A 43,641-nucleotide genomic window follows, 5' to 3' on the forward strand; every position below is an offset into this window, starting at 1 on the left:
CTCACACTCACGTCATAGCCATAATCTTCCGACTCCGTTAAGCCGATTTGTGTCTCGTCATACTCATCCTTGGCATAGCGGGTGTTGATATCTAAGCTCATCCAATGCACTGGGCTATGGTTAACACTCAGCTCAACCGCATTACGGGTACGGTCTGCAAAGTAATACTTGCGCATCAAGGCGTTTTGCTCTGATGAGGTCAGTGCGTCTGCTTCATACTCTGAGCCACCGCGATTGGCGTGCTCTGCCTTGAGGTTGATGTTGAACTTGTCCAGTGCCCGCACGTTAAACTTCATCCACAAACTGTCATCATGGGTCTGCTCACGCTCACTAAAGCTGCGCTCCACCTCTTTGCGGTTATACCCCGCCTGCAAACGGTAACCGCTGGCAATGCGGTAACTGGCGTTCACCTTGTAGGTATTGCGCTCATAATCCCGTGGAGTGTTTTGCCTAAAGGCCCCCGTGACACTGTTAAAGTTGTATTGCGCAAACTCCGCCACTGAGCTCTTGTTGTCGCGCTTGCTGTAATCGACACTGCCGCCTAAGCGCAAACGGTTGGTCAACATCGACGTAACCGCCAAGCGACCATCTAAGGTGTCCACTTGTCCGCCCCAGTTTTGCAACGGGTTGCCGCTCATCTGGATAAGGTCATCGTCTTGTATCATCCGCCCCGTCACTAAACGGCCGCTCATCACGGTACGGTTAAGCTGGTATTGACCCGAAAGCGAAACCTGATGCGCTTGGTTATCTGGACTGGCTGAGTACACATCATTGAGATGCGGTAAACTCAAATGATTGATGTTGTTTTCATAGAAGCTGCCCATGTAGCTGAGCTCGGTTATCCAGTTATCGCCATTGAGCGCTAAACCTGCATCCCACTGCTTAGTAGTCGCATCCACCGGTAAACCAAAATTCACTGGGCTTGGCGTCACAATACTGCTCGACTGATGGCCAGTTTTATCTTCTTGGCTAAAGCGCACAAAGGCGTTGTAGAAATCACGGCCATAATCAAACCCAAGGCCAGTCTTTTCCCGCTCAAGGGCTAAATCAAACTGGTTCACACTCACACTCGGTGTCAGCATGCCGTTGTTGTGCCACAGCTGACTTTCCACATCGCCCGCTTGATAGGTTTTGATACTGCTGTAATCAAATGCCAACCCGTACACACCCGCTTTGCCCGCACTTAAGCTTAAAAAGCCGTTGTCCATCCCTAACTGATGCGCTTGCAACTGGCCACGATACCCAGCTCCATCTTGGTAACGCACATCCCCACTGACCGCGCCGATGGCGCCATCTTCTGCCGTACCCAGTGCATTACCGGCATGGATATCACTGATATCGTTATAGCCCGCCGACACACTGACACTGCCTTGATAGCCCGTGCTATCACCGCAGCGCTTACACTCATACTGGCTCGCGTTCACTTTGGCCGTATTAGCATTACCAACACCAAAATCCACCGCCATCGCTGACCCTGACACCGCCATCATCGACAGCGTGATTACATTCACTTTGAATAACTTCATCTTGCTCTCCGTTAGCGTTGCAGCAAGCTGCCTGAAGGATGGTTAGAGCCATGAATTTGGCCGTGACAGTTCAAACAACTCTTACCGCCACCAAAGGCATCCATACCCGGCTCTGGCACCACACGAGAGGCATGACCATCATTGGCATGGCACTGCTGGCAAAACTGAGGGGCGCGGTGGGTTAACAAATCATCATTCACACTGCCGTGGGGGTTATGACAGGTCACACAGTCTTCGGTGACCGGTGGGTGCTCCCACAAAAATGGCCCGCGCTTCTCCGCATGACAGCTGTAGCATGTGTCATTGACGGTGGGCTTAGTTAACGCACTTTCACTCATCGAGCCGTGAGGGGCATGGCAATCAACACAGGTCATCTGGTCCCACTTCAATGGGTGCGATGAGCGCTTGTTCATATCAGCTTTTTCTTTGCTGTGGCAGCTGGTGCAGGTGTCATTCACCAATAGCTTGTCCATCACCGGGTCTTTGGCTGTGTGCACTTGGTGGCAGTCGCTGCAGGCCACTTCTTCAAGATTATGGGTTGAGCTGTGCCAGCTCATCTGCTGCGCATCATTGTGGCAACCTTGGCACACGGTGTCTTGCGCGCTGGCCGACAACTTACTATCAGCGCCAAAGCTAATCATCGGCTCCTTGCCGCCCTTGTTATGATTGCCTTGCGGGCCATGACAGGCTTCGCATTGCAGGCCAGCCATCGGCGATTCACTGCTGTTACCTTGACCGTGTACCCCATCAAAAATCGCCATCACTTGGTCACTTTTGCGGTGACACATCAAACAAGAGTCTGCGCCTTTAGGTGAGTACTCACCTAAGGCAAACTTGCTAGCTAGTACATCTTCTACGCTCGCATAACTTGTATTTGAAAGCGTAATTAGTGTCAGGCTAAGCAGTAACCTTTTAATTATATTTGTATTTTTCAAGCCCTTCTCCAAACTAACTCTATGTCAGAAAAACCAATGTTCTGGATTGAGCTAATGTGTTGCTTGAATCAACTAGCAACAAAATAGCCACACAAAATTAGTGGAAAATAAAGCGCCTTGAAATCAAAAAACGGACATAAAATTAATAATTACGGACAACGAATTAGCTAATTTTTAACCTTTAGAACTCCATCACAAATTCGCAACGCTTTATTATTAATTGATACAGGATTGGTTAGAATTAACACGAATGGTAGATGAGGAAAGGCAGGTTTACGGTGAATAAACCACTATTTGATACAAGTACAATGACACGCCCTATTCATTGTTATGATTACAAAGCAAATTCAGGAGTTTATAGCGAGTTTCACGAACATGAAGTGGGTCAATTACTTTATTATATTTCTGGTGACAGCCTTTTATTCACTGAGTCGATGTTAGTTAGATTGGCGCCTGATAGAGTTGTTTGGATACCGCCAAATACCCCACATCGTTCGGAAAATATTAATCCATACCATTATAGAAGTTTATACATCGATACTAAGGTTTTTGGTGATCTTCCTCAGTCAGTGAGCGTTAAGTTTATTACTCCTCTATTAAAGGAATTAATTAAGGATGCAAGTAACTGGGGGGGAGCGTGTAGCCAAGAAATTATTAATGATCACAAAGATGTTTTGATTGTCCATGAGATTATTAACGCTGAAGATTTTAAAGAGGATATTTTCATACCGAATGAACGTCGTTTAGTACCAATTTGTACCGCTTTGGTGAATAATCCAGAGAATAATTTCTCGTTACAAGAGTGGGGCCAAGAGGTTGGAGCGAGTGAGAAAACACTCGCTAGATTGTTTAAGAAAGAGCTAGGTTGTACTTTTCATCAATGGCGCCTAACTGTTCGCATGATGCATGCATCGGTATTACTGAAGCGAGGGGAAACTGTAATGGATGTTTCTTTTAAAGTCGGTTACGGATCTCCAGGTGCTTTTAATACTGCTTTTAGAGCTTATTTTGGTAAGACAGCCACTGTTTACTGTGGGAAGTCTTGCGGTGACAAGTAATAACGGCCCAGATTTTAAGGTGAGAGTGTCGAATGAACTTATTTCAACGACAATATAAAATTATAACTCTTGCTGAAGAAGTAGAGGGTTTTCTCGCTACGGAAATAAAAATTGGTAGTGTATTTGAATACATACCAGCTTCAGCTGTCAGTCATTATATTGCTAAATTTTATACCGATGAGCTTGCAGGTTATGATCGTAATACGCGTTGCCTAATGGCAATGGCTTATTGTGTTGCGCAACTTCCAGATAATAGAAGTGATGTTGAGAATCTTGCTTTTTATGTCATAAAGCAAGTTAGTTATCACTACCAGCAACTTGCTGCTTTGGTTGCCAATGTACCTCAAAAATCAGTTTCCAAAAACATGATTTGACCATTTAGTCATTAAATATCTTCATTCGATTCTTAAGGTTGCCCAGAGCTAGTTAATTTTAGGGTGAGTCAATATATTTTAATGAGAAGTGTCTACTGTTATTGGGGCTTACCAAAACCTATTATAGATAAAAATGCCTATTTTTATGATAGCGGAATAGATGTGATTTATTACTCATTAAGAAAAAGCAGCTTTATAACTATCAGCGCAAGTCGAAAATATTGGCGTTGGAACTGTAATTTGCCCAAAAATGCGAATCAATAGATTCGCATTTTTTTATGGCTTGGCGTTACTTGCCCACTAAATCGCCCGGTTGCTGTAGGCTTAAAATAATTGGATAGTCATGACTCGTCGGGATCATAATGAGCTTACTTTGGTCGGTCATCGCCATGAAAGCTTTTTGCTGGTTTTTCAGTTTGAACCAACCCAGTTGGAGTTCAGGCATGCCAATGCCATTAGTGCGCAGTCTTGGTTTGAGATCCGGCTGCGTGTGCCAGTCTAGATAGCTAATCGCCTGCATATCGACTTCCGAGAGAGGTAAACTAAAGCCGTAAAAAGGCACATCAAGGGTTAAGGTTTGCTCGTCGATCACCAGCTTAGCGTCATTGATTTGATACAGAACCCAGCTAAACGCCAAGATGGGTGGCACCATTAATGCCATGCTGGCTACTTTTGCTGGTTGCGGCATGCGCTTGAAAAATACTAAAGCGGCAATGCCAACTAACATCGCGATGAGGCCAATAAAACTCCATTGGCCCGAGGTTGACATAGGTTCTAGCAGATAAACTTGCGACATAGACAAACTCCTTATTATCTAAGATGATTGCCATTTTGGCACATTGACATAATATGTCAATGTGCCAGCGAGGTGGTAGTTCAGTTCGATTTTTTACGCTTATAAAGCATATCGATACTGAAAATGACCAACGCACACCAGATGAAACCAAAGGTGATGCCTTTTTCTAAATCAAATGGTTCGTGATAGAGGCTAACGGCCAAGATGAACATAATGCTGGGGCCAAGGTATTGGAAAAAGCCCAGCATAGACAGCGGAATACGGGTTGCCGCACCGGCAAAGCATAGTAAGGGCACAGAAGTGACGACACCGGCAGCAATCAACATCAAGTTCATGTTTAGGCTGTTTGTCAGCATGCTAGCGCTAGCGCTGTCTAAGGTAACCAATAGATAGATAACCGCAATAGGCAGTAACAGCGCGGTTTCAACTAACAGGCCGGTTTTAGCATCAACATTGACTTTCTTGCGCAGCAAACCATAAAAGCCAAACGAGCCAGCTAGCGCCAATGACACTAGCGGAATAGAGCCAAATGATATTAACTGGATCAACACGCCAACTCCTGCCAGCGCCACTGCAAACCATTGTAATTTACGTAGCCGCTCGCCGAGAAAAAGCATCCCCAGTAACACATTAAATAGCGGATTAATAAAGTAGCCTAAACTGGCATCGAGCATGTGGTCGTTATTGACAGCCCAGATAAAAATCAGCCAGTTTGCGGCAATTAAGACCGAAGTTACCGCCAGTACGCCAAGCTGTTTTGGCTGCTTAAACAATGCCCTGAGCTTGCTAAATCCACCGATAAACTGCATCAGAATAATCATAAATACAAACGACCACACCACGCGATGCGCCAGAATCTCAGACGCTGATACGCTATGTAATAGCTTGAAATAGATGGGCGCGATGCCCCAAAGGAAATAGGCACAAAGCGCTAAGGCGATGCCTTTGCGGTATTCGAGATCAGCCATGGTTCTACTGTTTTAATCGGTAACGGAACCGCATTGTAGGGGGCGGTGGCAGATCTCTCAAGTTTAGCGTGATAACTAAACTGACTTAGCCTTGTTAGCAAACTCTGCCACTTAGGCAAGATTTGCTGACAGCACGCTATTACGCGAGTTAGCCGACCATGTATGTGCCTGTACCAAAGGCAATGTGCGAGCCTTGTTCGTTATGCAGTTCCATGCGACATACCGAGACTCTGTTGCCCGCGCGTATTACGGTGCCGGTGCCGGTAAACAGCTCGCCGCGCCCAGGGCGTAAATAATCAATACGTAAATCGATGGTACCTAAGGTTTGAATGCGCTTTTCTAAATCGGCTAGGCTCCAATCGTCTCGGCTAGCGACTAGGCCTGAAAAGGCGGTCAGTCCGCCGACCACATCCAGTACCGTTGCGGTGACGCCACCATGAAGAATTTGCTGGTGAATGTTGCCAATGAGCTCGGGTTTCATGCTGACTTCAACTTCAACCCCTTCGGTGTCGTAACGTTTAATGTCCATGCCCAGTAAGTTATGAAACGGCACATGTTTATCAAAGATTTCTGCCACGTTGGCTAACATCGTTGCTTGCACGGTATCGGTCATAATCTCGATCGTATTGTTATGGTTAGAGTATTTAATCTATCGCTAATTGACGGAGATAGGCAAGCATTTGCTGAAATTTTATTCAGCCGCCGACCACTGCGCTTTGGTGGTGAAGAAAAAAGCATTTCAGTCGAGACAACACAGCCCAGCTTGATTAGAATAGGCCACCCTTGAAGTGAGATGATGTGAATTAATGACCACTGCTGTAGCTGTTGAATCGATAGACGCTGACCCGCTGGCTGCCAAATTGCAGGCGGTATTTGGTTACCGTACTTTTCGTTCAGGCCAGCGTGAAGTGATTGAACAAGCATGCCAAGGCCTAGACAGCTTGGTGATTATGCCAACCGGTGGCGGTAAGAGTTTGTGTTATCAGTTGCCTGCGACCATGTTGCCGGGGCTGACCATTGTCGTCTCACCGCTTATTTCATTGATGAAAGATCAGGTCGACAGTTTGACTCAGATGGGAGTCGCCGCAGCTTACCTCAATTCATCACTGTCTCGCGAAGATACCCAGGGCATATATCAAAAGATGCATCGCGGTGAGTTGAAGCTCTTATATGTATCGCCAGAGCGGTTGTTGATGCCTAATTTTATTGAGCGTATGCAGGCACTGCCGTTATCGTTATTTGCCATCGATGAAGCCCACTGTATTTCGCAATGGGGCCATGACTTTCGCCCTGAATATGCGTTACTTGGACAGTTAAAGCAGTTATTTGCCCACGTACCCGTTATGGCATTAACCGCCACGGCCGATCAGGTGACACGCCAAGATATCTGTACACGTTTAGGCATTAATCCTTACGTGTTGCTCACCAGTTTTGATCGTCCCAATATTCGTTATACCGTGGCCGAGAAACTCAATGCTACAAATCAGCTCAGACAGTTTGTACAAGCTCAGCAAGGCAATAGCGGTATTATTTATTGCAGTAGTCGCCGCCGTGTTGATGAAGTCGCCGAACGTTTGACCCTGCAAGGCTACAAAGCCGAAGCTTATCACGCCGGTAAAACCCAACAAGAACGTGCCGACGTGCAAGAGCGTTTCTTGCGTGACCAACTGGATATTGTCGTGGCGACGGTTGCTTTTGGTATGGGGATCAATAAATCTAACGTGCGCTTTGTGGTGCACTACGATATCCCCAAAAGTGTTGAAGCATATTACCAAGAAACGGGTCGCGCCGGTCGTGATGGACTGGATGCGGAAGCACTGATGCTATTTGATCCCAGTGATATTGGCCGCGTTCGGCATTTGATTGAACAATCTGAACCTGGGCCGCAACAGCAAGTAGAGTTTCATAAACTTAATACCATGGCTGCCTTTGCCGAAGCGCAAACGTGCCGCCGCCAAGTCTTGCTGCACTATTTTGATGAAAGTGCCACCCAAGCGTGTGGTAACTGCGATATTTGTTTAGACCCGCCAAAGCGTTATAACGGCGTTGAAGATGCCCAGAAAGTACTATCGTGTATTTATCGTCTACAACAGCGATTTGGTATTAACCATTTGATTGATGTACTGCGTGGCTCTAAAGCGGCTAACGTGGTTGATCGCGGGCACGACAAGTTATCGACCTGGGGAATTGGCAAGGATAAAACTCATGAATTTTGGCTCAGTGTGGTGAGGCAGATCATTCATCTTGGCTATGCCAGCCAAGATATATCGCGGGGTTCATCCGTGACGCTCAACCCTTTAGCCCGTGATGTGTTGAAAGGCAGTGTTGAATTGCAGCTTGCCGAACCTAGGCTTGAGATAGCAACTATCACTAAACGCCGCAGTAGTGCCAGAGCGCCGCTGAACTATGATCGTAAGCTATTTGCCCGATTGAAGTTACTGCGCCGCACCTTAGCCGAAGAGTTAGATGTGCCACCTTATTTGGTGTTTAACGACGCAACCCTTGCTGAAATGGCGGCAATGCTGCCCACCAGTGCTGGAGAGATGTTGGCAGTCAATGGTGTGGGTGAAACTAAGCTCAACCGTTTTGGTGACGAGTTTTTAGATGAAATCAGCAACTACCTCAGTGAGGGCGGTTAACTGGTGACTTGTTGCTGGTTATAACGCTTCATATTGGTCACTTGGTTGATCTGTGCGCGTTTTATCAGCGAGGTTAGCCCATCTTGTTGCTGCATAACGGCCAAGCCCACCTTCAGATGCTCATCTGCAATCAAAGGCACCAATGCACTTTGTAATTGTGCAGCGACATTCATGGCTCCCTTATTCAGCGTAAATGGCAACATGATGATCAGCTGTTCACGGTCATTAAAACTATAAAGATCTTGGTCACGTAGCTTATTGGCTAAAATCTCTTTTATGACGCCGGTGTCGCCGGGGTAGACCTTACCCAAATCAACCAACAGTAGACTGATAGCAAACCCTGAATGTTTAGCACTTTGTATTAACTGCTCCATACGCTGCTGCGCATCGGCGGTGTAACTATTGCTTATTGTGCTACTAAAAGTGTTGAGTGGTTTCTTACGGTTTTTGATAAAAATGCCCACACTCATCAGGCTGATAAGCAGAAAGATGGCCCCAATTGCGTAGCCCATGCCTAAGCCGTTATCGAGCAGCGGGAGGTTGGGCATTTGTTGTGAGCGGACTAATTGTTGCTGACGGCTTAGTCGTGCTTTTAACTGCAGCAGGCGGGTATCTTTTAAAAAGTTATAGGCGTTGCTGGCGGCATCGTATCGCAACAACTGATAATCGTAGGCCTGCTCGTAATCGCCTTGCTCGGCGTAATAATCGCTGAGGATTTGAAAGGCGATATTAAGCTGCTCATATTTAGCGCTTCGTTGGGCCTGGGTAAGCACTTACTCCATTAAGGCTAGGCCTTTGGCTGCTTCTCCAGTGGCTAAAGCCAGTTGTGCCAAGCTGCGGGTAGCAGTCAATTCGCCTAAGGTGCGTTTATGCTTGCTAAAGGAGTTGAGCGCCAGTTCCAAAAGTTGCTTGGCACTTTTATAGTTGCCACGGGCAAATTCTAATTCGGCTAACTGCTGATAACTGCTGGCGAGTTCCACCGCCGAGCCGAGTTCAGGCAGCAGATTTTTAGCTTCTAAAATGAAGGCATCACGATTGGCAATTTGATTGTTTTGCTGAGCGATTCTCGCCAGTGAAAGGGTCACGGCTAAGCGTACTTTGCCTACAACTTGCGGTTGGTCGAGCGCCCGTAACACCAACTGATACGCTTGATTGGTTTGGTTACGTAACGCGTATAGGTCTGCCATGGCAATATCAATATACGCTTTAGGCGGCGTGATCCAATTGGTAGCTTGGCGGGCTGTATCTGGGTAAATATCGGTGGCAAGACGCAAATCTTCTAGTGCGCTGCTATAACTGGCTGTGTCGATATCGATACGGGCCCTAAGCAGCAGGGCATTGACCAGTGATTGCGGTTGTTGTTGCTCGCGGGACAGTAATACTGCCTTGTCAAGAATCGGTAGCGCTTGACGTACATCGCCGTATTGCATGAATGCCGCTGCCATGCAGTTTAAAAAGTAAGGTGTAGCTTGGGGAAGTTGCTTGGCTTTGGCCCGAGCTTCATGCATACGCGCCAAGTTGAGGGCTGCTTCATACTCGCCTTGTTGAACAAAGGTTTCGCATTTGAGCAGGGCCAGCTGCAGTCGTGGCAACCCTTCATCGAACTCCGGTAAACGTTGTCGTTCTATATTGTTGATCTGCTCTAAGGTTTGCGCTGGATAGGGGTAAACTTGGGTAGCAAGATCGGTCAGAGATGGCGTGGTGTTAACCCATAGCGAAGGCAGCCAAAATACTAGGCTTAGCACTATGACACGAAAATCCATTTGTTGCCGCTCCGTATGCATCGTAATTTTGATAGGTCCTGAGTATTTATTATACCGATTTTTTATATAGAGTCGCACACTAAATTTGCTTTATTTTGTATATTTAGTCTAATTGGGTTGTTAGCCTGACTAATTGGCTTAAAGCCCTATTCCCATAGGGTTAGCTAGCTTAACGTGAGCCGCTAGCGCCAGTTTATGGGACTTATTTGCTGGTCTAATCTGTTTTAGATGAAAAAAATGGGGTTGACACTCACGGCTACACACGTTAAAAAATAACCGCTAAGATAAAAAACGAACGCATAATTATATAAATTTACTGAATACAAAGATGACAAATATTCGTGCACTACTCAGCCTCCTTATTCTCATTCTCGCAGTTTCTGCGCGGAGAATGTAGTGTTGCACGCTTAACTAAACACCACAGCATTCATAAACCCCGCGCACAAACCCGCGGGGTTTTTTTGTTTATGGATATGAAAACTGACAAAAGATAGAACCTGACGTTCCACGGAGAAACCAGATGTCTAACCGAGTGATAATTTTTGATACGACCCTACGTGACGGCGAACAAGCGCTGGCAGCAAGTTTAACGGTTAAGGAAAAGCTTCAGATTGCTCTATCACTAGAACGACTTGGTGTGGATGTAATGGAAGTGGGGTTCCCGGTATCATCGCCAGGTGATTTCGAGTCAGTACAGACCATTGCCCGAACGGTGAAAAACAGCCGAGTGTGTGCATTGGCACGGGCCCTGGAAAAAGACATTGATGCCGCCGCGCAGTCATTGTCGGTTGCCGACCAGTTCCGTATTCACACCTTTATCTCTACTTCTACTATTCATGTTGAAAGCAAGCTAAAGCGCTCGTTTGATCAAGTATTAGATATGGCAGTTGGCGCGGTAAAATATGCTCGTCGCTTTACCGACGATGTTGAGTTTTCATGTGAAGATGCTGGTCGTACACCGATTGATAACTTATGCCGTATGGTTGAAGCAGCTATTAAAGCGGGTGCTAAGACCATTAACATCCCTGACACGGTAGGTTACACCGTGCCCAGCGAGTTTGGCACTATTATTGAAACCCTATTTAATCGCGTTCCTAATATTGACCAAGCGGTGATCTCAGTTCACTGCCATGATGATTTGGGCTTGTCTGTGGCTAACTCCATTACGGCGGTGCAGCATGGTGCACGTCAAATTGAGTGTACCGTTAACGGTATTGGTGAGCGTGCCGGTAACTGTTCTTTAGAAGAGATTGCCATGATCCTTTCTACCCGCAAAGCCGCTTTGGGTTTAGAGACTGGCATTAATGCTAAAGAGATCCACCGTACGTCGAGTTTAGTCAGCCAGCTTTGTAATATGCCGGTACAGGCTAACAAAGCCATTGTGGGGGCTAACGCCTTTACTCACTCGTCAGGTATTCACCAAGACGGCGTGCTTAAGTCGCAAAACACCTATGAAATCATGACGCCTGAAAGCATTGGCTTAAATCGTAATAATCTCAATATGACTTCGCGTTCAGGTAGACATGTCATTAAGCACCGTATGGAAGAGATGGGCTACGGTGAGCAAGATTATGATATGGATGCATTGTACGAAGCATTTTTGGCCTTGGCCGATAAGAAAGGCCAAGTGTTCGACTACGATTTAGAGGCTTTAGCCTTTATGGAAGCGCAAGCCGAAGAAGACGATCATTACCAGTTACAACAGTTGGTGGTTCACGCTGACTCCACTCAGGGCAGTGCTACTGCTACTGTGACCATTGAAGCCAATGGCGAAACCGTGACAGAAGCCGCAACGGGTAATGGCCCAGTTGATGCCGCTTACAACGCTATTGCTCGCGCCAGCGACTGCAAGATAGATATCACGGGTTATCAGCTAAGTGCTAAAGGCGAAGGGCAAAATGCTTTAGGTCAGGTGGACATTCAAGCAGATTATCACCAGCAAAGTTTCCACGGCGTGGGGCTAGCGACCGATGTCGTTGAAGCCTCAGTACAGGCACTTATTCATGTGATGAATTTGACTTGGCGTGCCGACAAAGTGGCTGAAAGCAAACAAAAAATACAACAAAAACGCGCTGAACTTGGTGGCGTGTAGATAGCGATTTAATTATCAAATTTAAGAAATTAACGATTGAGATGAGCAGGAGTTTAGAGTCGTATGAGTTATCAAATAGCGGTGTTGGCCGGTGACGGCATTGGCCCAGAAGTGATGGCAGAAGCACGTAAAGTGCTGACCGCAGTGGAAGAGCGTTTTGACTTAGATATTGAATATAGCGAATACGATGTAGGTGGCGCAGCCATCGATAATCAAGGCTGCCCATTGCCAGAAAGTACTTTAAAGGGCTGTGAAAACGCCGACGCCATCTTGTTTGGCTCTGTCGGTGGCCCTAAGTGGGAGCACTTACCACCGAATGATCAACCTGAGCGTGGTGCATTGTTGCCATTGCGAGGTCATTTCGAGCTGTTCTGTAATATGCGCCCAGCTAAATTGCATAGTGGACTTGAGCATATGTCGCCACTGCGTAGCGATATCTCTAGCCGTGGTTTCGACGTGTTATGCGTACGTGAGCTTACCGGTGGGATTTACTTTGGTAAGCCTAAAGGTCGTCAAGGCGAAGGTGAAGCAGAAGAAGCGTTTGATACTATGCGCTATAGCCGCAAAGAGATCCGCCGTATTGCTAAAATTGCCTTTGAAGCTGCCCAAGGTCGCCGCAAAAAAGTCACTTCAGTAGATAAAGCCAATGTACTTGCATGTTCAGTACTTTGGCGTGAAGTCGTTGAAGAGGTGGCTAAAGACTACCCAGATGTCGAGTTAGAGCATATCTATATTGATAATGCCACTATGCAGCTATTACGTCGTCCTGATGAGTTTGACATTATGCTGTGTTCTAACCTGTTTGGTGACATTATTTCCGATGAAATTGCCATGCTAACCGGGTCGATGGGACTACTATCATCGGTAAGCTTAAATAGCGAAGGTTTTGGCTTGTACGAGCCTGCTGGTGGCAGTGCCCCTGATATTGCCGGCCAAGGTATTGCTAACCCTGTGGCGCAGATTTTGTCTGCTGCATTGTTGTTGCGCCACAGCTTAAAGCTTGAAGATGCTGCAAGCGCGATTGAATCAGCGGTATCGAAAGCCTTAGCCGATGGCTATTTAACCGGTGAGTTGTTGCCTGCTAGTGAGCGTGGTAATGCCAAATCGACCAGTGAAATGGGTGATTATATTGCTCAAGCTGTCAGGGAGGCCAAATAATGGCTAAGACACTGTATGAGAAAGTTTGGGACAGTCACATTGTTGCCCAAGTTGAAGGTGAGGCGCCGCTTATCTATGTTGACCGTCACCTTGTTCACGAAGTGACTTCTCCGCAGGCTTTTAGTGGTTTAGAAGTGGCTGGTCGTCAATTGCGCGCTCCTGAAAAAACCTTCGCGACGATGGATCACAATACCTCAACTAAAAGCGCTAGCTTAGATGCGTTAAGCCCTATGGCACGTACTCAAGTTGAGACTTTAGCGAGCAACTGTAAGAAGTTTGGTATTCGCTTGTATGATATTCACCACAAAAACCAAGGCATTGTCCATGTTATGGGGCCAGAGCTAGGTATTACCCTGCCGGGCACTGTGATTGTTTGTGGTGATTCACATACCGCCACCCATGGTGCTTTTGGTGCGCTCGCTTTTGGTATTGGTACCTCTGAAGTTGAGCACGTCATGGCGACACAAACTTTGCGTCAACTGAAAGCCAAAACCATGAAGATTGAAGTGCGTGGTCATGTGGCTGACGGTATTACTGCTAAAGATATTGTGCTGGCGATTATCGGTAAAATCGGTATGGATGGCGGCACAGGTTATGTGGTTGAGTTCTGTGGTGAAGCGATTGAAGCATTAACCATGGAAGGACGCATGACCGTGTGTAACATGGCCATCGAAATGGGCGCGAAGGCAGGTATGATTGCACCAGACCAAACCACCATCGACTATGTACAAGGTCGTGAGTTTGCTCCTAAGGGAGTGGCTTGGGAACAAGCCGTGGCAGCGTGGCAGCAACTGCGTAGCGACGAAGGTGCGGTGTTTGATGCCAGCGTGGTATTAGAAGCAAAAGATATTGCTCCGCAACTGACTTGGGGTACCAACCCAGGCCAAGTGGTAGCAATTGACCAAGCGGTGCCAAGCCCTGAGTCTGCAGATAACGCGACTGCGCGCACCAGTATCGAAAAAGCGCTAGAGTATGTGGCGTTAGATGCCGGCACCTTGATGACCGATGTATCGATTAATAAGGTATTTATTGGCTCTTGTACTAACTCGCGTATTGAAGATCTACGCAGCGCGGCCAATCAAGCTAAAGGGCGTCAAGTCGCACAAGGCGTTACTGCGATTGTCGTACCTGGTTCTGGCTTAGTGAAAGAGCAAGCCGAAGCGGAAGGGTTAGATAAAATCTTTATCGATGCCGGTTTTGAATGGCGTTTACCTGGCTGCTCTATGTGTTTGGCCATGAATGATGATCGCTTAGAAGCTGGCGATCGTTGCGCTTCAACAAGTAACCGTAACTTCGAAGGTCGTCAAGGCCGCGGAAGTCGTACTCACTTGGTGAGTCCAGCTATGGCGGCAGCGGCTGCGGTAGCCGGTCATTTTGTTGATATTCGTAAAGATTACTAGGAGCGCATCATGGAAGCATTTACTACCCATACCGGTTTAGCGGTGATGATCGATAGCGCTAACGTGGATACCGATCAAATTATTCCGAAACAGTTTTTATCTAAGGTGACCCGTGATGGCTTTGGTGTTCACCTGTTTCATGATTGGCGTTATTTAGATGATGCTGGCGATCAACCTAACCCAGAGTTTACCCTAAACCAGCCAAGGTATAAGGGCGCGTCAATCTTGTTGTCGCAGGAAAACTTTGGTTGTGGTTCAAGCCGTGAACATGCGCCTTGGGCATTGGCTGACTTTGGTCTACGGGTGATTATCGCCCCTAGCTTTGCTGACATCTTTTATGGCAATTCGATTAACAATGGTTTATTGCCTGTCAAATTGACTGACGCGCAAGTGCAACAGTTGATGGATGAGGTTGTGGCTCAAGAAGGCGCGAAAATCACAGTGGATCTAGCGGCGCTAACCGTTACAGCGCCTAGTGGTGATGTGTTTAGTTTTAGCATTGCTGATTCAGCCAGACATAACCTACTCAATGGCTTAGATGCCATTGGGTTGAGCTTAAGTCACCAAGATAAAATTGAAAGCTACGAGCGCAATATTCCTGCTTGGCGTGCTTAGCGTACATATGTACCAATAGATGTAAAAATTGTAGCCAGTTAAGCGCAAGCTTAGCTGGCTTTGTTTTAACTATGCAACACCTTAACTTGTTACCTTTTGATTTATCTTATTTTTTTCATTATTCAATTTGTTAAGTGTCACACTTTTGTGCCAATTAGTGATTTATGCTGTGTTTTTTGCTGATTAGTAGCTAACACGTGTGCTGAATAGATTTGGCTTTAATTGATTGTTTTTTATCAAAAATATTTCAATTGTGAATAACAAAGTAAAAGTTGTCAGCGAATCCCACTCTTAATCTTCCCATGTTAACGCTGTTTGAAATGCGTTTAGCATCAAAATATTCACTGCTAAAGTGCACTACCACTAGTGTAAAACACTATTTTTACGGATTTGCTTGTAAAGATATTCTGCGTGAGTAGACTCTCGGTGCGAAAAATAGAGTTCATACTCTATCTACGGATAAATATAAGAGAATATCAATGAACAAGCGGATAGTATTTTTAGCTGTTACTGCAGCTTTGTTAGGTCAGTCTTCTCAGGTTAGCGCAGCGGGTTTCCAGCTTGCGGAGTATTCAGCATCGGGTCAAGGTCGCTCTTTTGCCGGTGAAGCGGCAATGGCCGACAATGCCTCAACGCAAGCCCGTAATCCTGCCATGTTAACTTACCTCGAAGGTAGTCAATTTTCTGCGGGTGCGATCTATGTGATGCCCAATGTGGATGTGCATGGTGATCTTGCTTTAGCCTCACCGATTCTCGGCCCAGAGCCAATGGTGATGAATGCCGATGCCTTAGATGTTGCGGATAGTGCCGTTGTGCCTAACTTTTATTTCTCGCAGCAACTAAACGAGCAATGGACATGGGGACTAGGGGTCAACTCTAACTACGGTTTGGCGACCGAGGTACCAGATACTCATCCAACAGCGATTTTTGGCAATGAAACCGGTATTACCACAGTCGAGTTTAATCCCAATATTGCCTATAAAGTGAATGAAGCTTTCTCAGTAGGCGCCGGTCTACGTATTGTGTACGGTGATGGCAAAATTGGTGCGAGTGCGCCAGGTTGGATAGACGGTATCGCTGCATTACCTGGCTTGCCGGCAGAAATCGTTGCAGCGTTACCACCAAGTGGCACGACGCTTAAGAGCATGGAAGGGGACGATCTGGCTGTTGGCTGGAAAGTGGGTGCTGCGTGGCAAATCAACGCTGCTCATCGCCTGGGCTTTGCCTATCATAGTGGGGTAAAGCTTGAGCTTGACGGCCATGCATCGGGCCTGCTGTATGACGGCGGACAAGATGTGAGTATTGAAGGCTATATGCCGCTAGAGCTGCCCGCTTTTGCCGAATTGGCTTCTCATCATCAGTTGAGTGATAACTGGGCTATGCATGCCAGCATCAATTGGACTCAATGGAGTGTGTTTGATGAGTTAGTGGCTTATTTCCCTGGCGATCAAAAACCTGTTGGCGACATCGATAAAGATCTGGTGAAAGAAGAGAACTTTAAAGACAACTGGCGTTTTGCGGTTGGGACGACCTATCAAATTAACCAAGACTGGTTAGTTCGTGGTGGTGTGGCATTGGACAAAACAGCAGTAGAAGATGAATACCGTACTATCACTATCCCTGATTCTGATCGTGTGTGGTTTAGTTTAGGTACTGCGTACCAAGCCTCTGACAAGATGACCCTGGATTTTGCCGTGACCTATATTAAAGCACACGGTGATGCGCCAATTAATGAGTCGATGACCTTGCTTGATTTAGCGAGTGTACAGTTTGATGGCCAAGCCAGCGGTGACGTTTGGTTAGTGGGTGCGCAGCTAAGTTACAAGCTATAGCGACACTCTTGGCTGTTTAAGTTTGATTAAAACACCCCGTTCATGACGGGGTGTTTTTTTATTAGTGATAAATAATCTAGTGGCGAAAGGAACTTAGAGCGCTTATATTCATCATAAATAAGTAACATAACGTCATTTTATTCTACATATTACTTGCAGAAGAGAACTGGCAACCTCAATACAGAAGTCATAACACCGGAGTGAACAATGAAGCTTTCTTGGATGATTGCCGGCCTAACTTTATTGGCCGCAAACGTATCGGCAAATGAATCTGCTGAACAAACGGTGCGTGCTTTTATTAATAGCTATAATCAACATAGTGTTGAGCAAATGCTGCAATATACAACAGAAGATGTGCGGTGGATGAACATCACGGGCACCAAAGTTGTGGTTGAGACAGGCAATCAGGCTGAGTTTGCTGCGGCGATGGCGGACTATTTTGAAACACTGACCGACGCCAATGCCGTTATTGTCGATTTACTGGTGTCAGGCCCCTACGTAAGTACGGTTGAGCAAGTGACCTGGCAGCATGAAGGTGAACAACACAGCCAATGTGCCATTGGTAACTTTCGGGTTAAGAATAATCAAATTGTTGAGCTATGGTATTTACCCGCGCACCCGTGCGATGAGGTCATAACGCCAACTGAGCCAGAGATTGGCATGCCACAACATACACAGCAATAAACGGAGAAGCAGATTGTGAGTAAGCGTTATGTCATCGCATTAGATCAAGGAACCACCAGTTCCAGAGCCATTGTTTTCGATCATGACGCCAATATTGTTGCCGTTTCCCAGCGTGAGTTTAGTCAAATATATCCCAAAGCTGGCTGGGTAGAGCATGACCCAATGGAGATTTGGTCATCGCAAAGCTCAACCATGATAGAAGTATTGGCCCGAGCTGGAATTCGTAGTGATGAAGTTGCCGCAATTGGTATTACTAATCAGCGCGAAACCACGGTAGTTTGGGACAAACATACAGGTAAACCGATCCATAATGCCATTGTGTGGCAATGCCGCCGCAGCCAACCTATTTGTGAGAGCCTCAAGCAGCAAGGCTGGGCAGAGTATGTCAACGATAATACTGGCTTAGTATTAGACCCTTATTTCTCGGCGACTAAAATTCGCTGGATCCTCGACAACGTTGAAGGGGCTAAAGAAAAAGCCCAAGCAGGCGATCTGCTATTTGGCACCATTGATACCTGGTTAGTGTGGAAACTGACTGAAGGGCAAGTGCATGTCACTGACCCAACCAACGCATCACGCACTATGTTGTATAACATTCATCAGCAGCAGTGGGATGATAAGTTACTCGGCATGTTAGATATTCCTGCCTCAATGCTACCTAAAGTGGCACCTTCTTGCGCGATTTATGGCCGCACTCGTATTGCTGGCGAAGGTGGAGAGATACCGATTGCTGGTATCGCAGGCGATCAACAAGCGTCACTGTTTGGTCAATTGTGCATTGATGAGGGCATGGCCAAGAATACTTATGGTACGGGCTGCTTCTTGCTGATGAATACTGGCGAGCAAGCAGTGAAATCAGCCCATGGGTTACTCACTACTGTGGCCATTGGCCCTGATGGCGGTATCAACTATGCCCTTGAGGGGGCCGTATTTATGGGCGGTGCTACCATCCAATGGCTACGTGATGAGTTAGGCCTGATCCGTGATGCCCAAGATACTGAATATTTTGCCGAGAAAGTGGCAGATACTAACGGTGTTTACTTAGTGCCAGCATTTGTGGGCTTAGGCGCGCCCTATTGGGATCCCAATGCCAGGGGCGCTTTGGTTGGCTTAACTCGTGGTGCTAATCGCAATCATATTATTCGGGCCGCGTTAGAAGCCATTGCCTATCAGAGCCGAGATTTACTGGATGCCATGAGTAAAGACAGTGGTGTTGAGCTCAAACAGATTAAAGTCGATGGTGGCGCCGTGGCCAATGACTTCTTAATGCAGTTTCAAGCGGACATTACCGATGTTGAAGTGCTGCGCCCTACTGTGACAGAAACTACTGCTGTAGGTGCCGCTTTTCTGGCTGGCCTAGCGGTGGGTTTCTGGCAATCGACCGCAGAATTGAAACGTAAAGCCGGCATTGATAAATCGTTTAAGCCCAACCTTGATGCCAACAGCCGTGAAGCTTTATATGCAGGCTGGCAGCGAGCGGTCAATAACGTCATCGACCATTAGCGCCGTATATCGCAATTGCCAAGCAATTGGGTTCAATGCTGGTGGTTATGCTAATAGTGGAGCAATGGTTGTGGTTCGTTCGAGGTCACTCCGTTAAGCGGCGCTCACACATCAATGTCGATGGTGGGCAGAGGTTTTTTAGCGGCTTCAGCTTGCATGCGACGCATTTGTTCATCGCGCTCGGCTTGGCCTCGGCGATCGCCACGCGCGTCCCCGCGCCGGTCTTCGGTATTTTTGCGGCGTTCCAGATTAGGCGGCAATTGCGATTGTGGCGCCTCATGACTATCGGCTGAAATGCCAGCTGTATCATCAGTTTGCTCTACAATCCGCTTCTTACGTAACTGCGTTTGCACTGGTTTTGCCAGTATTGAATATAACGCATCTAACCCGACCATGATAAATTCCTAATTTGCCTTATTTGCTTGTCCTTACTTACTATATCGGCACTAAGTGGTTAATATTTAGTCAAACTTTATGCTGATTTTGTATAACGTGATTGTGCCGCTAAGGTAAATGAAATATCGCTGCAAAGGTTAGGGTGTTGGCATGCCAGTCTCATGCCTTGCTGTATTTGATTGGCGCTGAGCTTGTTGATGTCAAACTCATTGGCTGCGGGTGGATTGTGATGAATTCTCACCCGGCACATGCCACAACTGCCACCGCCACCGCAATGGGTCTGTAAACGCTGCGATGACTGATTGATGTTATCGAGTATGCTGCCCGGCACCGCCGCAAGAGTTGCTAACTGCTTATCTTGGTGATCATATAGAGTAAAGGTCTGTTGGGGTGCCGGTGTACCGTTGGGCCGACTGAGTTGACCGAATAGCGTCATCGTGCCGCTCAATCCTAGCCCGAGTGCCATAATCGCAAAAGCTTGAATAATTACGTGGTTAAAGCTCAAGCCGTTGTCGGCAAAGTAGTCCATAAAGTGCACCATTAATAACCATTGTTTGATATGGCTTTGCTGATTTTCATGGGCGAGTACCTGGCCGGTGCCGCCATCGATGATAATCTCGGTGCCCAAAGGGTCTAATGTCGTTAATCGATATACCGGCGCGCTAGTGCGATAGCGGCTAGCCAAATGATTTGCCAGTTTTAATCCGTGATTAAGGGCTGCGCCGTTATAGCTGGCATTAGCGATTTGATAGAGCTGTTTATCGGTGAGCGTGACCTTAACAAGACTATCGGCCCACAGTGTCATTGATGTGGCATCCGTTTCAACTTGGTAGGTTGGGCGGCCCAGTATGTGGGTTAATTTTATTTGTGTGATAGCGCCGATGCCCAGCTTAGCGATATCAGACAGTGGTGCCAATGTGTGGATTTGTTGTGTGGCTTGTGGCTCGTTTGAGCGCATTTTATTGGCATCGAAATACTGACTGTCAATTAAGTTAAGGGCTAGCCCAGAGGCTACCCAAAGCAAAAACTGTAAGCCAACAAGCAGTGCTAAGTAACTGTGTAGCGCTTTCCATCTAAATAGCTTCATATTTGCTGCCCCTTTTGCTGCTCCTTTCGCGGGACAAAGCGTACATAGATCAGCCACAAACCACTGAGCGCCATCAATAACGCCAATGAAGAGGCTAAGGTGAGGAGCCAGTTATGGATATTTTCACGTTCTTGGTAGTCCATGATATGTAGCATCCACATCACGTCAAACAGTCGCCAATAGTCGTGGCGCTTGGTGACGACCTCTGCGGTGGTCGCGCTAACGTATAAACTATCGGAGCCAAAATTAATTTGCCAGGCGGGTAGCCAGCGTGGCGATAGCTCAGTAGGCGCTTGCTGCTGAAATAGGATACTGCTGCGCCAAGGATGCTGACCTTGATAAGCATCCTTAGCAATGGTCTCTGCTTGCTGCTGTGTCAAAGCTGGTAAGAGGCTGCCATCCTGCGCTGATATAGCGAGCAAGGTCTCAGCTTGTTGGAGTTTGTACCTTGGGCCCAATGCCGTCATATAAAGCGTAATATTTTCACTTTGTGGGTAGCGCAGTGCAATCTGCATAGGGTTGAGGTTAATATTTTGAACAGCCAGTGACCTTGTTGGTTGCTCAACTAGTTGGTTACCACGGATGAAGTCGATGTTCATCAATACCATGTAGCAACCCGATATCATCCAAATCAGCAATTGCACGCCAATAAGCATGGCTAACAGCCGGTGTGAACGGCGCAATTTTGCGGTGAGTGTACCTTGCCCCATGTAAAAGTTTGCCATGTTAATAGAATGTTTGATTGGGTTAAGAGTACCTAGGCGAATAATTTACTCAAGCGTTAACGTATTTTAATGTTGCCAGTTTGATGACTTTGTGGTGGCTTAACTTGCTATTTATTGCCACTCATATTGACTAGGTACCCACGATAAGCCCTTCTACTGTCTGTTTTTTCAGCTTTTTAGGGCCAAAGATCCACCTAGATCCCACTTTTTGGGGATTTGTCCCACTTTATCCAATTGGCTTCCAACCCGCTTGGATACTGGTTTCCAATTAATTTGATTCCTTGACAAGGGTTGTCTTCTGTCTCTAAACTTAGCAATAGTGGGTAATTGTGGATATTTGTGGATCTTACGATAAAAAATTGGGTGGGCTAACGTGTTTCGTGGGGCAAGTGCTTTAAACCTTGATACAAAAGGACGGATCGCTATTCCTAAGCGATACCGGGAGCCGTTGCACGCCGATTTTAACAGCCAATTAGTCATCACCGTAGATTTTCAAGCCGATTGTTTATTGCTTTATCCGTTAGCTTCGTGGCGTGATGTTGAAGCTAAGTTACTGCGGCTTTCAGATACCCAGCCGTCCGAGCGTGCAATGAAAAGGCTACTACTAGGTTATGCCCATGAATGTGAATTGGATAAGAATGGCCGCCTGTTATTACCTACACCACTGAGGCAGTACGCCAATTTAGATAAGCATGCCGTGCTGGTCGGTCAGTTAAATAAGTTTGAATTGTGGGATGAGGCTGCGTGGCAGCAGCAGATAGCGGCTAGCCGTGAAACGATTCAAAGTGATGCATTCGCTCAAAGTGAGCGATTGGCTGATTTCTCATTGTAGAGATGAAATCGCCAAATCAAATTAATAGAAGAGAGTAATGACGCAATCATTTGAACATTTATCAGTGCTGTTAATCGAAACGGTTGATGGCCTCAATATTCGCCCAGATGGCATCTATATTGATGGCACGTTCGGGCGTGGCGGACATTCTCGACAAATTTTACAGCGTTTAGGTGACCAAGGTCGTCTGATTGCGATCGATCGCGACCCTCAGGCGATTAAAGCTGCCGAACAGTTCAGTGATGATCCGCGCTTTTCGATTGTACATGGTGGCTTTGGGCAACTGGCTGAGTATGTTGCCGATCTGCAGCTCAGTGGCAAGATTGACGGCATCCTATTTGATTTTGGCGTGTCCTCACCGCAGCTAGATGATGCTGAACGTGGCTTTAGTTTCTTACGCGATGGCCCGTTAGATATGCGCATGGATAACTCTCAAGGTGAGACAGCGGCGCAGTGGCTAGCGAGAGCCGAGATTGAGGATATGGCGTGGGTGTTTAAGACCTATGGTGAGGAAAAAAATGCGCGTCATATTGCCCGCTGTATCGCGGCAGATAGAGACAAAACCCCATTTTTACGTACTAAAGAGCTGGCTGATCTGATTGCTCGAATTACCAAGAGCAAAGAGCGCAACAAGCACCCGGCAACGCGCGTATTCCAGGCTATTCGCATTTATATCAATAGCGAGCTTGAACAAATTGATTCGGCACTTGAAGGGGCGTTAACTGCACTAGCACCTGAAGGTCGTTTATCGGTGATTAGCTTCCACTCGTTAGAAGACAGAATGGTGAAGCGCTTTATCCGTCGTCATAGCCAAGGTGAAAGTGTGCCCCATGGACTACCGATCACTGAAGCAGAATTGAATAAGACCCGTTTATTAAAAGGGATTGGCAAAGCGACGAAACCGTCTGCTGCAGAAATTGAACAAAACCCACGTTCGCGTAGTTCAGTACTGCGAGTGGCAGAGCGACTAGCTAACTAATTGGTTGCTAATGATTTTGGGTTGACCGCATACAAAGGAGGGTAGCATGAGTACCACGAAACTAAATCTTACTCGCATAGTGCTACTCGACTTGTGGCATCACAAATGGGTTTTATTGTTGGCATGGGTGGTGATGCTTAATGGTATTGGGGTGGTGTATACCAGCCATGTTGCCCGCAGTTATACCAGTCAATCGGAACAGCTGCAGCAGCAGCGAGATAAATTAGATATAGAGTGGCGCAACTTGCTCCTAGAGGAGCAGTCGCAGTCTGAACATAGTCGCATTACTCGAATAGCGACTAAAGAATTACAAATGAGTCGACCGCTTCCAAGCGAAGAAGTGGTGGTAAGAATACAATGAATAAGCAGGCGAAGCGTAAGCAGAAACCACAATTGATCCAATGGCGTTTATACGTCGTGGTGGCCTTTGTGTGTGCGCTGTTTACTGGCTTAGTTTGCCGAGCTGCTTACATTCAAATAGTTGAACCTGAAAAGCTACGTCACGAAAGTGATATGCGAACTTTGCGTACCACAAGCCGTGAAGTTCAGCGTGGGCTTATCACAGATCGTAATGGTGAGATGCTGGCCGTGAGTGTGCCAGTTAAAGCGGTATATGCCGATCCTAAAGTGGTTTATCGGGACGATGGCTTTAAAGATATGCGTCGCTGGCAGGCCTTAGCCGATGTATTGCATGAACCTAAAGATAAAATCCTTAATCGGGTGCAGTCAAACCCTAATCGTCGCTTTACCTACCTTAAGCGTCAGGTCACACCGTCGGTGGCAGATTATATCAAGCAATTGCGTTTACCGGGCATTTATTTAAAGGATGAGTCGCGTCGATATTATCCAACCAGTGAAATTTCAGCTCAGCTTGTTGGCATTACCAATATTGACGATAAAGGCATTGAAGGGATAGAGAATACTTACAATAGCTGGCTCACTGGCACAGCGAGCAAGCAAAAGGTGCGTAAATCTCGCGATGGCCACGTGGTTGAACGTTTAGATATGGTGCAAGAGGGTGAAAGCCCAAATGATCTAGTGCTGAGTATTGACCAGCGCATTCAACAGTTAGCTTATCGCGAGCTGCTTAAAACCACCCAGATCAACCAAGCAACGTCGGCCTCAATAGTCGTGATTGATGTGCACACTGGCGAAGTGCTCGCGATGGCCAACACCCCATCCTATAACCCTAATTCTCGCGAGAACTTACAAAGTTACCGTATGCGCAACCGCGCAATCACAGATACGTTTGAGCCCGGCTCAACCATTAAACCGTTTGTGGTGGCGGCAGCATTAGAGGCGGGAACCGTACAAGCGGATGAATTTATTGCAACATCGCCCGGTTGGATGCGTATTGGTGGTCGTCAAGTCCGTGATTCACGTAATTATGGTGACATGTCGCTTAGCAAAATATTGGTTAAGTCCAGTAACGTTGGCATCAGTAAATTAGCCTTGTCGATGCCAGTACAGCAGCTGCTCGGTACCTATGCATCAATGGGCTTAGGTAACTATTCAGGCATTGAATTAACCGGCGAGAGTGCCGGTATTGTTTCTGGTCGCAACCGTTGGTCTGAGTTCGAGAGAGCCACTCTCTCTTTTGGTTATGGTCTAACAGCGACCACGCTGCAGCTCGCCAGAATGTACGCCACTTTGGGCAGTGAAGGCGTGCTGTATCCGGTTTCAATTTTAAAACTTAAGCAACAGCCTCAAGGCGAGCAAGTTATTTCTCCTGAAGTGGCACGCAACGTAATGAAAATGCTGGTGGGTGTAACCGAAAAGGGCGGAACAGCGCGTAAAGCGCATATCCCAGGTTACCCCGTGGCAGGTAAAACGGGAACTTCGCGTAAAGCGGTTGCCGGTGGTTATGGTGAAGATTATGTCGCCTTGTTTGCTGGGGTTGCCCCAGTCCATAACCCACAGTTAGCGATTGCTGTTGTGGTCAATGAGCCTAAAGGTGACCGCTATTATGGCGGTGATGTTGCTGCACCGGTATTTGCTACCGTGATGTCCGGTGCACTGCAAATGCTGAATGTTGAACCGATATCCTCAACCGAGAAAGTGCGCTTGGCCGCCACCACAAGGAGCAGCGAATAATGTTATTGAGCGATCTGTTGGCCCCTTGGTTTCATTATGCCGGCCGAGAAACCATTAAGCATATTAGTATTGATAGCCGTGCGATTAATAGCGGCGATCTTTTTGTGGCTGTGCCTGGCTATCAGGTTGATGGCCGTGATTACATTGAGGCTGCCTTTGCTAAGGGGGCCATTGCGGTATTACAGCATACCGATAGCCCAGATGAGCATGGCAAGGTGAGTGTGGAAGATGGCTTACGAGTGCATTTTTTCCAGTTAAACCGTCAGCTTTCAGCCTTGGCTGCTCAAGCATACCCTTTATCGAGCCAACGTTTAAAAGTGATTGGCGTAACGGGCACCAATGGCAAAACATCTGTGACCCAAATTATCGCTCAGCTGTCACTGGCTATGAATGCTAAACCTGCGGTGATGGGGACACTCGGTAATGGCCTATGGGGAGAGTTGGTGGATAGTGGCAACACTACTGCTGATGCCATTACGGTGATGCAGCAACTGCAGTCTTTTGATAATCAACATGCTGATCTGTGTGCAATGGAAGTTTCCAGTCATGGCTTAGTTCAGGGGCGTATTGCTGCGGTTCCGTTTGATGTGGCGTTATTTACCAACTTAAGCCGCGATCATTTAGATTTTCACGGCAGCATGCAAAGCTATGCCGATGCTAAGCAGGGCTTGTTTCAATTTAATTCGCTGCAATATGGTGCGGTTAATTTAGATGATGCGACCGGCTCAAGTTGGTTTGATGCCGCGCTTAATCGTTTGCATGGATTTTCGATTCGCGCTGATGAGCGCGCAACTATTTATGCCGATAACGTTAAACCCCATGGCCGTGGCGTGAGTGCCGAGATTATTTGGCCCGATGGCCGCGCCGCTCTTAATTCACCATTGTTAGGCGACTTTAATCTCAGCAATTTATTAGCCGCTATCACCGCACTGTATTTTTGTGGTTATTCCATGGCGGATATCATCGCCGCGGTGAGTGGTCTAGCACCGGTAGCGGGACGCATGGAACGATTTACCTGTGCAAACGGTGTGACCTTAGTGGTTGACTACGCCCATACGCCAGATGCTATTGCCCATGCCTTGCAGGCTTTACGCGGTCATTGCGATGGACAATTATGGTGTGTGTTTGGTTGTGGTGGCGATCGAGACAAAGGTAAACGACCACTGATGGCACAAGCGGCTGAGTCGCATGCTGATAAAGTGGTGGTCACCAGTGACAACGCTCGCAGCGAAGCACCGGAACAGATCATCGAAGATATCGTCGCCGGCCTAGCCCATCCACAGCATGTCATCACCGAAGTTGATCGCGAACAAGCAATCAAGCTAGCGGTTGCTCAAGCTAAAGCGGGTGACATCATTCTATTGGCCGGTAAAGGCCATGAAACATATCAAGAAGTTGCGGGAGTTAAACGTCACTATGACGAGCGTGCCCTTGCTGCATTACTAGCGGAGGCTGATTCATGATCCCGATGACATTGTCGGAGCTCACTGCCCGACTAAGTGCGCAGCTCTATGGTGACGATGTCACCATAGATAACTTATCTAGTGATAGCCGTGTTATTGAGCATAGTACCTTGTTTGTCGCCTTAATTGGCGAGCGTTTTGATGGTCATGACTTTGCTGACGTTGCGCTTAAAAATGGTGCTGCAGCACTATTAGTTAGTAAGCCTTTGCCACTGGATATTCCGCAGTTATTAGTCGTAGACACCCAAAAAGCGATGGGCGAAATCGGCTCACTAGTCAAAGCCCGTATCGCGCCCACGGGTGTGGCGTTGACCGGCTCAAACGGTAAAACCAGTGTTAAAGAGATGGTCGCTACCATCTTGTCGCAACAACACAAGGTGCTTTATACCGCGGGTAACTTTAACAATGAGATAGGCGTGCCACTCACATTGCTGCGTTTACAGCCACAGCATGAGATTGGTGTGTTTGAGTTAGGCGCAAACCATATCGGCGAGATCGATTACACCTCATCGTTGGTGAAACCTGATGTAGCCTTAGTAAACAACGTGGCGTCAGCGCACCTAGAAGGTTTTGGCTCCTTAGATGGTGTTGCGCAGGCGAAATCAGAGATCTTTAATCATTTGCAAGCTGATGGTACCGCCATTATCAATGCAGACGATCATTATGCTGCAGTAATGCGAGCGGCGGCAGCTGACTATAAGCAATTAAGTTATTCGGTTGGCAACAGTGCCGATCTTATTGCGACAGACTTACAGGCTGATGAGCAAGGTCGCTACCGTTTTACGCTGAGTTATCTAAATCAGCACTACAGTGTGGCGTTACCGTTATCTGGCAAGCATCAGGTGAACAACGCTTTAGCGGCGACAGCGATCTGTTTAGCGTTGGGATTGCCAGTAGAACAAATATTAACCGGGTTGACGTTATTGCAACCGGTAAAAGGTCGTATGACACCTAAGGTGTTGGGAAGACTAACAATTATAGATGATAGCTACAACGCTAACCCAGCTTCAGTAGGGGCTGCGATTGACTGGCTTCAAGAAATTGAAGCAAATCGCTGTTTAGTGCTGGGCGATCTCGGTGAATTAGGAGACAATGCCGCCCTTTTGCACGGTCAGCTTGGCGAGCTTGCGAAAACAAAAGGCATCGATATGTTGTTTTGTTTAGGTGACTTAAGTCGCCACAGTGCTGAGGCCTTTGGTGGCATTCATCACAGTGATTTTAGCCAGCTAATAGCCGAGTTAATCAATTATATTAATGCGTTATCTGGAAAGGTAACCATTTTAGTCAAAGGTTCACGAGGCGCCAAAATGGAGCGAGTAGTTGAAGCTTTAGTTAACGCTTTTGAGCGCAGGGAGTTGTTGTAATGCTGGTTTACCTGGCGGAATACCTAACCCAGTTTTATTCCGGGTTTAACGTCTTTTCGTATTTAACATTTAGAGCCATTTTAGGTTTGCTTACCGCACTTATGTTTAGTTTGTGGTGGGGACCTAAGATGATTGAACGCCTGCAGTTGTTGCAAATTGGCCAAGTTGTTCGTAACGATGGCCCTGAGTCGCATTTTAGTAAGCGCGGTACGCCTACGATGGGCGGTTTATTGATTTTAGCGGGTATCTTTATCAGCGTGTTGCTTTGGGGAGACCTTGGCAGTCGGTATGTGTGGGTAATGTTATTTGTTCTCGCTGCATTTGGCCTGATTGGTTTTATTGATGACTACCGTAAAGTGGTTCGCAAAGACACTAAAGGCCTGATCGCGCGTTGGAAATACATTTTGCAATCGCTGGCGGCGCTGGCAATTGCCTTCTATCTATATGCTTCAGCAGAGCATGCGGGCGAGACACAATTAGTTGTACCATTTCTTAAAGATGTGATGCCGCAGCTTGGGGCATTTTATATCGTGCTGGCCTATTTCACGATTGTTGGCTCAAGTAACGCGGTTAACTTAACTGATGGCTTAGATGGCCTTGCTGTCATGCCAACGGTCATGGTGGCGGCAGCGTTTGCCTTAATTGCTTATCTTTCTGGCCATGCGCAGTTTTCAAACTATCTGCATATCCCTTATCTGCCGGGTTCAGGTGAACTAGTTATTGTCTGTACCGCTATTGTGGGTGCTGGTCTTGGATTTTTATGGTTTAACACCTATCCAGCGCAAGTCTTTATGGGTGACGTCGGGTCGTTATCTTTGGGTGCGGCTTTAGGGGCTATGGCGGTATTAGTTAGACAGGAGATCTTGCTGGTCATTATGGGCGGTGTGTTTGTAATGGAGACGGTTTCGGTAATTCTGCAAGTGGGCTCATATAAGCTGCGTGGCCAACGAATTTTCCGTATGGCGCCAATCCATCATCATTATGAGCTGAAGGGCTGGCCCGAGCCGCGCGTGATTGTGCGCTTTTGGATTATATCCTTGTTCTTAGTATTGCTTGGCTTAGCCACGCTCAAGTTAAGGTAACTGTTCATGGAAACACGGCATTCGCACATTGTATTAGGACTTGGAGCAACCGGGCTCTCAGTCGTGCGTTATTTGTCGGCCAAAGGGATCACGCCCTTGGTCATGGACAGCCGTGCCCAGCCACCAGGCGTTGATGAGCTAGCGGCACAATACCCCACTGTAAAACTCATCACGGGTGGCTTTGATTGTCGCTATTTAGTACAAGCTCAGCAGATTATTGTTAGCCCAGGCATTGCGGTTGATACGCCGGAAATTCAAGCCGCAATCGATATGGAAATTGATGTCATTGGGGATGTCGAGCTTTTTGCTCGTGCGCTCAGTGAGGGCCCGGCCAAAGTGATGGGTATTACAGGGTCTAATGGTAAATCGACAGTCACTACCTTAGTGGCTGAAATGGCTGCTGCTCAAGGTATCAATTATGCCATGGGCGGCAACATCGGCGTGCCCGTGTTGGACTTGTTAGCTTCAAATGCGGATTTATATATTGTTGAGCTGTCGAGTTTTCAATTGGAGACAACCCATAGCCTAAATTGCATCGCCGCCACTTGTCTCAATATTAGCGAAGATCATATGGATCGCTATGCCGATTTGGCTGCTTATCGTCAAGCTAAGTTGTCTTTGTATGAGCAAAGTAAGTTGGCCATTTTTAATCGTGATGATGAGCTAACACTACCTAATGAGCCAATGAACCAAACCAGTTTTGGTTTGCAGTCGCCCAGCGGTGATGATTGGGGAATAAGTGAAGCAGCATTGATGCATGGTCAGCAACGCATTATTGCGATTGACGAGTTGAGCTTAGTGGGTCGGCATAATCATGCCAATCTACTTGCCGCGATGGCGCTGGCATTTGCCGCGGGTATCGATAAAGAGGCGATGGTCAGTGTTGCTAAACAGTTTAAAGGCTTAAGCCATCGATGTGAGTTGGTCGCTGTTGTGGATGGCGTGTCATTTGTTAATGACTCTAAAGCCACCAATGTTGGCGCTACGGTGGCAGCAATAGAGGGGTTAGCGGCCCATCAAGGTGAGATTATCTTGATTGCCGGTGGTGAGGGTAAAGGCGCTGATTTTTCACCGCTAGCAAGGCCGTTACAACGGGTGGCACATCTAATCACCCTTGGTAAGGATGGACCGGCAATTGCGGCGTTGACGCCTGAGAGTATTGCTGTCGATACAATGGCCCAAGCTGTGAGCCAAGCGGCGCAATTGGCCAAGCCGGGTGACTTAGTGTTGTTGTCGCCAGCATGTTCCAGCTTAGACATGTACAGCAACTTTATGGCCAGAGGGGATGATTTTAGACAATCTGTGGCCGAGTTAGCAGCAGGCTCGTTGGCGCATGAGTAGCGAGCAAAAACAGCTGAGTCTGTTTACCAGCGGCTTTAATTGGTCTTGGTTAAATATTTTCAGTGACAATGAAGCGCCAGGCATTCAGTTATATGACCGCGCGTTATTGTTTGCAGTGATGGGGCTTATTTGCTTCGGGTTTGTGATGGTGATGTCAGCCTCTATGCCAGAAGCACAGAGTTTGACCGGTAATCCATACCATTTTGTTTGGCGGCATGTGGCTTATTTAATTGGTTGTGTGCTGATAGCGGCAGTGATGTTACGAATCGAAATGCACCGCTGGCAGCAGTTTAGTCCTATTTTGCTGCTGATTGTCGGCATTATGTTGGTGTTGGTGCTATTGGTCGGAACATCAGTTAATGGGTCAACGCGCTGGCTAAGCGTGGGACCGATAAGAATACAAGTGGCTGAGTTAGCTAAGTTTGCTTTTGCCATTTATATGGCTGGCTATCTGGTTCGACGTCATCAAGAAATTAGGGAAAACGCTAAGGGTTTTTATAAACCGATTGCCGTCTTCGCGGTCTATGCCTTTCTGATCTTGATGCAACCGGATTTGGGTACGGTCGTGGTGCTGTTTGTTGGCACTGTTGGCTTATTGTTTTTGGCCGGTGCCAGACTGTTAGATTTTTTCGCGTTGATACTGACTGGTATTGGCGCGTTTGTGGCGTTAGTTATGACCGCCGAATATCGTATGGCCCGGGTTACATCCTTCTTGGACCCTTGGCGAGATCCATTCGGTACTGGCTATCAGTTGACCCAGTCGCTCATGGCCTATGGCCGAGGTGATTGGTTTGGACAAGGTTTAGGTAACAGTATCCAGAAATTGGAGTATTTACCTGAGGCGCACACCGATTTTATTTTTGCGGTCATTGGTGAAGAGTTAGGTTTTGTAGGCATTGTGGCGGTATTAGCAGTGCTGATGTTTATCGTATTACGCGCGATTAAGCTGGGTAATTCGTGTTTGAATTTAGATAAGCCGTTCGAAGGGTATTTAGCTTATGGCATTGGTATTTGGATCTGTTTTCAAACCGTGGTGAATGTGGGTGCCAGCATAGGTGTGCTGCCGACCAAAGGGTTAACCTTACCATTTATTAGTTATGGTGGCAGTAGTTTGTGGGTGATGACTGCAGCGGCAATGTTGTTGATACGAATCGATTATGAGCGCCGATTAAGTGTGACTCAAGCAGTACAAAGGAAAAAGAGTTAATGACAACGAGTAAGCGGATTTTAGTCATGGCAGGCGGTACGGGAGGACATGTGTTCCCGGCGTTAGCGGTGGCTAAATACCTAAGCCAGCAAGGTTGGCAGGTGCGATGGTTAGGCACTGCTGAACGCATGGAAGCTCGTTTGGTACCCCAACATGGATTTGATATCGACTTTATCGACATCAAAGGGGTGAGAGGTAATGGGGTGATCCGCAAATTGGCGGCCCCGTTTAAGATTATGCGCTCAATAGCGCAGGCGCGAGAAGTGATACAAGAGTTTAAACCTGATGTCGTACTAGGCATGGGCGGTTTTGCCAGTGGTCCGGGTGGCGTGGCAGCAAGATTGAGCGGCATTCCATTGGTACTGCATGAACAAAATGCCATACCAGGGATGACTAACAAAATCTTGTCAAAAATCGCAAGCCGGGTACTTTGCGCTTTTGAAAATACCTTTGATCAGGTCGAGGCTAAAGTCGTAGGCAACCCTATCAGGCAAGAGCTTATCAGCTTAGGTCAGAAGACACGTCACACTGATGAAGACGATGCACTTAAAGTCTTGGTTGTTGGTGGTAGCCTTGGGGCAAAAGTGTTTAATGATCTGATGCCGGCAGTACTGGCTGAAGTGAGTAAGAGCAATTCGATGACCGTTTGGCATCAGGTGGGTAAGGGTAATCTTGCAGATGTTGAGGCTGAGTATCAGCAATTAGGGCAAAACGGCAGCGTCAAAGTGGCTGAGTTTATCGATGACATGCAAGCTGCTTATCAGTGGGCGGACGTGGTGTTATGCCGAGCGGGCGCTTTGACCGTATCTGAGTTAGCGGCGGTAGGTTTGCCAAGTTTGCTGGTGCCTTATCCACATGCTGTGGATGATCATCAAACCCAAAATGCACAAGTGCTCGTTGAAGCCGGTGGGGCATTTTTGCTACCGCAGCCAGTTGTCGATAGAGACAAGCTAGTGAACAAATTACAGATTTTGGCATCGGACCGCCAAGCTATGTTATCGATGGGCGAGCGCGCAAAGAGTGTGGCTATCGTCGACGCAACCCAGCAAGTTGCGGATGTATGCATCGAATTAAGTGAGAAGAGTTAACATGAGTCAACACGCTGAAAAGTATGCTCAGCTACGTACAATTATCCCGGAAATGCGCCGGGTAAAACATATCTACTTCATCGGTATCGGTGGGGCGGGTATGGGTGGTATTGCCGAAGTATTAGTCAATGAAGGTTACAAGTTAAGTGGGTCAGATATTGCCGAAAATGCGGTGACTCAGCGCTTAGCAAGTATTGGGGTTACGGTTCATATCGGTCATAAGGCCGAGCAAGTTGATGGTGTTGATGTGGTCGTGGTTTCTACGGCTATTGATGCCGATAACCCGGAAATCGTGGCCGCCAAAGAAGCGAGAATCCCAATTGTACGCCGGGCAGAGATGCTGGCTGAATTGATGCGTTATCGTCATGGGGTTGCCGTTGCAGGCACTCACGGTAAGACAACAACGACAAGTTTGATTGCGAGTGTGTATGGCCAAGCTGAACGTGATCCGACGTTTGTGATCGGTGGGTTGTTAAATAGTGCCGGTACCAATGCCCGTTTAGGCCGTAGCCGTTATTTGATTGCCGAAGCCGATGAGAGTGATGCCAGCTTTTTGCACCTTCAACCTATGGTGAGTGTTATCACCAATATTGAAGCTGACCATATGGACACTTACGAAGGGGATTTCGAGAAATTGAAATCAACTTTCGTCGATTTTCTGCATAACTTGCCATTTTATGGTGTGGCAGTGGCGTGTATTGATGATCCTGTGGTGCGCGAATTATTGCCACATATCGGCCGTAAAATTGTCACTTATGGTTTCAGTGACGATGCAGATGTGCAGGCGTTGAATTTTGTTCAGCAAGGATATGCGAGTCGATTTACCGTGCGCCGAGAAAATATGCAAGATTTACATCTCGAGGTGAACTTGCCGGGTCAACATAATGTGTTGAATGCGCTGGCAGCGATAGCAGTCGCTACCGAAGATGACATTCAAGATGATGCCATTGTAAAAGCGCTGGCTGAGTTTCAAGGAATTGGTCGCCGATTTGAGCAGCTAGGTACTTACCAAACTTCGCAAGGCGAGGTCATGCTGGTTGATGACTATGGCCACCACCCAAGTGAAGTGGCGGCGACCATTAAGGCGGCTAAAGCGGGTTGGCCCGATAATCGCTTGGTTATGATCTATCAGCCGCATCGCTATAGTCGGACGCGCGATCTTTATGAAGATTTTGTCGAAGTGCTGAGCCAAGTTGATTGTTTGCTGTTACTGGATGTGTATGCGGCTGGTGAAGCGCCGGTTCCTGGTGCCGATAGCCGAGCATTATGTCGCTCTATCAGGCAAAGAGGTCAGCTAGAACCCATTTTTGTCTCTGATGCTGAGCAGCTCGATTCAGTTCTGGCGGATGTTTTACAAGACGGTGACCTGCTTATCACTCAGGGCGCCGGCAATATTGGTACTATCAGTAAGCGATTAGCACAGACAAAATTGGGATTTTAATCGCCAAATAGGTTGTTTTTTAGACCATTGGCAAGCGGGTGATTGGCTAGGTTTTGACCCTTAGGCAATGCTCGCTATAATGAGCGATTTTCTGATGATTGAATCAGAATTTAGTGGTTGAAAAATATACTAAAAAGGTAAGGCAAATTAACGTGTCTTGGAGTGACGTTGGAGATAGATGGCGCAGTAAGCTGACACAGGTTGATTGGTATCTGTGCTTTGGGCTTATCTTTCTATTTCTGGTGTTGATGGGGTTGGCCATGAGTGCATGGAAACTCAATATCTTACTGAACGATGCGGATGCCTTACCCATTGAAGCTGTAGCGATACAAGGTGAGCGACAGTTTACAAGCGATACCGAGATTCAGACGGCATTGCAGGATTTAATGCAGCGTAGTTTTTTTTCCGCTGACGTAAATCAGGTTCAAGATGCGCTAGAGGCGCTACCTTGGGTATACCAAGCCTCAGTAAGACGAGAGTGGCCAGCCAAGTTAAAGATTTACTTGGTAGAACAACAAGCGGCAGCGCACTGGAATGGTGACGCTTGGTTAAATGTTCACGGGCAGGTGTTTGACGCACCTGCTAAAGATGGTGTGGGTCTACTACCTGATTTAGCTGGACCTGAAGATCAGTCGCAAGCGGTGCTGACCGCTTATGATCAGGTGAGTGAGCTGTTGTCCATCAATGGTTTTACCATGGTGAGTTTGGGTTTGAGCCCTAGGCATGCTTGGCAGGCAACGCTGGACTCGGGTGTCACACTAGAGTTAGGCCGAGAAGATAAAATGGCGAGGATACAGCGATTTATTAACGTGTATCCGACGCTAGCGCAGCAAAATAAACCGATAGCGAGAGTGGATCTTCGTTATGACACTGGCTTGGCCGTAGGCTGGGATGAAGCACAAAAAGAGAGCCGTTAATTAATGACCAAGAATCAAGATAGAAATCTGATCGTTGGATTAGACATTGGAACATCTAAAGTGGCTGTGATCATTGGCGAAGTGCTGCCAGATGGAGAGATCAGCATAGTCGGCCTAGGTAACCATCCTTCACGAGGTATGGACAAAGGCGGCGTTAACGATCTTGATTCAATTGTTCGTAGTGTGCAGCGCGCACTGGACCAGGCTGAATTGATGGCTGACTGCCAAGTGTCGTCGGTGTATTTGGGGATTTCCGGTAAACACATCGAATGCCAAAACGAAAACGGCATGGTGTCAATTAACGATGAAGAAGTGACCCAAGAGGATGTCGATAATGTCATTCATACTGCGCGGTCGGTAAAGATACCCACAGAGCGCCGTATTTTGCATGTATTACCGCAAGAATATGCGATTGATGTGCAAGATGGTATTAAGAGCCCTATCGGCATGTCAGGCATACGGATGGAGGCGAAGGTGCATATCGTTACTTGTGCTAATGATATGGCCAAGAACATTACTAAAAGTGTAGAACGCTGCGGGTTGAAAGTGGATGACCTAGTATTTTCCGCTATCGCATCTGCAGATTCGGTGTTAACCGATGATGAAAAAGATTTAGGTGTTTGCTTAGTGGATATGGGTGGTGGAACTACTGATATCACTATCTACACCAATGGTGCATTACGTCATTGTGCGGTTGTTCCTGTAGCCGGTAATCAGGTTACCAGTGACATCGCAAAAATATTCCGTACACCGTTATCCCATGCGGAACAGATTAAAGTGCAATATGCCAGCGCGCGCAGCGCCATGGTGAGTCGCGAAGATAGCATCGAAGTGCCATCTGTTGGTGGTAGACCATCGCGTACGATGTCGAGACATACTCTCGCCGAAGTCGTCGAACCTCGATATCAAGAGTTGTTCGAGTTGGTATTAAAAGAGCTGCAAGAGTGTGGCTTAGAAGATCAAGTTGCCGCAGGTATTGTATTAACCGGCGGTACGGCATCGATTGAAGGTGCCGTGGATATTGCTGAAGCTACATTTGGCATGCCGGTACGAGTGGCTGAGCCACTGCCAGTAAAAGGTTTATATGAATATGTTCAGCAGCCCATTTACTCCACAGGTGTTGGGTTGCTGCATTATGGCGCTCGCCGGGTTATCGAACGACAGTTCGAACGACCTGAGCGTCAAGGGGTTACCAGTCTTTGGAATCGGGTTCAAAGCTGGTTTAAAGGTGAGTTTTAAAATAACGCAGGCAAAACGGAGAAATTACCATGTTTGAGATCATGGACAGTCATACTGACGAGGCGGTGATTAAAGTCATCGGCGTCGGTGGTGGTGGTGGCAATGCTGTAGAGCATATGGTCAAACACAATATTGAAGGTGTTGAGTTCGTTGCAACCAACACTGATGCGCAAGCTTTGCGCAAATCAGCTGCAGGCACAACAATTCAGCTAGGTCGAGATGTGACTAAAGGGCTTGGCGCAGGCGCTAACCCTGAAATTGGTCGTTTGGCTGCTGAAGAAGATAAAGAGAATATCCGTAGCGCAATTAAAGGCTCAGATATGATCTTTATTGCTGCAGGTATGGGCGGCGGTACTGGTACCGGTGCGGCGCCAGTTGTAGCAGAAATCGCGCGTGAAGAAGGCATTTTAACCGTTGCTGTAGTAACTAAGCCGTTTCCTTTTGAAGGCAAAAAGCGCATGACATTTGCTGACCAAGGCATTGAGCTGTTGGCTAAGCATGTTGATTCGCTAATTACTATTCCTAACGAAAAGCTACTCAAAGTATTGGGCCGCGGTACGTCGTTACTGGATGCATTCGCAGCGGCAAACAATGTATTGCTAGGTGCGGTTCAAGGTATTGCTGAACTGATTACTCGTCCAGGTTTGATTAACGTCGATTTCGCCGATGTGAAAACGGTTATGTCTGAAATGGGTAATGCCATGATGGGAACCGGAGTGGCAAGTGGTGAAGATCGTGCTGAAGAAGCCGCAGAAGCTGCAGTAGCCAGTCCATTACTTGAAGATATTGATCTTGCTGGTGCCCGTGGCGTATTGGTCAACATTACCGCTGGCATGGACATGAGCATTGAAGAGTTCGAGACAGTGGGTAATCACGTTAAAGCTTATGCATCTGATAACGCAACAGTGGTTGTGGGTGCGGTGATTGATCCTGAAATGTCTGATGAGCTGCGTGTGACTGTCGTTGCAACCGGTATCGGCGCGGAGAAGAAGCCTGACATTCAGTTAGTGTCTAAGCCTGTTGCTCGTCCAGAGCCAACAGTGACACCAGAAGTGCGTGTTGAGCCAGTAACTGAAGAGGTTATCCCACAGCCGTTAGCGAATGGCAATGTGGTACCAGTGGCGCAACAGGCTGCTCAAGCAGCAACACCTGCAGCAACACCAGCAGCGAAAAACGAGCTAGATTATTTAGATATTCCAGCATTTTTGCGCAAGCAAGCTGACTAAATGCATCAAAGTGAAGTTAACACAGGGTGTTAACAGCCTGCTGACGATAGACGTCACTGGGTAGCTAAATTTTGGTGAATTTGCAAAGATATGGTAGCATATCCGACCAGCCACGCCTTTATGCGCCTATATTAGGCCGTAAAGTATGCGCTTTTTTGTATAGATATAACGGGTAACTTAATGATTTTTCAAAGAACTGTTAAAGAAATGGTAAAAACCACCGGTGTTGGATTACACTCCGGCGATAAGGTGACTTTGAGTATCAAACCCGCGCCAGTTAATACAGGGATCGTACTTGTGCGCACTGACTTAACGCCAGCTGTCGAAATCGAAGCTAAGGCAGATTTAGTCCGTGAAACCACAATGTGTACGGCGTTGGTTAACGATGAAGGCGTGCGTATCTCTACGATTGAGCACTTATTTGCCGCGCTTGCCGGATTAGGCATAGACAATGCCATTATCGAAGTCGATGCTGCAGAAATCCCAATTATGGATGGCAGTGCCAGCCCATGGGTTTTCTTATTGCAGTCAGTGGGTATCCAAGACCAAACAGCGGCTAAAAAGTACCTAAAGATTAAGCAAACAATCCGTGTTGAAGATGGTGATAAATGGGCAGAATTAAGACCTTTCCAAGGTTTTAAAGTTGATTTTGCTATTGAGTTTAATCACCCTGAAATTGCCAGAAGCCAACAGCACATGGTGATGGATTTTTCAACTTCGGCGTTTGTTCGTGATATTAGTCGCGCCCGTACTTTTGGTTTTATGCGTGATATTGAATATTTAAGAGCGAATAACCTCGCACTAGGTGGCAGCATGGAAAATGCTGTTGTACTTGATGAATACCGCGTCCTCAACCCCGATGGCCTGCGTTATGAGGATGAGTTTGTTAAGCACAAAATACTAGATGCATTTGGTGATTTGTATGTTGCTGGTCATGCTATCGTTGGCGAATTTGCTGCGTTTAAGACTGGTCATGCATTGAATAACCAATTGGTTCGCGCTTTACTTGCTAACCAAGAAGCTTGGGAGTTAGTCAGCTTTGAGAAAGAAGACGAAGTACCAGTCAGCTTCTCAGTGCCGGCAGGAGCAGTGCTCGCCTAAGTTACTCTTTTGTTTGCCTTGAACGGCTGGCTAATGCAGCCAGCCGTTTTAGTTTTATCGCTAAAGTCCCCTCTGTATGTTCGGCTAACGCTTCAATATGACCGGCGGCAGTCTCTGTAATTTGGTTATGGGCCGGTTTCACATTTGTTTCATACATTTTTAAACCTGGGTTGACTTTAACCTCGATTGCGGTGAGCATGGGTAGCGTTTCGGCTTGTAGTTGTTGCAGCAATTTGGCTTTTTGGAAATTAATCCGGGCAGCCCATGCTGCGGTAGTGGTTTCAATTACTAATACACCCTGACGAAGATTGGCAACTTTAAGTTGCTCTGTCACAGGACCTGTTACTGTTTGCTTTACATAATGGTTTAGCTGCAGTAATAATTCCGCTTTCTCAGCAATTGAGGGCAATTGGCCTTGCTGTTGAAGCAGTTGACTAAGGTCTTTCGGGGGCTTTTTCATAAGATAATAAAATGGCTTAATGAGGCTATGAGTGTAACAGTTTTTATTCAAGGTCGGAATGGTGCCACACGTTGGCAACCGGGAAAGCGCTGGCTACTTTTACCCGCGTTGCTTATTGCCGCAGGTACAGGTTTATATCAATACAATGCTGAGCAGTTTCAACAGCAACAGCAAAGTGTTGATAATCAACGTGTGACCAATGAAGAACAGAAGCATGAGTTAATTGAACTCAAAGATGCGACCGAGTCTCAATTGGCGATGTTGGTGACCCATGTCGCTAAAATGCAGGCTAAGTTAACTCGTCTTGAAGCATTGGGCGAGCAAGTAGCCAAAAATGCAAATTTAGACGATCAATTCGATTTTTCCTCCGAGGTTGGTGTTGGTGGGTTCAGTGAACTGGGCAGCCGCATCGAGCTTGATCAGCTTATTCAAGACATGGATAAGCTCGTTTCTCGTATAGAAAATGGCAATGCGCAACTTTCACTACTTGAAACCGTCACGACTAATCTCCATATAGATAATGAACGCTATATCTCTGGACGACCCATAGAGAAAGGTTGGTTATCATCACACTACGGTTTACGTAATGACCCTTTTAATGGTCAAAGAACGATGCACAAAGGTATCGACTTTGCCGGTAAAGAGGGAACAAATGTTATCGCTACAGCAGGTGGCGTTGTTACCTGGTCTGGAAAAATGTTTGGATACGGCGAGTTAATAGAGATTGACCATGGTAATGGTCTGCGAACTCGTTATGGTCACAATAAATCATTGTCAGTAGCCGTAGGTGATGTTGTAGGAAAAGGTGACACTATTGCTAAAATGGGGAGTACCGGTCGTTCAACTGGGCCTCATGTGCATTATGAAGTGTTACGGGGTGGGCAACAGATTGACCCAAAAAAATATATCTACCGCAAGGCAGGTTAATTGAAATTAGGCTTTCAGACTCTAGCAGGGACTTGGCCAACAACATAAAAAGTGGTTCAGATGTTTGGTAAAATACTGACAAAAATATTTGGTAGTCGTAATGACCGTACGCTTAAATCCTTAGGCAAAGTGGTTAATAAGATAAATGCACTAGAAGCTGAGTATGAAAAATTATCCGATGATGATTTAAAAGCGAAAACGGTTGAGTTTAGAGAGCGTCTTGAAAAAGGCGAAACTTTAGATTCGATTATGGCTGAAGCTTTTGCCACCGTACGTGAAGCGTCAAAGCGTGTATTTGATATGCGTCACTTTGATGTCCAGATGATAGGCGGCATGGTTCTCGACAGTAATCGCATTGCTGAGATGAGAACCGGTGAAGGTAAAACCTTAACCGCAACACTCCCTGCATACCTTAATGGTTTAACTGGAAAAGGTGTCCACGTTATTACGGTGAACGACTACCTTGCTGGTCGTGATGCTGAAAATAACCGTCCTCTTTTTGAATTCCTTGGATTATCTGTTGGTATTAACGTAGCTGGTTTAGGTCAAGCTGAAAAGAAAGCTGCTTATAACTCAGATATCACCTACGGTACCAACAACGAATTTGGTTTCGATTACCTGCGTGACAATATGGCGTTTTCGCCACAAGAGCGTGTGCAACGTCCATTGCACTATGCTTTGATTGATGAAGTGGATTCAATTTTGATTGATGAAGCGCGTACCCCGTTGATCATCTCTGGTGCTGCTGAAGATAGCTCTGAGCTATACACTAAAATCAATACATTGATCCCTCACTTAGTTCGTCAAGAGAAAGAAGATACTGAAGAAGAGATTGGTGATGGCGATTACTCAATTGATGAGAAAGCCAAACAAGTGCATATGACTGAACGCGGTCAGGAGAAGGTTGAAGTCCTGTTGACTGAACGCGGAATGCTAGCTGAAGGTGACTCGTTGTATTCTGCGGCTAACATTTCATTATTGCATCATGTCAATGCTGCGCTACGAGCGCACACACTATTTGAAAAAGATGTCGACTACATTGTACAAGACAATGAAGTGATTATTGTTGATGAGCACACAGGCCGAACTATGCCGGGTCGTCGCTGGTCTGAAGGTTTGCATCAAGCGGTAGAAGCTAAAGAAGGTGTTCATATTCAAAATGAAAACCAAACTCTAGCATCGATTACATTCCAGAACTTTTTCCGTCAGTACGAAAAACTAGCCGGTATGACCGGTACCGCAGATACTGAAGCATTTGAGTTCCAGCATATCTATGGCTTAGGTACGGTAGTGATCCCTACTAACCGTCCAATGGTACGTAAAGATAACGCTGACTTGGTATATCTAACGGCTGAAGAAAAGTACGACGCGATCATCAAAGACATTTTAGGCTGCCGTGAACGTGGTCAGCCAGTATTGGTTGGTACCGTATCTATCGAGCAGTCTGAGTTATTACATAGCTTACTTAAAAAAGCTAAAATCCCTCACGAAGTACTCAATGCTAAGTTCCATGAACGTGAAGCGGATATTGTGGCTCAAGCGGGCCGCAGCGGTGCTGTTACTATTGCAACCAACATGGCTGGTCGTGGTACCGATATCGTATTAGGTGGTAACTGGCAAATGGAGATCACTTCACTTGCTAATCCAACTGATGAGCAGAAGGCTAAAATCAAAGCCGATTGGCAGGTTCGTCACGATGAAGTCGTGGAGGCTGGCGGTTTACATATTCTAGGTACCGAGCGTCACGAATCACGTCGTATCGATAATCAGCTCCGTGGTCGTTCTGGCCGTCAAGGTGATGCTGGTTCATCGCGCTTTTATTTATCGATGGAAGATAGCTTAATGCGTATCTTTGCTTCAGACCGAGTTTCGTCAATGATGAAGAAGCTGGGTATGGAGAAAGGTGAAGCGATTGAGCACCCTTGGGTATCACGTGCAATTGAAAATGCGCAGCGCAAAGTAGAAGCACGTAACTTTGATATTCGTAAGCAACTGCTTGAGTTCGATGATGTTGCTAACGATCAGCGTCAAGTGGTATACGCTCAACGTAATGAGCTTATGGATGCTGAAGACATCAAAGATACTATTGAGAACATCCAAGCCGATGTTGTTGATGATCTGATTAGCCAATACATTCCACCACAATCAGTGGAAGAGCTATGGGATGTGCCTGGTTTAGAAAAACGTCTAGAGCAAGAGTATGGTTTGAAAATGCCAGTGCAAGAATGGCTAGACAAAGAAGATGACCTTCACAAAGAAACATTGCGTGAACGTATCGTTGATACATGGGTACAAGCATATAAAGCCAAAGAAGAGATGGTTGGTGAAGGTGTACTGCGCCAGTTTGAAAAGGCTGTCATGTTGCAAACGCTTGATGGTTTGTGGAAGGAGCATCTAGCTGCAATGGATCACCTCCGTCAAGGTATTCACTTACGTGGTTATGCCCAGAAAAATCCTAAGCAAGAATATAAGCGTGAATCTTTTGAGTTGTTCCAACAAATGCTTGAGTCACTAAAGCATGATGTGATTAGTGTGCTATCAAAAGTTCAGGTTCAGGCACAGTCTGATGTAGAAGAGATGGAAGAGCGTCGTCGCCAAGAAGAAGCCAAGATTCGTCGCGACTACCAACATGCACAAGCTGAAGCACTTGTTGGTGCTGAAGAGGCAGAGGCATTAGCCAGTAAGCAACCTCAGGTTCGCGAAGGCGAGAAAGTAGGTCGTAATGATCCTTGCCCTTGTGGTTCAGGTAAAAAGTATAAGCAGTGTCATGGCAAGCTGACCTAAGTTTGTCGCACATTGTCAAAAGCCACCTTAATTAAGGTGGCTTTTTTGTTTGCGGCAAGATCTACACAAAGGAGAAATAAGGAAGTGCGGACAAAAATTACTCATGTTTACGCTTGAATGTGGATAACTTTGGGGGTAATTAGTGTGTAAATTGTGGCTATTTACAAGCGTTAAAAAAAGATCGTTTTTTCTTAAAAAAGGGCTTGCGCCAAAGTAATAACTCCCTATAATGCGCATCCACTGACACGGCAAACCTCACTGAGATAAGCCAATAACTTAAACCAAGTTAAGTTTGATTTAAGTTAAGTTAGGTACTGAAAAGTACAGCGTTAAAAAGTTTAAAAAACTACTTGACGCCAACAAGGGAAAGCGTAGAATACGCAGCCCTAGCCACTCGGGCTTACCGAGATGCGCTAACGCTCTTTAACAATTTATCAAGTAATCTGTGTGGACACTCACAGGTGTTGAGTTATTCGAAATTACCATTCTTTATTCGTAAAGCGGGTAATCAAAAATTTTACTCAATGATTCTTTACTAGAAATAG

Annotated in this window: 38 protein-coding genes; 27 read left to right on the plus strand and 11 right to left on the minus strand. The window is 46.7% G+C overall.

From position 1 onward, the window contains the following. The coding region (locus L865_RS0102760; RefSeq protein WP_028771828.1) for an MtrB/PioB family decaheme-associated outer membrane protein at positions 1–1,526 on the minus strand (1,526 nt) is incomplete at its 3' end. 11 nt (positions 1,527–1,537) lie between these two features. Next, complete coding sequence (locus L865_RS0102765; protein WP_425423600.1) at positions 1,538–2,431, minus strand: DmsE family decaheme c-type cytochrome; 894 nt, start codon at positions 2,429–2,431, stop codon at positions 1,538–1,540. A 308-nt stretch (positions 2,432–2,739) separates the two neighbouring features. Here L865_RS0102765 and L865_RS22975 point away from each other — a divergent pair, with 308 nt between their 5' ends. Next, entirely contained in the window at positions 2,740–3,519 is a 780-nt protein-coding gene (locus L865_RS22975) for an AraC family transcriptional regulator (RefSeq protein WP_169732685.1), read from the plus strand. A gap of 32 nt (positions 3,520–3,551) precedes the next feature. Next, positions 3,552–3,893, plus strand: a complete 342-nt coding sequence (locus tag L865_RS0102775; protein WP_028771830.1) for a hypothetical protein — start codon at positions 3,552–3,554, stop codon at positions 3,891–3,893. Positions 3,894–4,182: 289 nt separating this feature from the next. Here the strand turns inward: L865_RS0102775 and L865_RS0102780 are convergent, their stop codons facing one another. From L865_RS0102780 to L865_RS0102790, 3 genes are all read right to left on the minus strand, one after another. Beyond that, positions 4,183–4,689: a PH domain-containing protein gene (locus L865_RS0102780; RefSeq protein WP_028771831.1), complete on the minus strand. Its 507-nt coding sequence runs from the start codon at positions 4,687–4,689 to the stop codon at positions 4,183–4,185. Between the two features lie 80 nt (positions 4,690–4,769). Then, complete coding sequence (gene rarD / locus L865_RS0102785) at positions 4,770–5,657, minus strand: EamA family transporter RarD (RefSeq protein WP_028771832.1); 888 nt, start codon at positions 5,655–5,657, stop codon at positions 4,770–4,772. A gap of 148 nt (positions 5,658–5,805) precedes the next feature. Next, complete coding sequence (locus tag L865_RS0102790; RefSeq protein ID WP_028771833.1) at positions 5,806–6,270, minus strand: thioesterase family protein; 465 nt, start codon at positions 6,268–6,270, stop codon at positions 5,806–5,808. Positions 6,271–6,463: 193 nt separating this feature from the next. On the opposite strand from L865_RS0102790, the gene recQ reads away from it, so the two are divergent. Then, the gene (gene recQ, locus L865_RS0102795; RefSeq protein WP_028771834.1) at positions 6,464–8,296 is read left to right on the plus strand and encodes a DNA helicase RecQ; all 1,833 of its coding nucleotides are present in this window, start codon (positions 6,464–6,466) and stop codon (positions 8,294–8,296) included. On the opposite strand, the gene L865_RS22980 is transcribed toward recQ, so the two are convergent. Then, positions 8,293–9,069: a hypothetical protein gene (locus tag L865_RS22980; protein WP_037470466.1), complete on the minus strand. Its 777-nt coding sequence runs from the start codon at positions 9,067–9,069 to the stop codon at positions 8,293–8,295. The two genes, recQ and L865_RS22980, sit on opposite strands and share 4 nt — an antisense overlap. Next, positions 9,070–10,059, minus strand: a complete 990-nt coding sequence (locus tag L865_RS22985; protein WP_037470467.1) for a tetratricopeptide repeat protein — start codon at positions 10,057–10,059, stop codon at positions 9,070–9,072. Positions 10,060–10,579: 520 nt separating this feature from the next. Between L865_RS22985 and leuA the strand changes: the two genes are divergently transcribed. From leuA to glpK, 7 genes are all read left to right on the plus strand, one after another. Continuing rightward, positions 10,580–12,151: a 2-isopropylmalate synthase gene (leuA, locus tag L865_RS0102805; protein WP_028771835.1), complete on the plus strand. Its 1,572-nt coding sequence runs from the start codon at positions 10,580–10,582 to the stop codon at positions 12,149–12,151. Positions 12,152–12,214: 63 nt separating this feature from the next. After that, the gene (leuB, locus tag L865_RS0102810; RefSeq protein ID WP_028771836.1) at positions 12,215–13,309 is read left to right on the plus strand and encodes a 3-isopropylmalate dehydrogenase; all 1,095 of its coding nucleotides are present in this window, start codon (positions 12,215–12,217) and stop codon (positions 13,307–13,309) included. Continuing rightward, entirely contained in the window at positions 13,309–14,709 is a 1,401-nt protein-coding gene (gene leuC, locus L865_RS0102815) for a 3-isopropylmalate dehydratase large subunit (RefSeq protein WP_028771837.1), read from the plus strand. Before leuB ends, leuC begins: the two co-directional genes overlap by 1 nt. Before the next feature lie 9 nt (positions 14,710–14,718). Further along, complete coding sequence (gene leuD, locus L865_RS0102820; protein WP_028771838.1) at positions 14,719–15,324, plus strand: 3-isopropylmalate dehydratase small subunit; 606 nt, start codon at positions 14,719–14,721, stop codon at positions 15,322–15,324. A 479-nt stretch (positions 15,325–15,803) separates the two neighbouring features. After that, positions 15,804–17,156, plus strand: coding sequence for an outer membrane protein transport protein (locus tag L865_RS0102825; protein WP_028771839.1), 1,353 nt, complete (start codon positions 15,804–15,806; stop codon positions 17,154–17,156). A 207-nt stretch (positions 17,157–17,363) separates the two neighbouring features. Next, the gene (locus tag L865_RS0102830) at positions 17,364–17,840 is read left to right on the plus strand and encodes a nuclear transport factor 2 family protein (RefSeq protein ID WP_028771840.1); all 477 of its coding nucleotides are present in this window, start codon (positions 17,364–17,366) and stop codon (positions 17,838–17,840) included. Between the two features lie 15 nt (positions 17,841–17,855). Then, positions 17,856–19,343 carry a glycerol kinase GlpK gene (gene glpK / locus L865_RS0102835; RefSeq protein WP_028771841.1) on the plus strand — a complete coding sequence of 496 codons (1,488 nt, stop codon included), beginning with the start codon at positions 17,856–17,858 and terminating at the stop codon, positions 19,341–19,343. 104 nt (positions 19,344–19,447) lie between these two features. Here the strand turns inward: glpK and L865_RS0102840 are convergent, their stop codons facing one another. The 3 genes from L865_RS0102840 to L865_RS0102850 all read right to left on the minus strand — a co-directional run bounded on the left by L865_RS0102840 (position 19,448) and on the right by L865_RS0102850 (position 21,551). Then, positions 19,448–19,738 carry a hypothetical protein gene (locus L865_RS0102840; protein ID WP_028771842.1) on the minus strand — a complete coding sequence of 97 codons (291 nt, stop codon included), beginning with the start codon at positions 19,736–19,738 and terminating at the stop codon, positions 19,448–19,450. 77 nt (positions 19,739–19,815) lie between these two features. Then, entirely contained in the window at positions 19,816–20,826 is a 1,011-nt protein-coding gene (locus L865_RS22990) for a 2Fe-2S iron-sulfur cluster-binding protein (protein ID WP_051484413.1), read from the minus strand. Next, the gene (locus tag L865_RS0102850) at positions 20,823–21,551 is read right to left on the minus strand and encodes a PepSY domain-containing protein (RefSeq protein WP_084632455.1); all 729 of its coding nucleotides are present in this window, start codon (positions 21,549–21,551) and stop codon (positions 20,823–20,825) included. Before L865_RS0102850 ends, L865_RS22990 begins: the two co-directional genes overlap by 4 nt. 373 nt (positions 21,552–21,924) lie before the next feature. Here L865_RS0102850 and mraZ point away from each other — a divergent pair, with 373 nt between their 5' ends. From mraZ to lpxC, 15 genes are all read left to right on the plus strand, one after another. Then, the gene (mraZ, locus tag L865_RS0102855) at positions 21,925–22,383 is read left to right on the plus strand and encodes a division/cell wall cluster transcriptional repressor MraZ (RefSeq protein WP_028771844.1); all 459 of its coding nucleotides are present in this window, start codon (positions 21,925–21,927) and stop codon (positions 22,381–22,383) included. A gap of 37 nt (positions 22,384–22,420) precedes the next feature. Continuing rightward, positions 22,421–23,362, plus strand: a complete 942-nt coding sequence (rsmH, locus tag L865_RS0102860) for a 16S rRNA (cytosine(1402)-N(4))-methyltransferase RsmH (RefSeq protein ID WP_028771845.1) — start codon at positions 22,421–22,423, stop codon at positions 23,360–23,362. A gap of 46 nt (positions 23,363–23,408) precedes the next feature. Beyond that, the gene (gene ftsL / locus L865_RS0102865; protein WP_028771846.1) at positions 23,409–23,723 is read left to right on the plus strand and encodes a cell division protein FtsL; all 315 of its coding nucleotides are present in this window, start codon (positions 23,409–23,411) and stop codon (positions 23,721–23,723) included. Beyond that, positions 23,720–25,456 carry a peptidoglycan D,D-transpeptidase FtsI family protein gene (locus L865_RS0102870; protein ID WP_028771847.1) on the plus strand — a complete coding sequence of 579 codons (1,737 nt, stop codon included), beginning with the start codon at positions 23,720–23,722 and terminating at the stop codon, positions 25,454–25,456. The genes ftsL and L865_RS0102870 overlap by 4 nt, the downstream gene beginning before the upstream one ends. Continuing rightward, positions 25,453–26,919 (plus strand): UDP-N-acetylmuramoyl-L-alanyl-D-glutamate--2,6-diaminopimelate ligase, encoded by a 1,467-nt coding sequence (gene murE, locus L865_RS0102875; protein WP_028771848.1) that lies wholly within the window; start codon positions 25,453–25,455, stop codon positions 26,917–26,919. Before L865_RS0102870 ends, murE begins: the two co-directional genes overlap by 4 nt. After that, entirely contained in the window at positions 26,916–28,283 is a 1,368-nt protein-coding gene (locus L865_RS0102880) for a UDP-N-acetylmuramoyl-tripeptide--D-alanyl-D-alanine ligase (RefSeq protein ID WP_028771849.1), read from the plus strand. The genes murE and L865_RS0102880 overlap by 4 nt, the downstream gene beginning before the upstream one ends. Next, positions 28,283–29,365 carry a phospho-N-acetylmuramoyl-pentapeptide-transferase gene (gene mraY / locus L865_RS0102885; RefSeq protein ID WP_028771850.1) on the plus strand — a complete coding sequence of 361 codons (1,083 nt, stop codon included), beginning with the start codon at positions 28,283–28,285 and terminating at the stop codon, positions 29,363–29,365. Before L865_RS0102880 ends, mraY begins: the two co-directional genes overlap by 1 nt. A 6-nt stretch (positions 29,366–29,371) precedes the next feature. Then, on the plus strand, positions 29,372–30,706 hold the full coding sequence (murD, locus tag L865_RS0102890; protein WP_028771851.1) for a UDP-N-acetylmuramoyl-L-alanine--D-glutamate ligase: 1,335 nt from the start codon (positions 29,372–29,374) through the stop codon (positions 30,704–30,706). Next, complete coding sequence (gene ftsW, locus L865_RS0102895) at positions 30,699–31,913, plus strand: cell division protein FtsW (RefSeq protein ID WP_028771852.1); 1,215 nt, start codon at positions 30,699–30,701, stop codon at positions 31,911–31,913. The genes murD and ftsW overlap by 8 nt, the downstream gene beginning before the upstream one ends. Further along, on the plus strand, positions 31,913–33,001 hold the full coding sequence (gene murG / locus L865_RS0102900) for an undecaprenyldiphospho-muramoylpentapeptide beta-N-acetylglucosaminyltransferase (protein ID WP_028771853.1): 1,089 nt from the start codon (positions 31,913–31,915) through the stop codon (positions 32,999–33,001). Before ftsW ends, murG begins: the two co-directional genes overlap by 1 nt. Position 33,002: 1 nt before the next feature. Further along, a complete protein-coding gene (murC, locus tag L865_RS0102905; RefSeq protein ID WP_028771854.1) occupies positions 33,003–34,442 on the plus strand; it encodes a UDP-N-acetylmuramate--L-alanine ligase in 1,440 nt (479 codons plus the stop codon). A gap of 152 nt (positions 34,443–34,594) precedes the next feature. Further along, positions 34,595–35,359 (plus strand): cell division protein FtsQ/DivIB, encoded by a 765-nt coding sequence (locus tag L865_RS22995; protein WP_157577409.1) that lies wholly within the window; start codon positions 34,595–34,597, stop codon positions 35,357–35,359. Positions 35,360–35,362: 3 nt separating this feature from the next. After that, the gene (gene ftsA, locus L865_RS0102915; protein ID WP_028771855.1) at positions 35,363–36,598 is read left to right on the plus strand and encodes a cell division protein FtsA; all 1,236 of its coding nucleotides are present in this window, start codon (positions 35,363–35,365) and stop codon (positions 36,596–36,598) included. Positions 36,599–36,627: 29 nt separating this feature from the next. Beyond that, positions 36,628–37,824 (plus strand): cell division protein FtsZ, encoded by a 1,197-nt coding sequence (gene ftsZ / locus L865_RS0102920; protein WP_028771856.1) that lies wholly within the window; start codon positions 36,628–36,630, stop codon positions 37,822–37,824. Between the two features lie 180 nt (positions 37,825–38,004). Further along, positions 38,005–38,925 carry a UDP-3-O-acyl-N-acetylglucosamine deacetylase gene (lpxC, locus tag L865_RS0102925; protein WP_028771857.1) on the plus strand — a complete coding sequence of 307 codons (921 nt, stop codon included), beginning with the start codon at positions 38,005–38,007 and terminating at the stop codon, positions 38,923–38,925. A 1-nt stretch (position 38,926) separates the two neighbouring features. Here the strand turns inward: lpxC and L865_RS0102930 are convergent, their stop codons facing one another. Then, positions 38,927–39,385 carry a DUF721 domain-containing protein gene (locus L865_RS0102930; protein WP_028771858.1) on the minus strand — a complete coding sequence of 153 codons (459 nt, stop codon included), beginning with the start codon at positions 39,383–39,385 and terminating at the stop codon, positions 38,927–38,929. Positions 39,386–39,412: 27 nt separating this feature from the next. On the opposite strand from L865_RS0102930, the gene L865_RS0102935 reads away from it, so the two are divergent. Both L865_RS0102935 and secA read left to right on the plus strand, forming a co-directional pair. Continuing rightward, a complete protein-coding gene (locus L865_RS0102935) occupies positions 39,413–40,312 on the plus strand; it encodes a M23 family metallopeptidase (protein ID WP_028771859.1) in 900 nt (299 codons plus the stop codon). Between the two features lie 60 nt (positions 40,313–40,372). Further along, positions 40,373–43,096 (plus strand): preprotein translocase subunit SecA, encoded by a 2,724-nt coding sequence (gene secA / locus L865_RS0102940; RefSeq protein WP_028771860.1) that lies wholly within the window; start codon positions 40,373–40,375, stop codon positions 43,094–43,096. Positions 43,097–43,641: the final 545 nt, after the last annotated feature.

It is taken from the genome of Shewanella waksmanii ATCC BAA-643 (assembly GCF_000518805.1).
Classification (GTDB): Bacteria; Pseudomonadota; Gammaproteobacteria; order Enterobacterales; family Shewanellaceae; genus Shewanella; species Shewanella waksmanii.

Excerpts from the sequence above, each read along its gene's own strand:
- L865_RS0102775 (WP_028771830.1), top strand. The coding sequence starts at position 3,552 with ATGAACTTATTTCAACGACAATATAAAATTATAACTCTTGCTGAAGAA.
- L865_RS0102780 (WP_028771831.1), bottom strand. The coding sequence starts at position 4,689 with ATGTCGCAAGTTTATCTGCTAGAACCTATGTCAACCTCGGGCCAATGG.
- rarD (WP_028771832.1), bottom strand. The coding sequence starts at position 5,657 with ATGGCTGATCTCGAATACCGCAAAGGCATCGCCTTAGCGCTTTGTGCC.
- L865_RS0102790 (WP_028771833.1), bottom strand. The coding sequence starts at position 6,270 with ATGACCGATACCGTGCAAGCAACGATGTTAGCCAACGTGGCAGAAATC.
- recQ (WP_028771834.1), top strand. The coding sequence starts at position 6,464 with ATGACCACTGCTGTAGCTGTTGAATCGATAGACGCTGACCCGCTGGCT.
- L865_RS22985 (WP_037470467.1), bottom strand. The coding sequence starts at position 10,059 with ATGGATTTTCGTGTCATAGTGCTAAGCCTAGTATTTTGGCTGCCTTCG.
- leuA (WP_028771835.1), top strand. The coding sequence starts at position 10,580 with ATGTCTAACCGAGTGATAATTTTTGATACGACCCTACGTGACGGCGAA.
- leuB (WP_028771836.1), top strand. The coding sequence starts at position 12,215 with ATGAGTTATCAAATAGCGGTGTTGGCCGGTGACGGCATTGGCCCAGAA.
- leuC (WP_028771837.1), top strand. The coding sequence starts at position 13,309 with ATGGCTAAGACACTGTATGAGAAAGTTTGGGACAGTCACATTGTTGCC.
- leuD (WP_028771838.1), top strand. The coding sequence starts at position 14,719 with ATGGAAGCATTTACTACCCATACCGGTTTAGCGGTGATGATCGATAGC.
- L865_RS0102825 (WP_028771839.1), top strand. The coding sequence starts at position 15,804 with ATGAACAAGCGGATAGTATTTTTAGCTGTTACTGCAGCTTTGTTAGGT.
- L865_RS0102830 (WP_028771840.1), top strand. The coding sequence starts at position 17,364 with ATGAAGCTTTCTTGGATGATTGCCGGCCTAACTTTATTGGCCGCAAAC.
- L865_RS0102840 (WP_028771842.1), bottom strand. The coding sequence starts at position 19,738 with ATGGTCGGGTTAGATGCGTTATATTCAATACTGGCAAAACCAGTGCAA.
- L865_RS22990 (WP_051484413.1), bottom strand. The coding sequence starts at position 20,826 with ATGAAGCTATTTAGATGGAAAGCGCTACACAGTTACTTAGCACTGCTT.
- L865_RS0102850 (WP_084632455.1), bottom strand. The coding sequence starts at position 21,551 with ATGGCAAACTTTTACATGGGGCAAGGTACACTCACCGCAAAATTGCGC.
- rsmH (WP_028771845.1), top strand. The coding sequence starts at position 22,421 with ATGACGCAATCATTTGAACATTTATCAGTGCTGTTAATCGAAACGGTT.
- ftsL (WP_028771846.1), top strand. The coding sequence starts at position 23,409 with ATGAGTACCACGAAACTAAATCTTACTCGCATAGTGCTACTCGACTTG.
- L865_RS0102870 (WP_028771847.1), top strand. The coding sequence starts at position 23,720 with ATGAATAAGCAGGCGAAGCGTAAGCAGAAACCACAATTGATCCAATGG.
- L865_RS0102880 (WP_028771849.1), top strand. The coding sequence starts at position 26,916 with ATGATCCCGATGACATTGTCGGAGCTCACTGCCCGACTAAGTGCGCAG.
- mraY (WP_028771850.1), top strand. The coding sequence starts at position 28,283 with ATGCTGGTTTACCTGGCGGAATACCTAACCCAGTTTTATTCCGGGTTT.
- murD (WP_028771851.1), top strand. The coding sequence starts at position 29,372 with ATGGAAACACGGCATTCGCACATTGTATTAGGACTTGGAGCAACCGGG.
- ftsW (WP_028771852.1), top strand. The coding sequence starts at position 30,699 with ATGAGTAGCGAGCAAAAACAGCTGAGTCTGTTTACCAGCGGCTTTAAT.
- murG (WP_028771853.1), top strand. The coding sequence starts at position 31,913 with ATGACAACGAGTAAGCGGATTTTAGTCATGGCAGGCGGTACGGGAGGA.
- murC (WP_028771854.1), top strand. The coding sequence starts at position 33,003 with ATGAGTCAACACGCTGAAAAGTATGCTCAGCTACGTACAATTATCCCG.
- ftsA (WP_028771855.1), top strand. The coding sequence starts at position 35,363 with ATGACCAAGAATCAAGATAGAAATCTGATCGTTGGATTAGACATTGGA.
- ftsZ (WP_028771856.1), top strand. The coding sequence starts at position 36,628 with ATGTTTGAGATCATGGACAGTCATACTGACGAGGCGGTGATTAAAGTC.
- lpxC (WP_028771857.1), top strand. The coding sequence starts at position 38,005 with ATGATTTTTCAAAGAACTGTTAAAGAAATGGTAAAAACCACCGGTGTT.
- L865_RS0102930 (WP_028771858.1), bottom strand. The coding sequence starts at position 39,385 with ATGAAAAAGCCCCCGAAAGACCTTAGTCAACTGCTTCAACAGCAAGGC.
- L865_RS0102935 (WP_028771859.1), top strand. The coding sequence starts at position 39,413 with ATGAGTGTAACAGTTTTTATTCAAGGTCGGAATGGTGCCACACGTTGG.
- secA (WP_028771860.1), top strand. The coding sequence starts at position 40,373 with ATGTTTGGTAAAATACTGACAAAAATATTTGGTAGTCGTAATGACCGT.